General features: G+C 36.6%; 37 protein-coding genes, 5 pseudogenes and 1 other annotated feature. Of the genes and pseudogenes, 17 read left to right on the top strand and 25 right to left on the bottom strand.

Annotated elements, in window-relative coordinates:
• Positions 1–120 precede the first annotated feature (120 nt).
• A pseudogene (locus tag RT422_RS11365) lies at positions 121–327 on the top strand (transposase); the annotation flags it as partial.
• A 451-nt stretch (positions 328–778) separates the two neighbouring features.
• Here the strand turns inward: RT422_RS11365 and RT422_RS11360 are convergent.
• Both RT422_RS11360 and RT422_RS11355 read right to left on the bottom strand, forming a co-directional pair.
• Complete coding sequence (locus tag RT422_RS11360) at positions 779–1,036, bottom strand: hypothetical protein (RefSeq protein ID WP_040403384.1); 258 nt, start codon at positions 1,034–1,036, stop codon at positions 779–781.
• Positions 1,037–1,579: 543 nt separating this feature from the next.
• Entirely contained in the window at positions 1,580–2,908 is a 1,329-nt protein-coding gene (locus RT422_RS11355; protein ID WP_007115755.1) for an ABC transporter ATP-binding protein, read from the bottom strand.
• An 818-nt stretch (positions 2,909–3,726) separates the two neighbouring features.
• Here RT422_RS11355 and RT422_RS11350 point away from each other — a divergent pair.
• The gene (locus tag RT422_RS11350; RefSeq protein ID WP_313422327.1) at positions 3,727–5,208 is read left to right on the top strand and encodes an ABC transporter ATP-binding protein; all 1,482 of its coding nucleotides are present in this window, start codon (positions 3,727–3,729) and stop codon (positions 5,206–5,208) included.
• A gap of 35 nt (positions 5,209–5,243) precedes the next feature.
• Here RT422_RS11350 and RT422_RS11345 read toward each other — a convergent pair whose 3' ends face one another.
• From RT422_RS11345 to RT422_RS11335, 3 genes are all read right to left on the bottom strand, one after another.
• On the bottom strand, positions 5,244–5,858 hold the full coding sequence (locus tag RT422_RS11345) for a nucleotidyltransferase domain-containing protein (RefSeq protein ID WP_040403385.1): 615 nt from the start codon (positions 5,856–5,858) through the stop codon (positions 5,244–5,246).
• Positions 5,859–5,892: 34 nt separating this feature from the next.
• Entirely contained in the window at positions 5,893–6,759 is an 867-nt protein-coding gene (locus tag RT422_RS11340) for an ABC transporter ATP-binding protein (RefSeq protein ID WP_007115758.1), read from the bottom strand.
• Between the two features lie 316 nt (positions 6,760–7,075).
• Positions 7,076–7,681 (bottom strand): LysE family translocator, encoded by a 606-nt coding sequence (locus tag RT422_RS11335; protein ID WP_007115759.1) that lies wholly within the window; start codon positions 7,679–7,681, stop codon positions 7,076–7,078.
• Between the two features lie 133 nt (positions 7,682–7,814).
• On the opposite strand from RT422_RS11335, the gene RT422_RS11330 reads away from it, so the two are divergent.
• Positions 7,815–8,654 (top strand): LysR family transcriptional regulator, encoded by an 840-nt coding sequence (locus RT422_RS11330; RefSeq protein WP_007115760.1) that lies wholly within the window; start codon positions 7,815–7,817, stop codon positions 8,652–8,654.
• Positions 8,655–8,805: 151 nt separating this feature from the next.
• Here the strand turns inward: RT422_RS11330 and RT422_RS11325 are convergent, their stop codons facing one another.
• Positions 8,806–9,678 carry a LysR family transcriptional regulator gene (locus RT422_RS11325; RefSeq protein ID WP_007115761.1) on the bottom strand — a complete coding sequence of 291 codons (873 nt, stop codon included), beginning with the start codon at positions 9,676–9,678 and terminating at the stop codon, positions 8,806–8,808.
• A 131-nt stretch (positions 9,679–9,809) separates the two neighbouring features.
• Between RT422_RS11325 and RT422_RS11320 the strand changes: the two genes are divergently transcribed.
• Positions 9,810–10,571, top strand: coding sequence for a sulfite exporter TauE/SafE family protein (locus RT422_RS11320; protein ID WP_040403392.1), 762 nt, complete (start codon positions 9,810–9,812; stop codon positions 10,569–10,571).
• 310 nt (positions 10,572–10,881) lie between these two features.
• Complete coding sequence (locus RT422_RS11315; RefSeq protein WP_007115763.1) at positions 10,882–11,562, top strand: hypothetical protein; 681 nt, start codon at positions 10,882–10,884, stop codon at positions 11,560–11,562.
• Positions 11,563–12,147: 585 nt separating this feature from the next.
• Here RT422_RS11315 and RT422_RS11310 read toward each other — a convergent pair.
• Together RT422_RS11310 and RT422_RS11305 are read right to left on the bottom strand one after the other, a co-directional pair.
• Positions 12,148–12,943 (bottom strand): IS5 family transposase gene (locus tag RT422_RS11310; protein WP_313422322.1). Its coding sequence is split into 2 segments (ribosomal slippage): positions 12,148–12,681 and positions 12,683–12,943, totalling 795 coding nucleotides; the frame shifts between segments, so codons are not numbered across the junction.
• 68 nt (positions 12,944–13,011) lie between these two features.
• Positions 13,012–13,703: pseudogene (locus tag RT422_RS11305) on the bottom strand (IS3 family transposase); the annotation flags it as partial.
• 79 nt (positions 13,704–13,782) lie between these two features.
• Here RT422_RS11305 and RT422_RS11300 point away from each other — a divergent pair.
• Positions 13,783–14,469 (top strand): annotated as a pseudogene (locus tag RT422_RS11300) (IS3 family transposase); the annotation flags it as partial.
• A gap of 328 nt (positions 14,470–14,797) precedes the next feature.
• On the opposite strand, the gene RT422_RS11295 reads toward RT422_RS11300, so the two are convergent.
• Entirely contained in the window at positions 14,798–16,066 is a 1,269-nt protein-coding gene (locus RT422_RS11295) for a 3-phosphoshikimate 1-carboxyvinyltransferase (protein WP_007115206.1), read from the bottom strand.
• A 457-nt stretch (positions 16,067–16,523) separates the two neighbouring features.
• On the opposite strand from RT422_RS11295, the pseudogene RT422_RS11290 reads away from it, so the two are divergent.
• The 4 genes and pseudogenes from RT422_RS11290 (at position 16,524) to RT422_RS11270 (ending at position 20,731) form a co-directional block, all read left to right on the top strand.
• A pseudogene (locus tag RT422_RS11290) lies at positions 16,524–17,732 on the top strand (IS3 family transposase).
• Positions 16,761–16,877, top strand: a sequence feature (AL1L pseudoknot). (Overlaps the previous pseudogene by 117 nt.)
• 184 nt (positions 17,733–17,916) lie before the next feature.
• Complete coding sequence (locus RT422_RS11285; protein WP_007115209.1) at positions 17,917–18,381, top strand: NUDIX hydrolase; 465 nt, start codon at positions 17,917–17,919, stop codon at positions 18,379–18,381.
• Between the two features lie 91 nt (positions 18,382–18,472).
• Positions 18,473–19,896 (top strand): annotated as a pseudogene (locus RT422_RS11275) (IS256 family transposase).
• 277 nt (positions 19,897–20,173) lie between these two features.
• A complete protein-coding gene (locus RT422_RS11270; protein ID WP_007115212.1) occupies positions 20,174–20,731 on the top strand; it encodes a GNAT family N-acetyltransferase in 558 nt (185 codons plus the stop codon).
• A gap of 150 nt (positions 20,732–20,881) precedes the next feature.
• Here the strand turns inward: RT422_RS11270 and repM are convergent, their stop codons facing one another.
• The 9 genes from repM to RT422_RS11225 form a co-directional block, all read right to left on the bottom strand.
• Complete coding sequence (repM, locus tag RT422_RS11265; protein ID WP_007115213.1) at positions 20,882–21,907, bottom strand: replication initiation protein RepM; 1,026 nt, start codon at positions 21,905–21,907, stop codon at positions 20,882–20,884.
• Positions 21,908–22,136: 229 nt separating this feature from the next.
• Complete coding sequence (locus RT422_RS11260; protein WP_007115214.1) at positions 22,137–22,442, bottom strand: BrnA antitoxin family protein; 306 nt, start codon at positions 22,440–22,442, stop codon at positions 22,137–22,139.
• Positions 22,414–22,710 (bottom strand): BrnT family toxin, encoded by a 297-nt coding sequence (locus RT422_RS11255; protein ID WP_007115215.1) that lies wholly within the window; start codon positions 22,708–22,710, stop codon positions 22,414–22,416. The genes RT422_RS11260 and RT422_RS11255 overlap by 29 nt, the downstream gene beginning before the upstream one ends.
• Positions 22,711–22,816: 106 nt before the next feature.
• Positions 22,817–23,422, bottom strand: coding sequence for a recombinase family protein (locus tag RT422_RS11250; protein WP_007115216.1), 606 nt, complete (start codon positions 23,420–23,422; stop codon positions 22,817–22,819).
• Between the two features lie 143 nt (positions 23,423–23,565).
• Positions 23,566–25,578 carry a hypothetical protein gene (locus RT422_RS11245; protein ID WP_007115217.1) on the bottom strand — a complete coding sequence of 671 codons (2,013 nt, stop codon included), beginning with the start codon at positions 25,576–25,578 and terminating at the stop codon, positions 23,566–23,568.
• 86 nt (positions 25,579–25,664) lie between these two features.
• Positions 25,665–26,180, bottom strand: coding sequence for a toll/interleukin-1 receptor domain-containing protein (locus RT422_RS11240; RefSeq protein ID WP_007115218.1), 516 nt, complete (start codon positions 26,178–26,180; stop codon positions 25,665–25,667).
• 48 nt (positions 26,181–26,228) lie between these two features.
• The gene (locus tag RT422_RS11235) at positions 26,229–27,059 is read right to left on the bottom strand and encodes an abortive infection family protein (RefSeq protein WP_007115219.1); all 831 of its coding nucleotides are present in this window, start codon (positions 27,057–27,059) and stop codon (positions 26,229–26,231) included.
• A 29-nt stretch (positions 27,060–27,088) separates the two neighbouring features.
• Positions 27,089–27,952 carry a TIR domain-containing protein gene (locus tag RT422_RS11230; RefSeq protein ID WP_007115220.1) on the bottom strand — a complete coding sequence of 288 codons (864 nt, stop codon included), beginning with the start codon at positions 27,950–27,952 and terminating at the stop codon, positions 27,089–27,091.
• A 3-nt stretch (positions 27,953–27,955) separates the two neighbouring features.
• A complete protein-coding gene (locus RT422_RS11225) occupies positions 27,956–29,203 on the bottom strand; it encodes a DNA cytosine methyltransferase (protein ID WP_007115221.1) in 1,248 nt (415 codons plus the stop codon).
• 83 nt (positions 29,204–29,286) lie between these two features.
• Here RT422_RS11225 and RT422_RS11220 point away from each other — a divergent pair, with 83 nt between their 5' ends.
• The 3 genes from RT422_RS11220 to RT422_RS11210 all read left to right on the top strand — a co-directional run bounded on the left by RT422_RS11220 (position 29,287) and on the right by RT422_RS11210 (position 31,373).
• Complete coding sequence (locus RT422_RS11220; protein WP_007115222.1) at positions 29,287–30,120, top strand: TdeIII family type II restriction endonuclease; 834 nt, start codon at positions 29,287–29,289, stop codon at positions 30,118–30,120.
• 288 nt (positions 30,121–30,408) lie between these two features.
• Positions 30,409–31,026 carry an AAA family ATPase gene (locus RT422_RS11215; RefSeq protein WP_007115223.1) on the top strand — a complete coding sequence of 206 codons (618 nt, stop codon included), beginning with the start codon at positions 30,409–30,411 and terminating at the stop codon, positions 31,024–31,026.
• Complete coding sequence (locus RT422_RS11210) at positions 31,026–31,373, top strand: hypothetical protein (RefSeq protein ID WP_007115224.1); 348 nt, start codon at positions 31,026–31,028, stop codon at positions 31,371–31,373. The genes RT422_RS11215 and RT422_RS11210 overlap by 1 nt, the downstream gene beginning before the upstream one ends.
• Before the next feature lie 149 nt (positions 31,374–31,522).
• On the opposite strand, the gene RT422_RS11205 is transcribed toward RT422_RS11210, so the two are convergent.
• A complete protein-coding gene (locus tag RT422_RS11205; protein WP_040403178.1) occupies positions 31,523–32,656 on the bottom strand; it encodes a replication initiation protein in 1,134 nt (377 codons plus the stop codon).
• A gap of 610 nt (positions 32,657–33,266) precedes the next feature.
• The gene (locus tag RT422_RS11200) at positions 33,267–33,476 is read right to left on the bottom strand and encodes a helix-turn-helix domain-containing protein (RefSeq protein WP_007115226.1); all 210 of its coding nucleotides are present in this window, start codon (positions 33,474–33,476) and stop codon (positions 33,267–33,269) included.
• 174 nt (positions 33,477–33,650) lie between these two features.
• On the opposite strand from RT422_RS11200, the gene RT422_RS11195 reads away from it, so the two are divergent.
• Positions 33,651–33,971 carry a hypothetical protein gene (locus tag RT422_RS11195; RefSeq protein WP_007115227.1) on the top strand — a complete coding sequence of 107 codons (321 nt, stop codon included), beginning with the start codon at positions 33,651–33,653 and terminating at the stop codon, positions 33,969–33,971.
• A gap of 680 nt (positions 33,972–34,651) precedes the next feature.
• On the opposite strand, the gene RT422_RS11190 is transcribed toward RT422_RS11195, so the two are convergent.
• Complete coding sequence (locus RT422_RS11190; protein WP_007115228.1) at positions 34,652–35,194, bottom strand: hypothetical protein; 543 nt, start codon at positions 35,192–35,194, stop codon at positions 34,652–34,654.
• A 313-nt stretch (positions 35,195–35,507) separates the two neighbouring features.
• Here RT422_RS11190 and RT422_RS11185 point away from each other — a divergent pair, with 313 nt between their 5' ends.
• Entirely contained in the window at positions 35,508–35,945 is a 438-nt protein-coding gene (locus tag RT422_RS11185) for a plasmid mobilization protein (RefSeq protein ID WP_313422315.1), read from the top strand.
• A gap of 83 nt (positions 35,946–36,028) precedes the next feature.
• Entirely contained in the window at positions 36,029–38,551 is a 2,523-nt protein-coding gene (locus tag RT422_RS11180) for a relaxase/mobilization nuclease domain-containing protein (protein ID WP_007115230.1), read from the top strand.
• Positions 38,552–38,655: 104 nt separating this feature from the next.
• Here RT422_RS11180 and RT422_RS11175 read toward each other — a convergent pair whose 3' ends face one another.
• Both RT422_RS11175 and RT422_RS11170 read right to left on the bottom strand, forming a co-directional pair.
• Positions 38,656–38,859 carry an antitoxin VbhA family protein gene (locus RT422_RS11175; protein WP_007115231.1) on the bottom strand — a complete coding sequence of 68 codons (204 nt, stop codon included), beginning with the start codon at positions 38,857–38,859 and terminating at the stop codon, positions 38,656–38,658.
• A 31-nt stretch (positions 38,860–38,890) separates the two neighbouring features.
• Positions 38,891–39,211 carry a helix-turn-helix domain-containing protein gene (locus RT422_RS11170; protein ID WP_007115232.1) on the bottom strand — a complete coding sequence of 107 codons (321 nt, stop codon included), beginning with the start codon at positions 39,209–39,211 and terminating at the stop codon, positions 38,891–38,893.
• Positions 39,212–39,319: 108 nt separating this feature from the next.
• Here RT422_RS11170 and RT422_RS11165 point away from each other — a divergent pair, with 108 nt between their 5' ends.
• Complete coding sequence (locus RT422_RS11165; protein ID WP_007115233.1) at positions 39,320–39,949, top strand: hypothetical protein; 630 nt, start codon at positions 39,320–39,322, stop codon at positions 39,947–39,949.
• Between the two features lie 342 nt (positions 39,950–40,291).
• On the opposite strand, the gene RT422_RS11160 is transcribed toward RT422_RS11165, so the two are convergent.
• Together RT422_RS11160 and RT422_RS11155 are read right to left on the bottom strand one after the other, a co-directional pair.
• Positions 40,292–40,783 carry a Mov34/MPN/PAD-1 family protein gene (locus RT422_RS11160; RefSeq protein WP_007115744.1) on the bottom strand — a complete coding sequence of 164 codons (492 nt, stop codon included), beginning with the start codon at positions 40,781–40,783 and terminating at the stop codon, positions 40,292–40,294.
• Between the two features lie 4 nt (positions 40,784–40,787).
• The gene (locus RT422_RS11155) at positions 40,788–42,086 is read right to left on the bottom strand and encodes a ThiF family adenylyltransferase (RefSeq protein ID WP_313422311.1); all 1,299 of its coding nucleotides are present in this window, start codon (positions 42,084–42,086) and stop codon (positions 40,788–40,790) included.
• Positions 42,087–42,146: the final 60 nt, after the last annotated feature.

Genomic DNA, 42,146 nt, shown 5'->3' with positions numbered 1-42,146 from the left:
TCTTTTAAGATCGCTACGATCTGGCTTTCTGTCATTCGTTTGCTCATGCTAAAACGCCTTATCGTCAGTTTATAAGAAATTCTACGTTTGAGCTGTTTTATTTTAGGGGAGAGTTACAAAACCATAGCTAATATTCCAAGAAAGCGGAACACTAAACTATCAAATGAACATATGGATTGGCATTTATACAAGTCTCGTCATTTGGTTGAAAATGCTTTCTGCCGTATTAAGCATTATCGGAGTATTGCGACAAGGTATGAGAAGCTTAAACGTAATTATGAGAATTTGGTCGCTCTAGCCTTTGTTTATCATTGGCTGAAGCTTTGAATGTTCAACAGAACCTATTTAACGCGTCATAAATTAAAGCGTCTAAAGGTAGACTCTTCGAATAACATGCTTATGATAGTAAAAAGTTAAATTTGAGTAAAAGCGAGTTCTTTATTACAAAATTGGAGACCTTTTCGGAATCTGTGTAACTGCCACTTGAGTTAAAGATAAGGTTCAACTCTATCGCCAAATTCAATCGTAAATCGATTCAAGGCTGAAATTTGCATCATACAACTAAAATCGATACACTAGTGGATACTTTTAATGCCTTATCAAAAAACCCAATGTTTTAACTTATTTAATTTCTTGTCGAAATAGCCTTTAAAAACGTTTCTAAACGCTTTGTAAGGTAATTTTGCTATCGATGCACCTTGTGGTGTTAAAACCGCTTAAAATTAAATTTTAAGCGGTTTTAACACCAAGTAATTAATTTTTAACACCAAGTAATTAATTATGCTATTACTACTGGCTCAATAAGATTAGGATTAGAATTTTTCTGTTTAATCAATTTTTTCACCACTTTTTTGTCAAGCCCTTTATCTTGTAATAAAGGAGCATTTTCATGAAGTGATTTAACTACTTCACTTGTTAATGGAATTCCTTCATCGGTAAAAATTCCTGCAATACCATTATAACCAAAACCTGCATCTTTTAATTCTTGAATACGGTCAAGGTTTCCTGCCATTTTCCACATTTTATCAACTCTCATTTTTAATCCTCTGTTAATTAAGCAAAATTGCCTTTTTTTAAGATTGAGACCTATTTATATATTTTCAAGCTATTGCTTCCAATAATCCACCACTATCTTTTCAAGTACAGCCAAGTCTCTAGCTGTAATGCCGAGATACTGGGGAGCAGGGATATTGTCCTCACGGTATCGGCGTATTCCGTTTCATAGGTCCAACCTAAACACCTTTTTAGCCCCTCCATAATGATGAGCCTTGGTAAACAACATATTGATTAGAGCAGAGTTTAATCCGTCAGTTTCAGTAATGTTTACTATACATGTGGGAGAAGGTCAACATCTTATTCACTATCCATATTTCTAGGAACCAAAAAAAGCAAATAAATTATGCAAAATATTTTTTTGAATGTTTTATGATTAAGAGAATATCCAAAAAGCAAACGTGTACTGGAAATTTTATTCATAGGATTTCATTGAAATAAATAATACTGGTTATTATTGAAAGTCAAATATGATAAAACCACTGACTGAATCAGTGGTTCAAATTTTCAACAATAACAAGTGATTTTATTGATTTTTATGTACCACTTCAATAATTAGCATTCTTGTTGCAGCTTCATTTAATAAGTTATTTATCATATTAATATTAGCAGTGTCCAAATTTGCTGTCCATTCATCTAAAAAAATTACATTAAAGTCCTCTTGTAAAAAGAAATTTATCTTTTCCAATTGCCTTTGCCCAGTAGACGCTTTGATCTGCTGGAAATTAAATTCAGACTCAGGCGAAATGATAACTGAATTTTTTTCTAAAGATTTTAATGTCTTTATTAATGATGACTTACCTGAGCCATTGTCCCCAGTTATCAGCACCCTACCATAGAATCTTTTGTGTTTAACTATTTCCTGTAACTCATGAGTGCTAATATATCTTCTTGTTATACCATCAAATATTTGTATCTTCTCAGCAGTTATATTACTTTCAGGTTTATTTTCAATCAAAGAAAAACTTAATAACCTTTTATATTTTGAACGAATAAATATTAGTCTGCTATTACTGATACTTAATTCATGAACATTGCCTAACAATTGTAACGTTCTAGGTAATACAGCTAAAAGCACTCCTAATTTAGCAAGATTCTGTGTTGATTGACTGGAAAAAATATAAAACACTAGCAAAGGCACACTTATTATTATTGGTATGGTAGCAAGTAATTGCTCCCAAAGCGTATATTTCTCTAAAGTAACAAATAAACTCTGTAATCTTGAATTTAACTCTTTTTGAGAATTGTTTAAAAATTTAGTACTACTGTTAAGTAAATAGTCCCAATGAGTAGGTAGATACGTATTTATACTTAACCTTTCAGTCTGGCTTTTACTGGCTAATTGCTCTATCTTGTTATTCAAAAGCGATACAAGAATTAAAGAACTAACTAAAGAAATAGCAATAATTGCTGAATAAATACGACCTAGTGTGAATAAAAATATCGCAAACGTGAAAACTACGTTTAAATACATGGAAACGGTATCTATAATAAAATATGAAATTTCCTCAATAGTTAAGTTGGCTTCCCCACTGAGCCAAGCTGTCGTCTGATTTTTATTCTCAATCGTATTGAAATCTTGAGTAAGACAATGTTTTTTAAAAAACAGTTGTATGTAATCTTTCCATAATGAATTTTTTAGTTTTAAAACTAAAAAATTATTAAAGGAGCTACTAATATAAGCTAGTAGAGCAATTATAAAAAACCACATTATATATAGTAGAGTGTCAGCAGCTTTACCGTTTCCAAGCGACTTTCCCGCGAGCGCAACTAGATACGTAGAAATAGCCAATAAAATTTGCTGTACAAGTACCAAAACTATCGCAGCTTTCAAGAATTTATTTTTAGATATCATATTAGTATAGCTATTAATTGTAATTACTACTTTTAAAAGTCTGACTTATAATACAAAGGGCAAGGTTTCGAGTGTTTGACTGTATTTACAATCTAATAAACACGAAAGACTAACAGCCTGCTGCCATTACTAACGGCTTGAATAACGACTTTTCTCAAAACTCGATACCACTGTAAACGCCAATAACTTATTAGATAGAGTTTTTTTAATTCAAACACCCAATACTCGCTCCTGTCCTTCTTTAGTTGCCCAGCCATAGCGATACATCATCTAAAGAAAATTGGGATTTATCTAGCTCATGCGACTAAATTTAAAATCACGCCCAAACTGTTAGTGTTTTAACGCATAATCGGTAGTAGATCAATAAGCTTGATAAACAACCATTGCATTGTCATCAAAGTTAGCCAGCATGTGTTGCCCTCTTTGCGACCAGATGAGAAGCTGTTCTAAGTATTTTTGGTTACATACCTGCTTATAAAAAATGATTTTAAATAGTATGCACAACTTATGTTTAGTATAATAGATCATTGAAAAAAATAAACCAGATTTAATCTATTAGAATCATAGCCATGCGCCAAAAATTTAGCATCTTCGCTGCTGCCTTACGTGAAGTATTCTTTGCCTGTCCTCGTTACCATACTGCCATGGCAATCTGCTTACTTGTCACAGGTCTTATGCCCGCTGTTAATGTCTACGCAACAGGACAAATGATAGCTCTTTTTAATCATTCACAAGCGCAACATGCCATTTTAACAACCTTAGGCATTTGGGGCGTGAGTATGCTGCTGCCTAGCTTGCTCGAGCCATTGGTTAATTATTTGCAAACTCATATCAACCAATTAGTGACCAATAGCGTGATCAATAAATTAATGGCTAAGAATGCTTCCTTCAACGGGCTACAGGTATATGATGATACCAATATCCAAGACGATATCGCTGTCTTAAAGAGCCAATCAAAATTCAGACCGACCAATTTCATGGTAAATCTAGTGAATTTGACCAGAGAAACCGTTACTGTTGCTGCGTTATTTGCTATGTTGTTTTCAATCAAATGGTGGATTCCCTTTGCCATATTGCTGGCCGCCACGCCGTTGGCCTATGCTAATTTTCAAGTTATGTCATTTAGTTGGCGTGCCTTAATAAGCTCGGGAAAGCAAAGTCGGCTAATGGATTATTTCGCTTCATTAGCTTTTTCACGAGAGACCCAAAAAGACAGTCACTTATTTAATGCTAATCCATTAATCGTGGATAAATATCAACAAGCATTCAAACAGGTTTATAGCGAGTTACAACAGGCACAATTTAAAATCTTTACCAAACCCATACCTTTTCAGATCATAGCGGTAGTTGTACTAAGTTTGGTGCTATTTGCGTTATATCAACAAGCAGCTGTTGCTGCCATTACCTTATCCTCTGCAGTTGTACTGCTACAATCAATTATGATGCTCAATAATCGCCTAGAATCTGTTATCCAGACCAGTTCACTAACCTATGAAATTTTGGATTATTTTGAGAAGTACTTTGCGTTTTTAGCTTATGAGGAGAATATCATAGATGGCAACTTATCAATTCAACGTATTGAGCGTATTGAATTCATTCATGTTGGCTTTACCTACCCTAATACTGATAAACCCATTTTAAAAAATATCAGCTTTTCGGCAAGGAAAGGGGAATCGATTGCGATTGTCGGACACAATGGGGCGGGAAAATCCACGTTGGTGAGTTTGATTTGCCGATTTTGGGATGTCAGTGAAGGGCAAATTTTAATCAATGGTGAGAACATTAAAGCTTATAAAATTAGTGAACTTAGAGCCTGCATGGGTGCGGTATTCCAAGATTTTGCAAAATTTACTATGACCATTAATGAAAATATTATGTTAAACCATCAGCCCGCACCCAATCAGCAAGCAGTTAAGCAAGAATTAGGGCTGTTACCCACTGCCTCATTGGATACTTTAATTGGTAGAGCATTTGATGGTGTTGAGCTTTCAGGTGGGCAGTGGCAAAAATTAGCTATTCTACGCTGTATGAATGCTACTAGTTCTTTAATTATTCTCGATGAACCCACATCCGCTATTGACCCTAAAACAGAAATTAAGCTGTATGATGCATTTAGACAGCTTTCTACGGGCAAACTAAGTTTTATGATCACCCATCGATTAGGCTCAATTAATAGTGTTGATAGAGTGTTAGTCATTGATCAAGGCTCCTTGGTACAGGACGGTGATCCTACGATTTTAAAACAAGAAACAGGTGTCTTCAAAGAGTTGTGGTTAACACAAGCGGCGATGTATGAATAATTGACCGATTAACAAGTTTATTTAGTTTGTCTATTTTAAGTACTCAATTTAGCATATAAGCTACTAAGTAATTGGCAGTTTTTTGGTGTAAGTAATAGTTGACTATAGATGTCAAATAATGAAGGATCGTTTCCTTGCATGATTCTTATAGTCTTTATAGGACCATCATAATATAAACCTTTGAAACGACAGTATAGCTCAGGTAAGTCATTAAGAAGCGTGTTATAGCGATACTGACCAATAATGTCGTCTTCTCTTGCACGTTGTAGCATTTTATTGAGCCAAAGCATCAACTGTGTTTTCTCATAATCTGTAGGCTTTACAGCAATAAGGCGACGATGTTCTACAATCCTTTGCTCAAGTTCACGAGCGATCGAAAAATCATCACGTAATGTAATAAATGGGTAAATGTGTAAATAGTTGTCAATACTGTTTATACTGTCTTTATCGTAGACCCAGGCATCAAGCAGGTGAAGGTTAAATTCAGTGGTCTCATGGATGGCTTTGCTAATATTGGTAAAGACGATCAAGTCAATATCGCTATTAGCCGTGTGCAGGTTAACGGCATAAGAACCATATAGCAATACCGTTGCCATTGGGTATTTTTTTGATAGATAGCGAACAGCTTGTGTAATTTCAACAGGTAACAAGATTAGTCCTCTTAGTTTCACCAAAAAGTAACCATTAAGTTTTCTCCTCTTTAAACGCTGCAAAGATATCATTTCTTGCCATGATAGCATCCCGTAATGAATTTGAAACCATATCAATCTTCGTGCTTGATTGCAGCAAATAGGTATTAATCGCTAAAATATCTCCCAATGACATTTGCTTTAGCTGAAAATCTTTAGTAGCCAGTATATTAATGATGATTAAGCCGATAGTGGGCCAAATCAAGCTTGTCGTCTTAACCATCGTTCTCATCATATTAATACGCTTAATACCTTGGTACCACGCTTGAATGGGCAGTTTCAACCTATTTATTTCTCTATCATCGTTACTTAAGGCTTGAAAGTATGCGACTTCTAGTTCACGAGTATTAGTAAAAATGGGATTAAGTCTATAAGTGAAGAGTACGCCAACACTTAGCTGTAGCAAGGCGGCTGATAGATAAATAAGCGCATAAGACGGTGGCATCAAATTGAATACTAATATACTGCCAAGTATTACCTCGACTACAATTGGGGTAAATGTAAATAATGTAGTTGAGATAAATAGCCGATTACCGAGTGCCGATTTATGGGCGCGTATGGCGCTCATGTCGTTAGATTCAGACAGGATTTTTTCAATATGCTGAGTAAAGTTGTTTTCATCAGCATTCGAATACGCCCACCAACGTAATTCAGCGAAGATTTGTGAAAAAATAAAAGCACTAGCCAGTAAAATAATAGCTAGCCAAGGCACTTGTGTGTGCGTAGGTAAACTATCGACAAGCTGCTTAAGTAAAACTGGCGTCACTACAGATAACGCAATAGATGATAAGGCGAATATCACCGTGAGCAGGATAAGGCCATAGGATGCTTTAGCTAAGGTAATGTGTTGCAGCAGTTTCATTGATAAAAGGCAATATCAGATAGGCTTTCTTTGTTAAAATTCATGGAATAACTGAAAATAATAACCAACGCATTGATTCAGAAAAAATTTGATAAAAACCTGTTGAGTCAAATTTTCGATCATATTGAAGTCAGCACAGAATTCGGCAAGAATAGCACGCTAAGGAATTTTGTTGAACATTTTATTACTAGTAAGTCTAAAAACGGTGGTTTTATAGACGACAGCTTTTTAGAAATCTGTAGAATATGAACAAATAATTTCATAATTGGTGTTTTATAAAGATTAAATAATGTGCCAAAAAGCCGATTGTTAAATCTTACACATGGGCTAGCAATAAAAATATACCTAGCATTACCAGTATCAACCCAATCACCCGATTGATAACTACTTGTCGTTGCAGCATCTGTTGACGCAATTGCTGCTGAGAAAATACCAACACAACCATCGCAAACCACACAAAATGCGCCAATGACATAAACAAGCCATAACCAATTAAAACTGCCTTGGGCGTTAAACTACTCACAATCTGTGTATAAGTGCTGACCACAAACAACGTCGTTTTGGGATTTAACGCATTGGTGAAAAAGCCATACTGCAAGGCTTGGCGTTTGCTTAGCGGATTTGAACGATTAGTATCTGCCACAGGTAATTGAGTAAAGGTTTTATAGCCAATATAAATAAGATAAAACGCCCCTAAATACTTAATGTAGGTTAAAAGATTGGGGGCAAACTTTAATACTACAGCAACACCCACTAAGGTATAACTGACATGCACCAGTACCCCTAACGCAATACCGATTGCGGTCAATAACCCGGTCTGTCGGCCATATAAATAACTATTTTTCGTCACAATCGCAAAATCTGCCCCAGGACTGATCACGGCCAAAATAGTAATAAGGGCAACTGCTAAAAACTCTGCCATAGAACACTCGCTTTTGATATTTACATGAATTTTCGTTAATCATTTAACTGGTTACTTTTAGTACAAGCATTGTGACATAAGCCTAATTCGCCTAAAATCGACTTATTGGCATGACAATTGATGAGTTTTTAGCATGGTTGAACGCATCTCTCTTAACGCGTTAAAGTTTTTTTATTATGTGGCGTATTTTGGTAGCGTAACGGTCGCGGCTGATAAGCTACATGTTACCCAAAGTGCGGTCAGTAAACAGATCAAGAATTTAGAGCAATTGTTAAATATTCAACTGTTTGATAGAGTAAATAAAAGCTTAAAGCTGACTGAGTCAGGTAAAACCTTATACGCTTGCTGTGAAAACGTGTTTAAGCAGTTAGATGCCTGTTTGATTGATTTACAGCAGCCCATGAAGAAAACACAATTGGTCGTATCCTGTGAGCCAACGTTATCAATGAAATGGCTGATTCCAAAACTGGCAAATTTCAATGCCAGTGAATTTGGATTTGAGATTGTGCTACTCACGGCAGGGGGCGCTGTGGATTTTAAGCAAAAAGGCATTGATGTGGCGATACGCCGTAATGATTTTGATTGGGGCGAGCATATTTATGCCCAAAAACTTGTTGATGAGCAGATGGTGGCCGTATTCAATCCCAATCTACTCCCAACGCCTACCCTATTTCTATCCTCTTCGAGACCGCAGTTAGAGCGATTTATCGCTCAAGCATCATTAGGCGATGTGGCAAGTTATGAGAAACGCTATTTAGAGCATTTTTATTTGTGTATTGAAGCAGCACTCGCAGGGCTGGGTACAGCTTGGGTCTCAGCGATGATGGTGGAAAAAGAATTACAGGCAGGACTGCTAATTAGTACTACGCCGCCTATCTTAGACGGGTCAGCGTATTATTTGTTATCTGATACACCTTTTGAACAAGATGCACAAAAAATGGCATTTTTAGCATGGCTGAGACAGCAGTTGTGAATATGGTATAAACATAAATACGATCTAACTACCCCCTGTGGTTAATCCAAGCTTAACACCTAAAATGCGCTAGCGCTGACCTAATCTAGGTGTGGCAACGTAGCGGCAAACAACTTTGCCAAGCAGTGATTTATTTAAGTTAATAATCAAGCTACCGCCCATGGTTAGTAGATGCTTTTAACAAATCAATCCAAGCTTGCCTTGCTGGATGATGTCGTATGCGATGATTCCAAATAAAATAACTATGAATAGGCAATAAATCGTTAAAACAATAACATTGTAAGTTTCCTATCCCGCTAAACTGCTCGTATACAGCTTTTGGTAATAAAGTAATACCAGCACCCGCACTCACACAGGCTAAAATCGTCGCGTAGCTAGCAATGCTAGTTATTTGTACCTCAACTTGATGTAAGCTGAGCCAATGCGTTAAAGCAGCACGATAAGGGCAACCTACCGGCCACATAAAGATTTGTTGATGTCGTAAATCATGAGCACAGCCCACCCTACCCAACGACGCATGGGCAACCACCACCAAGGCTTCTTGATAAATCTCTAAAAAATTAATATCAGGTTGATCAGGCTTAACCGCGATGATGGCGCCATCTAACTGTAAATCACTCACCGCTTTGATCAGCATTTGCCAAGTACCTGTACTAAACTCAATATCGACGGATGGGTAACGATCATGGTAGTCAGCTAATAGCTTTGGCAGTCTCGCCGTTGCAAACGATTCTATCGCACCAATTTTTAATGTCCCGGTAGGACTAGCGGTAGGGCCAAGCGCATGACACGCTTCGTCACACAAGCCTAGAATCTGATCAACGTAGCTTAAAAAGGTAATGCCATCTGGGCTAATGACTAACCCCCTACCATGGCGAATAAATAATTGGGTACCAAGCTCATCCTCAAGCTGTTTAAGACGCGTCGTGATGTTTGAAGGCACGCAATGTAACCGCTCAGAGGCTTTTACAATACTGCCTGTTTGTGCCACTGCTTTAAACATTTTTAGCTGTGATAATTCCATCGATCTATTCACTTTTACTGAATGACCAACTCAATATAAGTCATTTGTATTCATCATTCAATTACCGTAATTTAGGCGCTAAGCCTGATAGCAGGTATTGTTTGTGGTTTTAATAAAAATGGGTAATGGAAATGATAGATACAACCATGGTAGTGCTAGGCGGCTTTGCTTTTTGTGCAGGCCTTATTGATGCCAGTGTCGGTGGCGGTGGTCTCGTTCAAATTCCTGCATTATTAAATGCCCTACCCCATCAAAGCATTGCCACCATTTTAGGCACTAATAAATTAGCCGTTTGGGCCGGTACTGCCAGTGCCATTGGTAGATATATCCCTAATATTGCGTTTAAGTGGCAACTTTTACTCCCTACGCTACTGTCAGCTTTTGTTTTTGCATTTTTAGGGGCTTGCATAATCGATCAGGTGCCACAGACCCTCCTGCGCTATGGGGTGTTTGTGCTATTGATCGTTATGGCGATTTATACGTTTATGAATAAGACGTTAGGCGCCGAGCAGACTAAAGTGTCATGGGGCTTAAAGCAAATTGTATTGGGCATTTTATTTGGCGGATTAATTGGTTTTTACGATGGTATTTTTGGGGCGGGTAGCGGCAGTTTGTTGCTATTTATGTTTGTCAAAGTCTTTGGATTTAATTTTGTGCAAGCCTCTGCTTATACAAAGGTAGTAAATTTAGCGACGTTTACCTCAGCCTTGCTATTTTTTATCCCGTCAGGACATGTTTTATGGCATATCGGTTGGTTAGTGGCGCTATGCAATGTAAGCGGGTCTATCGTTGGGGTTTATTTGGCACTTAGATATGGCAATGGATTTATCCGATGGTTTTTTTTAATGCTTTTAATGCTATTAATCACGCGTATGGCGCTGACGCTGTTTTAATTGTCAATTGCTCAAAATGTCTTTGTAATGCACAGTTTTTAAATCATTGTAAGCGCTACAACTGCGACGATCCTTTAATCACAAGCATTATTGTAATAAATACTTTGTCATTCGCTATTTAGTAAATCGGTTTCAACACCACCCTAAACAACCTACATGCAAACTAAGCTAAGCGAAACACTCGCTAAGATTAAATACCATTTAAAGTAAAGCGACACAAAATGTCGTATAGTATGAATGACTGTCTTGGTGTATCGCTTAATTCATCGGATAATAAATTGCCGTTAAAAATTTGATAGGATCTCAATCTATGAATTCAGCACAAGAACAAACAATCACTACATTAGATAGCAAGACTCAGGATATGATTGTTAAATTGACACCGTTTAGTGAAGCACGTTTATTAGAGTCTCTTGTTACCAAACAGCACTTTGTGTTAATTGCTGCGCGTAATGTTGATGAGCTTTCAGACGATGACGGCAACTTGATTGCCAGTCAAATCCGCAGTTATACCCCTGAACGGATTGCACAGATTTTTGATAAGATTGGTGGGGTGCAAACACCTTTTTATACTACGCCATTAATTACGGATTTAGTGCCAGTTTACACCTTTGAGCAAATCCTATCAAAAGCAGTCTGGAGTTGTATATTCACCTTTGATGAGGTAGAGTTTGATGGAATCATCCAACAGATCGGTCAGATAGCCAAGCTTATCAATGTTCATAGTGCAGCAGATGCTCAAGCATTTATTACTACGATGCAAAATGCTGGGTTTAAAACCAAGTGTTCGTTCGCGCTTGATATTGGTACCACGTATTCTGGTAAAAATCCTGAATCAAAGTGCTTTAAATGGCGAGTAGATATTTTACCATCAGGGCAAGCGGTTTTCGTGGTAGCGCTATTTGATAAGCTAGAAAATGAGAATTTATATGAAGTCCAGCTATCGGTTAGTTTTGAGAAATTAATCAATGTGGTGTTAGGGTGTCGTTAAGGGAACAAACGTGATACTACAGGTTGGTATAAAGTTTGAACCATAAAGCCTATTGAGGAATTTCATAGATCATTTGGAGATGATAAATTAGCGCAACGCTAGGATTAATCTGCGGTTACTTTGAAATATTCTTTAAACAAATTTTTTATAATTTTTCATTAGGAATCGAATTTTGCTAAGTTGGTTTATTTTATATCTATTGCTCAGTCTTTTTTATAAATGGATTATCTCTTGGGGGGGGGAGCAAAAAAAATTGAAGGCTGGAAATCATTTTTTATAATAGGTTGGTTTGCCTTTGATTGGTCAAGTGAGCAGATTAGGTTTTTTGCACTGATTAGCTGGATAATTCTTACTTTTATTTTTATTTATGGACTTATGAATAGCCGGTTTAGAAATGAAATATTAATATTCTGAACACTTGATCTTTCTCGCTTAATTAACGCACCGTAAACACGAAAATTTTTAATGGTGAAATAATCGCTAAAACTCCTTAGCATATAGAATAGGCCGAGTTTTAGGTGATCCCATTTACTTCCTAAAAAAGCCAAATAACCGCGCCTTTTTTATTTGAATCTTAGAACCTGTTCACAATCTTTTCAATAACAAAGCAATGAAAGCAAGATTGGTAAATTGAAGGCTCGAATTTAAAAGACGCTCACAGTTTTTCCATAGACGTCTATTTTTCTCAAGCCAAGCAAACGAACGTTCTACAACCCATCGCTTTGGTATGACTTTAAACATATGCAGTTCATCTATTTTGGCAATTTCTGTGGTAACGGTTTCGCCTAAAATAGATTTAACACTATTAGCAAATGGCTCACCTCGATAACCGCCATCAACCATCACATTTTTTACGCGGCTTAATCGTTTGGTATTTTGACGAAGTAACGTTGTAGCACCGTCACGGTCGGTGATATTGGCAGTGGTAATACAGATAGCATGGGGCAAGCCTTGGCTGTCTACTGCAATATGGCGCTTAATCCCTGATACTTTCTTTCCTGCATCATAACCTTTGTACTTAGCAGTATCTGTGTTCTTAACGCTTTGAGCATCGATAATGATAAAACTGGTTTTGCCCTTACGTTTGTGCTTCTTTCGCGCTTTTTTGACCAATTTTTTTTAAGGCTTGGTCAAGAATGCTGTTGCCTTCTTCATCAAGCTCGCTCCATTTCTGAAAGTATGAGTGGACGGTGCGCCATTTGGGAAAGTCATGGGGCAGCTGTCGCCATTGGCAACCTGTTCTTAGTACATACAATAACCCACAAAATACGTCGTAAAGGTCAACCGTTCTTGGTTTGGTCTTCTTCCGAGCACTTTCTAAAATCGGTAGTATGTGCTCAAATTGTTTTCGGCTAATGTCGCTTGGATAGGCTTTTCTCAAGGTGATTGATTCGGTTATTAATTGATTATGTCGCTTATCCTAGCATATTTTTTAATCGTGAACAGGTTCTTAGACAGGCGGATGTATGTGATATCGGTACTCCATACTTGATTACAGCGGGTGATGGGTACATTTCTAAGCAAATACGGGTAAACTTGATGCTCAGGATTAGGTTTACTTGTGTTAGGATGCTGGTAGATGGCATCGAGTCCCATTTGTCTTAATAGTCGCCTGACTCGCTTTTGCCCCACTGGATGACCCAATTGCTTAAGGTGAGCAGTCATACGCTTTACCCCGTAAAATGGGGCTTTGGTATATTGCTCGTCAAGCAAGTTCATCAAGGTGATATCAAGCTTACTGATGGGCTTTGGCTGATAGTACAGGCTTGAGCGGTTAATACCGAGTAGTTCGCATTGTTTACGGGTACTAAAGTCCTTGCTGTCAGGTTCTAGCAGTTGTTTACGAGACTCTAAGTGAGCTGTGAGGACTTTTTTTTAAGCCAGTCCCTCTCGCTAATGACTTGCCCAAGCTGCCGATGGAGTTCATCAATAATAGCTTGCTGGGCTTGTTCGTTATCTTGCTGTTTGGTGTTAAAGGCACTTGGTATGACAGCCAAGGCTTGCTTTTTCCAGTTGCTGATTTGGGTGGCATGAACACCGTATTCTGCAGTCAGCTCATTGATTGTCTTTTGCTCTTTGATGGCTTCAACAGCAACTTTGCTTTTAAATTCAGCATTGTGACGTTTACGAACTTTTGTCATTAGATAGACCTCTTTGCTTAAGGGCTATTCTATCTTATTTGCTATGATTTTTTGGTCTAGTTTTTGGGGAGTATTATAGACTGCTCACCTTAAGCAATTGGGTCATCCAGTGGGGCAAAAGCGAGTCAGGCGACTATTAAGACAAATGGGACTCGATGCCATCTACCAGCATCCTAACACAAGTAAACCTAATCCTGAGCATCAAGTTTACCCGTATTTGCTTAGAAATGTACCCATCACCCGCTGTAATCAAGTATGGAGTACCGATATCACATACATCCGCCTGTCTAAGGGCTTTGTGTATTTGATGGCGGTGATTGATTGGTATAGCCGTTATGTTTTAGGTTGGTCGCTATCTACCACGCTTGAGGCAGATTTCTGCATTGATACGGTGGGTAAATTACTGCACAATGGGTTACGCTGTGATATTTTTAATACCGACCAAGGTTCGCAGTTTACCAGTCCAAGATTTACCACGCCACTCATTGATTCGGGCATTGCTGTAAGCATGGACGGTCGCGGCAGGGCGTTGGATAATATCTTTGTAGAAAGACTGTGGCGATCAGTAAAGTACGAATGCGTGTATTTACGCCAGTTTGATACAGTCAGTCAAGCTAGAGTTGGTTTGAAAGACTATTTTGAGTTTTATAATTATGAGCGGTTGCATCAGTCGCTTGATTACCATACCCCTGCACAGGTTTATTTAGATAACAATAGTTCGGTTAATACTGTGCTTTATCAACCCAATTCTATCTTAATTTTGTGATTATTTGGTCTAGACATTGGGGAGTACCTTAAAGAAAGTACATGAACACTTATTTAAGTTTTTAGAAAATACTATTAATTCTCTTTATAATCCAGATGCATATAAAGATAGTAGAATCGATATGGTATTTAAGGAAAAAGGCTTTACAATACGTAACAATATTTTAAGTTCAGATGTAAGACAAGATTTTAATAAAAAAAATTTTTCTGACCCAATTCACAAAATTTTTAAAGATATTGGAATTTTTTAAAGTTATAGATGCAACTCTAACCTTATAACTTTAATTGTATAAGGTTAGTAGATAGCGCATTATATATTTAAAAAGAATTTATGTAAAATTCATTTGAATACCTAAACTTTGAAGACTTTTCCAATAACTAGGATATGTTTTTGATACGCAGTTGTAGTTACTAATAGAAATACCATCTATAAGTATTCCTGCTAATGAAAAAGACATTGCAATACGATGATCATCATAGCTATCAATTAATACATTAAGATTTTTAATATTATAGATATCAATTTCACCATTCACTAAAAGTTGGTCCCCAATTTCTATTGCTAATTCAGGATGAATTTTGCATAAACCTTCCTTTATTGCCTTTATTCGATCACATTCTTTTACTCGCAAATTCTCAATACCTGTAAATAATACCTTTTTATTGCTAAAAGCTGCCATCACAGCCAATGTAGGAATAGCATCTTGGAATTGCGAACCATCAATTAGATCTGGAAAATTTGGAAAGCTATTTATTAAATCATAAACTTTTGCATCTGGTTGGGTCATTTTTTTTGCTTCAAAACCGATATCAATTTTTCCATTTGTTAATTTTTCTATAGCCCATATATATGTTGCGGAAGAAGAATCTGGTTCAATAAAATAATTTGTAGCTTTATAGGATTGTCTCCTTATTAGCCATCCATTTTCAATTGTTTCAATTGTTATTCCAAATTCCTTCATAATATTTAATGTTAAATCAATATAACCTTTCCCTCCAATATTACTATCCTTGAGAATAATTTTAAATTCTTTAAGATTGAAAGGGGAAAGCATAAGTAAGGCAGATACATATTGGCTAGATAAGTTTGCGTCAATTGTAACCTCACTACTAGATAGAACACCTTTACTTTTAATAGTTACAGGTGGGCATCCTGTATCTGATTGAATATCTATACCAATACTTTTAAGAGCATTCACTAATGGAAGAATTGGGCGAGTGCGCATATACTCATCGCCATCAATAATTACTTCTCCTTTTACTAAACAACTCATTGCAGTCAAAAATCTTGTTGCGGTTCCAGCATTACCTAAAAAGATAGGTTGTTTCGGCTCAGATAATTTACCATTTGAATTGACAAGAATTTTATTAGGTTCAACAAAAGAGATAGATACGCCCATCTGTCTTAACCCATTGATCATTACTTCTGTATCATCACTTATTAGGACATTTGATAAAGTGCTTTGACCATTAGCGACTGATGCCAGTATCAGAGCTCTATTTGTCAATGATTTTGAACCAGGAACTGAAATGACCCCTTCAACTGGTTTAGAATGTTTGAACAAGGTTACAAAGCTAGATCGATTGTTACTTTTCATGAAACCTACCAATAGTTAAGATTACGACTAAGTTTACAACATCCTAAATTAATTAGGGCCAGATTTATTAGTCTAATTTCGAAATTTAAAAATAAGTTTAGTAAAAATATTAGATTTTTCAATATTCTAAGCTTATATTTTTGTGATAAAAATTGATTAATTATTTAAATTCCATTGGCCAGTAGAACTGCTTAAGAATAAACCCTAAATGACTTTGTTAAGCGCTACTACTAATTCAAAAGAAATGAAAATTTTCGCGTCAAAAGTGCTACCTTGGTATAGCACGTATTATAATTCAGCTAAATTTTTATTAGTAATGATAGTAATTATAATAGATAGAAACACATCTGAAATAATGAACCGTCCCGGGATTGTCGGAGACCTAAAACTCTGAGACAATACCCTTATGAAAAGCAAATAATACGGGGCAGAAGTTAAGAGTAGAGCCGTCGAATTACTGATTGAATCACAAAAAGATTATCCCTCACTGTGGGCGGCCATCCAAGCCATCGCACCTGAGCAGCATGCTGCGCAAGGGCTGCACGCCCGAAACCCTACGCTCATGGCATCAAAAGCACCTAGCTAAGCAAAATCCTGTGACTATAAGCACTGAGAGCCAAGCGGCTCGTATCGCTGAGCTTGAGCGAGAAAACCGAGAACTCAAACAAGCGAACGAAATTATTCGAAAGGCAGCCGGTATTGAAGCCCAGGCGGAGCTCGGCCGCCCACACAAGTGATGGTCAAATTCATTGATGATGAAAGGAAAAAGTATGGGGTCGAGTCAATCTGCAGAATACTGCCAATTGCCCCATCCACCTACTATCGCATCAAAGATGAGCAGGATAACCCAGAAAAACAAAGCCATCGCAAACAAAGCGACAAACACCTCATGGCACAAATCAAACAGATTTGGCAAGCCAGTGGCTGTCGCTATGGCATTCGTAAAGTCTGGCATAAGCTTAAGCAAGATGGTATGCCCAAATTAGGTCGTTGCACCGTTGAACGCCTGATGAAACAGCTAGGCATACAAGGCGTATGGCGGGGTAAAGGCAAAATCACCACCAAACAGCGACCAGGACAACAAAGTCCCGACGATTTGGTCAAACGCAACTTTACTGCAGATAGCCCGAACAAGAAAAGACTCTTGCGGAGCAGTGCTCCTCAGGTAGCTGATTTTACCTATATCAAGACCAAATCAGGCTTGGTCTATACTGCCTTTGTCATTGACGTGTTCAAGCGAGTTATTGTGGGTTGGAAAGTATCTAATCATATGAACACTCAGCTGGTCTTAGATGCCTTAAATCAAGCCTTAGACGCTAGAGGTAGACCAAGCGGGGTAATTCATCATTCTGATAAAGGTAGCCAGTATCTATCGATTAAATACGGTGAACGGCTTAAACAATCGGGGCTTGCCGCATCAGTCGGCACGACAGGCGATTCTTATGACAATGCTCTAGCTGAAAGCGTGAATGGGCTGTATAAAGCGGAGGTGATTGATTATTTGAAACAGGAATGGGATGGCGTAAATGATGTTGCGCTAGCAACCCTTGATTGGGTACACTGGTACAACCATGAACGATTGCATTCTACCAATGGATATGTATCGCCTGTTGATGCAGAAAATATCTACTATTGTCCATTAATTCCGTCAGGCTATGCTGCCTGACTCAAGCAAACCTGTCTCCGATAATACCAGGACGGTTCATTTGGCTGGTTGGTAACATGGTTCATTGATATATTTTTTTAAGCATATTTATGGCGAACCAAGCAGGCTCCTTCCTTGGTTCGGTTCCCTAGTGAGGACTTGAATATTAAGCTATCCTCTATGTCCTATTCTCAATTGAGTTTTTATGTCTAATATACTAAGTAATGAACCTATAATACAATACGAACCACAGAGCCTACGTCCAATAGTAGCTACTATTGGAGTACTTTTTAAAGATGGAAAGGTGCTTTTAGTACGCCGTGCTAACCCACCCGATGCAGGTCGATGGGGTTTCCCCGGTGGTAAAATTGAACGTGGGGAAACTGTTAAAGATGCTGCCGTTCGTGAACTTTATGAAGAGACAAGCATTGTATCAAAAGCCTTTAAGACATTTAACGCTGTAGACGCGTTTGACTTTGATAGTAGTGGTAAGCTTCGTCACCATTTTGTTCTTGTAGCCGTACTTTGTATTTGGGTTTCTGGTGATCCTCTAGCAGGTGATGACGCCCTAGAAGCTAGATTTTTCGATATTGAAGATTTGATCAATGCAGATTTAGCCCTTAGCTTAGATGTTAAAGAAATAGCATTACAAGCAGCTGAGTTACTCTAAAAAGTAAGAAAGTTCGATATTCTATACCGAGACTGTAAAATATTTTGTGTAAACCCAATTTTAACACAAGGATTTACACAGGAACATTTACATGAAAGAATCAACAGAAGTTTTACTTGACGAACTATTAAAAGATTATCAAACACCCGAACAAATATTAGGTGAAAACGGTATCTTAAAACAACTCACCAAACGACTTGCTGAACGAGCCTTACAAGCCGAAATGACCCATCATCTTGGCTATGCCAAACATGACTATCAAGGCAAAGCTCAGAAAGATACCCTTGACGACTTCATCAATCATGAACCCAATAATGATTTGCTAGAGGACGAACCACGATCAGATGAAGACGAAAATACCCAGCCTAGCACCATAAGCGAAGAAACCGCAATGCTTGCGGGCAAACCCGCTCGTAAAAAAGGCAATGCCCGTAACGGCACCACTAAAAAAACCGTCCGTACCGACTTTGGTCACATTGAACTTGATGTTCCCAGAGACCGTGAAGGCAGTTTCGACCCACAGTTTGTTAAAAAACATGAACGCACGTTAAACGGCTTTGATGACAAGGTTATCTCCCTGTATTCTCGCGGCATGAGCACCCGTGACATACAAGCGCATTTAAAAGAAATCTATGGCGTTGACGTTTCCTCCACCTTTATTTCAACGGTCACCGATAGCGTGCTTGATGAAGTCAAGCAATGGCAACAACGTCCATTAGAATCAGTCTATCCTGTCGTCTATCTTGATGGATTGGTGGTGAAAAACCGAGAAGAAGGCATTGCCCATAATAAATGTGTTTATCTGGCTTTAGGCATTAATACCGAAGGACGTAAGGAATTACTCGGTCTTTGGATTGCCAAGAATCACTCGAGCACAGCTCTCGCCTTGCACTCGGGCGAAGCGATGCTTCGCTATTTCCTCGTTCAGGCACGAAATTCTGGGTTTCAGTGATGAACGAATTAAAAAACCGTGGAGTGAATGATATTTTTATCGCTTGCTGTGATGGGCTAAAAGGCTTTCCTGAAGCGATTGAAACGGTATTTCCTAAAACTAAGGTTCAACTGTGTATTGTGCATCAAGTCAGAAACTCGCTTAAATACGTCAGTTATAAGCAAAGAAAGGAAATCGCCACAGATTTAAAAACCATCTATGGGGCTGATACCCTTGCTGAGGCGGAAGATAACCTTTTAGCATTTGCCGAAAAATGGGATGGCGAACATCCACAGATTTCCAAGTCATGGCAGGAGAACTGGGGTCGCTTAACCACGTTCTTTGATTATCCAAAAGATATTAGACGAGTAATTTATACCACCAATACCATTGAATCATTGAATGCCAGCTTAAGAAAAGTCACAAGTACCAAAAAGACTTTCCCGAATGATGATGCGGTGTTTAAGGCAATTTATATGGCGCTGATCAATACGATGCAAAAATGGACGATGCCGATTCAAAATTGGAAACCTGCAATGAGACAGTTTGTGATGTTATATGGACATCGGGTGGAGGGGTATTAATATAGAATATTTGTTTACTAGTTAGTATGATGCTATTTTAGGCTGCCTTTAAAGGTTTACACAAAAAAATTTGCAATCTCGGAACCAATTAGGTACCTTCACTGATTCGGTACCCTATACACGCACCGATCATGAATAGAGTATGTATGGTAATACACTGTGGCTATCTCAGCGATTTAAAACGTTGAAACCATCATTCTACAGCCCAAGTTTAGAGTCCTCACTAGGGAACAGCCTTTATTCCTATAAATAACTTCTAGAAGAACGTAGAGTAGATATGCCAAAAAAAATAGAAACAAACCGCCTTTATTTAAGACAATGGCAGAAGATGGACTTAGAGCCATTTTCTAAAATGAATTCGGATAAGGACGTAATGGAGTATTTCCCTAAGCTACTATCAAAAGAAGAAAGTGATGCCATGGCCTCAAAATGCCAATCGCTTATAGAAGAAAGAGGCTGGGGAATTTGGGCAGTAAGCCTAAAAGATAGTGGTGCTTTCATAGGATTTGTAGGCTTACATCAACCGCAATATGATTTCCCATTCAACCCTTGCATTGAAATAGGTTGGAGATTAGATAAAGAGTTCTGGGGCTATGGCTACGCAACGGAAGCGGCAAATGCTGCTTTAAAATTTGCTTTCGAAGAGCTAGAACTTAATGAGGTAGTATCGTTCACTTCAAAGATAAATAAACGTTCACAACTAGTCATGCAACGCCTTAAGATGAAGAATACGAAAAAAGACTTCCACCACCCTGCTTTTGAAGTAGCAGACCCACTTGCCGAATACGTACTATACAAAATAACTCAAAAAGAATGGATTGAAGACAAGAATTAGTGTTAGTTAAATTATGATAAATGACTTTAGATGTATTTGAGGTAGTTCCGCTAGGTATACCTCAAGGGAACCAGCTACTTCATTCCTAAAACGTATTAACAGACTACTTAAAACAGACTGGTATAATGAAACTACTTATAACAGTCTGTTTTAGCTTTTCAGTGGATCGGGGAATTCATATCCTGACATCAATATATATTTGCGCCACTCTTGACGTGTTTCATCGTCTGTTAACCCTTGCTCAACCCATATCAGCAGCTCTTCCCTGCTCTTTCCAATCGTTTGAGAACTATAATCACGGATAAAATCAAAGTTATTTAACAGCTTATTGGCAAATGTGTTTCTTTGCTTGTCAGTCATGGTTGGTATAGCTTTAGGTGCGCGCTTGGTAGTATCTGGCTTATCGTCGCTGACGGTTTTATCAATGTCTTTAATGGTAGTTTTGATCGGTTCTTTTTGCTTGTCTTTAAAATTAAATTTAAAGATGAAGCCCGCAACTTTTCGACCTTCCTTGTACTGCTCATAGCTGACGATTATGTCTGTATGCTCGTTAATTTGCTTGATGGCTGGGTCTAATGCTCTAGCTTTAAAGTTCGCTATTCTTTTATATTCTTTATCATCAATATCAAACCTGTGCCTTAGCTCGTTGTATGAGACTGAAGGAACTGTTTTAGACTTTCGCCACTGCATCATCATTTCGTACAATCGATGCGCGTAGACGCTTGTTAGCGGTGCTTTTTGCTTCAAATGATAACGTGAAAAATCGCCTTTTAATTTCCCTGCTAGCTTTATTAAATCAGGCGTAAACGCTAACTTGACCAAGCCCTGACCTTCTACATAAGCTATATTCCAAACCCAACGTGCTTTTCTATGCTCTTGGTGAGTCGGGAACTTCTCACTTTGCACACTGTAAGTAAAGTATCTAGTGAATAGGTTTTCGCTTGCTTCTCTAAGTGCTGTATAAGCTGTTTTCATATCAACATCATATATCTTTGCGTATTCATCAGCCCTTATATGCACGAACTCGTGCATCGTCAAAAGGTCTTTTTCACATTCGTCATAAGTTGCTAAGTCAGCCAAAGCTATATCAAGCAGCCTTATCTCTTGAACTGTGAGTGAGTAACTGGCTTCAATTAGCGTATTACTTTTAACAACCATATCTTGAGGTTTTTTCATCAGCACATGTCCTAAAAACTATTTAGCTACATACTATCACACCTATGTAGGTAAATACCTTGGATTTGTAGACATTAAACCTTGGTTTTTTAGACCTCTTATTTTGAGCAAAAAAACAGGGGCAAAAAGCCCCTGTTTTCGTATATTAACCCGTATATCAAACAGCGTCTAACAAACTTATAAATCTAGCTTTAAAGCAAAAACTTGGGCTAGCCGATATCATAGGCGACTAATGCGTTTCTGCCAACTCAGTTAACATTGCCTGTCTTAAAATAGCATTCATCCGAGTTTGATAACCTTTACCTTGAGACTTAAGCCATAGCAATACGTCACTATCTATGCGTACCGTGGCGATTTGTTTGGTTGGCTTATACAGCGGATTGCTAACAGCGTTCGCCCAAAATTCATCCGTCAACGGTGGGATATCATAATAGTCAATGTCTGCCTCATTTAATTTAGCAAGACGAGCCTTTGCTTCTTTGCTTAATTTAGGCGGATTGGTTAAATCAATACTTCGAGTAACGATTTTGCTCATAACGTTTCTTTTCCCTTTTATCTGCAGGACGGGCTGAGATAATACGGATATACTCCTCACCGTCATCATCAAACCAAGTATGGGCAACCAGAATAACAGCAATGCCTTCAATTTCTCCAATACTCTGCCATCGCATCTCACCATTCTCGATTCTATCTTGGCTCATCAAAAGAAAAGGGTCAGCAAATACGAGCATGGCTTCATCGAAACTAATGCCATGTTTTTCAAGATTACTGGCAGCCTTGTTCTCATCCCAACAGAAATTCATTTAAGCCTACTTTAAATCAATCTATTTAGTATTGTAAATACATTTTTGTAAATCTTAGTAGTAAAATGCCAAATCGTCAAGATAACTTGCTCATGCTTACTGATAATTATTCATGTGCTAACAAATCTAATCCTGCCTTTTTAAGCTCTCCTTTCGCTGTCACATAGTGATATAGCGTGCTACTGGGAATATCGCCCAGCTCCTTACAAATCGCTGGAATACTTTTGGTTTGGTCAGCCATTAAATGCTGGGCATAACGCAGTTTCTCAGCCGTCATGATTCTAGGGCGTCCGCCCTTACGTCCCCGAGCACGAGCGGCGGCAATGCCCTCTTTCACCCGCTGGCGAATAATATTACGCTCCATCTCAGCAAAAGCGGCTTGAATCTGCAAAAAGGCTCGACCTGCAGGGGTTGTGGTATCCATCGGTGAATTAATCGCTTTAAAGCCAATGTCTTTTTCAGCCAATTCATCAATGAGTTTGATTAGGTCACTGGCTAACCGCCCTAACCTATCCAAATCAAGTACAACTAGTACATCGCCTTTCCGCAAATAGTTTAGACAATCATCCAATCCTTTACGTTGGGAATTACTGCCTGATGCTTTGTCTTCAAAAATTCGCTCACAGCCGATTTCTTTCAAGGCATCAACTTGACGATCGAGCAATTGTTTCCCTTCAGAAGTTGACACTCGGGCATAACCGATTAAACTCATGGTAAAATTCTCACGATAAAAGATAATTAACCCATCTTATCATATTTAGATAACTATGGCTTTATCGTGAAATAAATAGAATAAAAAAGCGCCGAATTGGCGCTTATTTATAAAATCACGAAAAACAATTGATTTTCGTGAATTTAAGGATTAATCATTCTCAAACTTTTATCCCTTGAAGCAATTAATTGTTCCTTGACTTCTATTTTCAAATTTGATTGAATCCATTGTTTATCTTTATAATCTAAATCATAAAGATATGCATGATTTCTAACTATGCTCTTTAGAAGGGAATAGACCAATATGTTTTTACTATTATCATCAGCTATTTCGCGAATTAAATTTTTTGGAATTTCATAACTAACATTTAGCTTCGAAGCCAAATGGATTAGGTTGTAAGCAGGAGTATCTTTCTTTTGAGCTAAGGATAATGCTGTGTTCAATAATTTAGGGTGAGCGGTGAATTGAGCAATCAGTCTGATAACGTGAAAACATACGCTAAAACAAAAGTTTCTGATCATGCTCTCTGCTTCTTCTTTTGCATTAATTCTTCCATCTTGGATACTTATATCTTCTAATAAATCCCTCATATCTTCAAATGTAGTATTGAATAAGTTCATATAGAAAGATAATATTCTTAGTCCAATGTCATATGAGGTTTCTAAAATTTCTTCCAAATCTTTTAATTCTATTGATGAATTTCTATTTTTAGCAATTTGTCCAATGACTTCTAGACTTCTTATTGCTGAAACGATATCCTGAATTTCTCGAAATTCAATCACATCCTTCATTTCATCGTGGCTTGATATTGTTGCTTGTTCAAGTATAGAATCTGGATTTTGCATTGAGTCCTTTCGCTCTAAGGACTTTAGACGTTCTTCTTCAACATCTTTTTCTTCCCAGATTATCCGTTTTATCTTGTCTCCTACCAATTTATTGTAATAACTCGTCTCCTTAAGTGTCATATCGAAAGTTGCATACTTATCTAATAAACAGATGGAATGTGTAAGAACTTCATTGAGAAGAATATTATCATCTCTGAAATGATGAACTAAGAATATTAGAATATTAGCTTTCTCTTCATTGTGAATATTTTCACAGAGAAAAGAAATTTCTGAAGAATGCTTGGAAAAATTATCTGCTATAAATTTCGCACAGCAGAAACAATAAAGATAATCTTGAGAAAACTTTAAAATGTCATTATCGGGCGTATATAAAATACCCGATGTTATTAGTGTTTCTTTGATATTTCTTAGCGGATTGAATTTAGTTTCATATTCTTTAAGAAATTCACTGAATGCACTACTGGATATCTTTTTAGATTCGAGTGAATAAAGCTTAAATGCTAAATGACTTAAAAAATTAAAAATGCCATCCAAATCTTGTTGTATATTCACTTTTGCTTTAGTAAGCATACTTGTAATTAAAGCCTGATAGCAATAACCGAATGATGTGAATGTAAACTTATCAGATGTTGAAGCAAAATTATCTAGGATTTGGATAATGGTAATTAAATATATTGGTCTTGAATCCATAATATTTTTTTTCATTATGGTATCGAACTGTGATGCAATCTGGTCAACTTTTACTAAAAGCTCATTGTCAATAACATGTGTTTCATCATCATCCTTTCCAATCAAAAGCCATTTCTTTATGAATTCATTACGTTTTACATAGCCGAAAGGTAATATATCTAAAAAATTAAAATCCTTGTTTGCAAGCTTCGCCTGATACTGAACAATTTCATTTTTATCAACAAAAACTATAACTTGGTTAAAATCAGAACAGACGTTATTTAGTAAAGTGTTGAAATCTTCAGTACGTAAACTTTGCTTAGTAAAATCATCTACGATCAGCACAGTTTCGCTAAATAGGTAATTATTCTTCAAATTAAATTTTTTACAAAATTTTTCTGTAATCCAAATTGATTTTGGATTTTTTATTTCATTTCCACTTAGTAGAATAACTTCCTTACCACTTGACTTTATATCTTGTGCAATCTTCTTTGCTAAACTAGTTTTTCCTATTTCTTCATTGCCAGTAAAACAAATAAAACTATATTTTTTCAATACCTGTTTTACGGTACTCGTAGACTTTTTGATTGTATCTTCATTATTAGGATCTTTAATATCTGGATAGATATAAATGTCATTCAATGATAATAAGTTTTTCTGCGGATGTTTGACTTCTAGGCCAAGATCATTGATAAAAATTTCAAAATTATCTTGAGAATTATTAGGTTTTAAGGGGCTTTTTTTTTACTATCTTCTTCTGTTACAGCTTGCTGTTTTATTTGATTCAAAGTTTTATTTAACTCTATAACTATTTCATTATATATTTTGTCTTTAGATTCTCCCTTTTGAATCAAAGTTGCTATGGGCGTACCATCTTCAGGCTGAAGTAAAAATTCTTTCAATGGAGTAAATTGCCAACTACACTCTCTGACAATTATAGGAAATATATTTATTTGATCTATATTGCCTTCTTTATTGCGCTCTAAAGCAATATGAAGCTCATCTAAGCATGAAGTAGATGCTAAATAGTCAGGACTGATTAAACATATCATTAGACCAAATTTATCTAATTGTGTATTAATCTTATCAAAAAGTTTTTGTCCCGTAATTAAAGTAGTGTCATCCCAAGCTTCAAACTCACTATGTTGAAATCGAAGTAATGGTTGGATATATTTTTTTAAATCTTGTAAATATTCTTTATCAACGTGAGTATAACTAATAAAGATTTTTCCACTTTTTGTCATATTAACTCCAAAATTAATTTTTAAAAATCTAGGATATTACAAATTATATTATTTCAGTTTGTGCTCATTCCATGTTTCTAAAACAAATAATGCTAGGCTATGAGCTGAGTTAACAGCAAATCTAGCATGTCTAGGCTTAGGCTTATACATTTTTTTGCCTTGACCATGGGCTGAACTACCATGTGTACGAAATGCAGAGATACCATCCACTACGGACAACATCCCCGAAATAATTTTCTTTAAGTCATCGTCTTGAAGCTGGGCTGGATCAAAATTTAAAGCTGTTGCTACTGTCTTCCAAAGATTACGTAAATCTTGCTTAGCAGGAAAAGGTAATCTTTCTTCTTCAATGAAAACCTTGCATACAGATTCTAAAATATTACAAGCCGCTGAAACCGCCTCTAGAGGCTGTAAATCCACATTTTTGAGAGCTCTTTCAAATTCTAAATTGATTGCTGGTATATTTTTTTGATGTATTAGATTTTGTAAGCTTTGACTAGGTAATGAACCTCCACTTGAAATAATACCGCCCTGAATATAAGTTAGACTATATTTTCCTAATAGCTCTATCAATGAGTTTTTGAATTCGAGACTTTCTTGATACTGAGAACGTTTAAAAGTGTCATAGCTAGGAATAGTTTCTAAATCAGGTAGCTCTATATATTTCTCAAGAAGTTTGCCCAAAACCTTCAATGGCTGCTCAGATACTTTATTGGTTCGATTTAACCATTCCTGAACTTTAACTGACTTATTTCCTTCTGGAACGTCGCCTGGAGCATCTGCATACATAAAAAGACTATCAAGGCTTGCATGAGTTTCCAAGTCTGGGAGTTTATCGGACAGTATAGAGATCACTGGTCTAGGTATCATATTACTCATGTTTAGATGAATCCTTCGATATTTTAAAGCTATCGTATTTTTGAGTAATCAATATCGTAGCCAGATTTATTCAACATATGAGCTACTGATAGTCGCCAATCATTATAAGCATGATCTGTGTATACCACCCCGTTTACGTCGCCTGGCATTTCTAAAAAGCCTTCCTTTTTTACCAAACAGGTTACCCGTGAACGAGTATATAGACCAATTAATAACCCATGCTCAAAAACTACATTCTGTCTAGCTCTAAGCCTATATTCTGGCTCTTTTATGCCTTTTCCTTCATCATCGGGTGTATACAAGACAATACCAAAACCAATTGCAGGATCACTTGTATATTGTTCAAGTTTTTCAATGATAGTTAGACTAGCATCATGTTGCTCTCGGAGTACAATTGGCTCAATAGATTGAGAGAGCAAAAAAGCTTTCACTTCATTGATTAAAGGGTCATCATGACCATGTACAATAAATACTTTTGATGGTTTAGGCGCTATAGATTTATTTAAGTCAGTTTCTTGTTTTATCTTCTTTCCTTTAGGATACGTTATTAACTCATCCGTTATTTCTTTTTCCTTTAGAATTGCAGTCTCTAAGTCATTGTGGTAGAAACCAATCGCTACAATGCTTGAAGATCGTTGAATTGAATCTCTCCTCGCTTTCTCCCTTTGTTGCAAAACATCAGCTGATATTTCACTAGAGAATATTCTCATTCTTTCAATTTTTTCGATTTCAATTGAACGTCCATTAATTAAAATAGATTCACCCAATTGATAAGGCTCTGTGAATCTTAACTTAATATCCTCTAAGCTACTTATATCGGACTTTATCTCTAATTGATCCCATACATCTTTATGATATTTAGCACCTAACTCAACGATAACATGATAATACATAGTTTATAATCCATTTAATAGTTTAATGATTGCCTTACCCACCGCCAACGCCAAATTCACAGGCACCGCATTACCAATCTGCTTATAAACTTGAGTCGCTGAACCTTCAAACTGCCAATTATCAGGAAACGTTTGAATACGAGCATACTCACGAGTTGTTAAAGGCCGATGCTCGCTTGGATGACACCTTTCTGTCTGCTTCTGGGCAGGGGCACATGTCAATGTCAGACTAGGCTCATTCCATGATAAGCGTCGTGCCATACCTGTCTTACCACCCCCCAAATAAAAACTACCAAGCATATACTCTTTTTGTAAGTCTATTGGCAAATCTCTCCAATAGCCACCTTCTGGTACGTAAGCCATAATCTCAGCTTTGCGCTTTGGATATGCTTGACCTACTGATTCAGGTACCGCACTATCAAACAGCTCCCCCGCTTGCAGAGCATCTTTTACCGTCAATAAGCGATAATAGGGCGATGGTTTTACAAATTTGGCTTTCGCTACCAAATCATTTCGCACCCCAATAATAATTAGACGTTCACGTTTTTGTGGCACCTTATAAAAAACTGCTTTATACACATCTTGCTCGACAATAGTATAGCCCAATTCCTCTAGCACATGAATAATCGTCTTTAGCGTTCTGCCGCCATCATTTTCAGTCAATCCCTTTACATTTTCCGCCAAAAACACCTTGGGCTGAATCTCTTTAATAGCTCGCGCCATCTCAAATACCAAAGTTCCCCGCAAATCTTCAAAGCCAAGCTGTTTTCCTGCATAAGAAAAGGGTTGGCAAGGAAAACCACCTGTCAACAAATCCACCTGACCTTTTAAATGCGAAAAATCAACATTCGTGATATCATCTTCAATCACGTTCCAGTCAGGACGATTGGCTCGTAACGTCTGACAAGCATACTTATCTTTTTCATTCAATAACACAGATTTAAAGCCTGCTTGCTCAAGGCCCAGGGCCAAACCACCGGCTCCAGCAAACAGTTCGACCAAAGTATATTCACGTTTAGGCACCACCGCCATATCGTCATCCCAGGTGCTATTAAACATATTGGCAAACTGTGGGAACACTATTAGTTGCTCTTTGCTATAAGGCTTATCGTGTGCCGTTGGATCAAGTGCAGGCACTAATTTGCCGTTTTTTGCCCAGCTTTCCACATTCTTTTTTGAAATAGAAAGCACGTCTGCCACTGTTTCAGCAGAAAAGTATGCCTCATCAGAAAACACATTCAACATATTCATAGAACGCCCCAAGCTTAAAAGGCCCATTGTACCGAGAAATGACCACCAGGTCCAGTACTATTTTAAAAAATCAGGAAAATCCTATGAGCGAAACTATTACAGCCACTCAGCCAACCGACCTGCATCAGCAAATGCGACAAGCTGTCAAAGATAAGGCTTTATCAATCTTAAAAATGGATGACAAAGTCAAACGTCTTAGCAAAGACATTGACGATGGGGATACCAATCTATTTTTTTTGGAGATGTTTGGCAAACAAGTGATGTTTACCTCTAAGTTGATTACTTCATTACAAACCGCTTTTGGTATGTCATTTTATGAACAAATCTCAAAAACGCTAGGTGAAATGGTCGGTTATGAAGTGCATAACCAATATAAACTCACAGGGTACATTCATGGCAACTTCAAAAGTTATTTAGATACCCTGCTTGAAGATATTAAATACGCGCCAAGTCGACAATCTGAATATCAACGCATTCAAGAAATACACGAAGAAATTAAAGCTGAAATTGGTAATTTAGATACTATCCCAGACAGTACCGTTGATGTTTTTATTAAAAAACCTGATGGGACAGAAATTTATATCGACATCACAACAGTCAAACCCAATAAAAAAGAATTTCGCACCATGAAACAAAAAATTCTTAAATGGTACATTTTGCGATTAAGCCATAGTGATATTACTCCAGATAAAATTCATACTTACATTGCAATTCCATATAACCCGCAATCCAAAACAGATAATACTTACACACGCTGGAGTGAATACTATGACCGTGAAGACTTACTAGTGGGTAATGAGCTTTGGCAACTTGTATCTGGCAACCAGTTTTCATTACAAGATATGATTGAAGTATTTCGAGAAATTGGTCAAGAGTCAAAGTCTGACATTGAGAAAGCAGTTAGGCTGAGTGACTAAGTTTAAATTCACCATAGGTCATATTAACTAATTATTAGTTTAAAAATAACTAATAATTAGTTAATTAAAAATATTAAACAGTTAATGGCAATCATTAAAGTGGGTTTAGAGCTATTTTTGAAGCTCTTAATTTTTTAGAAGTTACTGTTTGTGTGGATATTTGATCTAAAATCAATTTACTACTAAATTTTTTTTAACTGATGGGCATAATAATAAATTACCTTATTCAATTAGTTAATTATTAGTATATAATCAACCAATCATTAACTAATAAAAAAGGATATCGTGATGGCTCAAATATTTACAATTGCTCACCGAAAAGGCGGTGTTGGCAAAACAACGCTTGCAACCAATTTAGCCGTCGCACTCAGTAATAAAGGCAAAACTTTACTCGTCGATACCGATGACCAAAAATCCGCTTACAACTGGAACGAATACCGCCAAGAAAAACTCAATTCGATATCGGTGATTGAAAATTTAGGTAAAACCTTGCAACCACTTAACGATGAATACGAATTTATTCTCATCGATATCGCTGGACGTGATAGCGAAGTATTCCGAGAAGCGTTATTGATATCCGACAAACTCATCGTTCCCACCCAAGCAAGCATACTCGATTTAGAATTATTACCTTATATCGCCGACAAAGTGACCACAGCTCACAAGCTCAACCCAGACCTAAAAGCCTACATTGTCATTAATCGAGCCAATGCCAATCCAAAAAACAATGAAGTCGCCGAAGCCAAAAAATTTATCGCCAAGTACCCAATTTTTAAACTTTTAAATACCGTTATCCATGACCGTAAACAATTCCGTGATGCGATTATCGGCGGTTTATCTGTATCAGAAATGGGCAGCAGCAAAGCCCATGACGAGTTAAATAAATTCTTGATTGAGGTGCTGTAATGAATAAATTTGACCGTATCAAAGCCAACGCCAATTTTATCCAAGATGTCAACTCGGATGTTAAGCAAACTCAAATTATTACCACCAAAGGGCAAAAACAACTGACCCTTGAGCCGAACACGTTAAGCAATAAAGAACGCTCACGCTCCAAACATGGGCGTAACCTAATTACGCATTTATTTGTTGAGGAACTCGAAGCGATTGAGCTGACCGCAGAGAAATTAGGTGAGCCGTCTGTGAGTAACTTTGTACGGCAGTTGATTTTGGATAAATGCCAAAGTGTGCTAGGTGATGAAGAATATGACCGTATCACATCACACAAACGCAATGTGATGAAAAATAAATAAGTTAGTTAAATATTAGTTATTTATTAGTATATAAATAACTAATATTTAGTATATTATTAGTTATAAAATAGTTAATAATTAACTAACAATATACTAAATATTAACTCTTGACTAAAAACCCTAGACGGATATGTTAGGGCTTAATTACATTAGCTATCAGCTTGTTTAAATCCCAACTCCAACAAGTAGGGCATATAGACAGCAACTTGACTGATATCTCGCTGTAATTCATGGGAGAGACGCTCAACGAAGGGCTTCATATCTTCACCCACTTTGGCAAATTTTCCTGAAAAGTTTTGGTCGTTTGCAAGTTTATTGGCAAAAAAATCGGCTTGTTTGGATGATAACAATTTAATGTTATTTCTTGTGCCAGCATCTTCAAGGTTAAACTCAATCTGTTCTGATTTTTTATTTTTTACTTTTTTATTACTATCGTCTAAGTTTTCAAAAGCAAATACAATTTCTGTAACCACTCTTCCTTTTTTTACTTGTGTATAAGTAATTCTTAATGGCGTGTGTTTTTCAATATCCATAATTGCTTTATCTAATACATTGCGTTTAAACTCACTGATAACTGGATATGTATCAATGCAATTAAATTTTTCTCTTAAATACTCAATGGTGTAAGCTTTAGTTTTATTTTTTTGATGCAAACAACTTGAAATCAACTCAAACAAAATAATGCCGTAGCACCCCAATTTAACTATCATTTGCCTTTGATATTTGGTAAAAGGGTTTGTCTTATCAAAAACAGTGAGCATTTCAATGACATCATTGTGCAAATCAATATGAACTTCACCTTGATTATCCTTATAATCGCCTTTGGTTATCCAAGTAACTTTCACCTTTGACTTATATTTTTTATTTGCACTAAAATTCCAAAACTCATAAGTTTTATGCTGAAGTGAATTACAAATATTTTCTAATTCTTGATAGTATGCTTTACTCTTAATGCCATACTCATCTTGAAAATCTTTTACTCTGACAATAAAAGTACTTTGATAAGGATTTTTATCTACTTCCTTTCGTACAAGTGGCGATAGAAACATAATCAAACGTCTTTCATTTAATTCAAGATTGCTAATGGCATTTAGCAATCTATTTTGCAAGACGATCCATTCCTCTCCATATATTTTACTTACTGTTGGTTGCTCCAACATTTTCTCTTCCAACATTGGAGCGATTATCTTTCGACCTTCTTGCTCCATGATCTCACGCATAAGTTGCATGATAGTGTTCTTGTCTATAGTTTCGCTTTGTAAATTTTGTTGTGAATTATCCATGTGCGACCTTCAAACTTATAGGAATAAACCAATTATAGCCAGTATTATTGTAATTTAAAATTATATATTACAATAATGCCCCATTTTTCTACAAGTTAAACCCCATTTTTCTACAAGTATTACCCCATTTTTCTACAAGTATTACCCCATTTTTCTACAACAATGCCCTATTTTTCTACAACAATAAATTTTTCCTATACCCTTCTAAGCCAGACTACGAAAGGCTTATGACGCTTTTACGAAAAAATCGTAAAGCTTTAAAAAGATAAAAAGATAAAAAATAAAAAGGAAATTTTTTCTTTTTATTATTTTTTTGAAAGAAATTCAAAATAGTAGAACATAAGAATCAGAAATATATTCTATGTTTGGAATGAGAATTTTATCTTTTTTAACCAATTTTTAATCAAGTGATAAATTAATATAGGTCTAATTTCAATTTTAGATAGGCTATTTTGATGTTTGGAGTATAGGTTAGTATTAGGGTAGCGAAAGTTCCTTAAATCGCTTAGAACGCATTACAAGGCATTTTAGCGATATGTCTATTTCTCATGTAGGAATTGAATAATTAAAAACTAGTTTTTAAATAGATGAGTAACTCAATTTTCCAGCATTACTCATCTTCTTTAATATAAACAAATAAGTCACTTGGTTCACAATCAAGATAACGACAAAGCTTCTCAAGAATTTCCAAATCAACACGGCTACTTTCATTGTTATACATCCGATATAACGTAGTTCTCGAAATATCTGTATCTCTTTCAGCATCAGCAACCCGTAGACCTTTTTGGGCAAATAGTACGGGCAAATTCAAACGTAACATAGATTCCTCAAAACCTTTTCAAAAAATGCTTGCATAATACCTCATTCGTGATAATATATTATCTATATAGAACACAAATTATTATATTTAGATTATTTTATAATCAAAGAAGATGATTAAATTTTAGCTATTATGCCATAGTTAGATTTAATAACCAACGAAGGAGATCACGCTATGAAAAAACCTACCTTACAAGACCTTATTCGACTACAACAGCATAGTCAGTTATTGAAAGACTATGCCAACGACCTGGCCAATCAACTCATTATCGAATTTGATATCAATGAAGGTCATAAAATAGCTCGATTTTTAAAGGTTAGCCAAGGATTAGATAATTATACCGCCGTTCGCTATTGGACAGAGAAATGGCTAAAAGCGCAATATCCTTTGATTGATGATGCTAGCGTAAATGAAGACTTAAAATATGATGATGGACTCTACCCCCAGCTTAAACATCAATTCTTAAAGCATTTTCCCAATACAGCCGTGGCGTAACAACACCAAATATAAAATCGTTGGCGCTATACGCGTTAAGCAAGCGTATAGCCTATGCAAAAACCTAACTTGGCAGCGTTTATACAACAACGCTGCCAAATAAAATGACTATTTTAACTTAATGTTGCTGCCATCAAATTAAACTCGGTGCTCACACAAGAGCGACCTTCAAACCTCAACTAAATAAAAAACATTGCTACTGAAATTAAGCAAACAAGTAGCCAATTTTAATCACATTAATGCAAATCTTATAGCCATACCTAGCAAACTTAAAACCAATATCTTAAAAAATCGTTGCTGATTTTAACAATTGTTGGTTTAAAAGTTGGCATGTCACGCCAGAAGAACAACGAATCAAATTTAGCAACTTAGCACACCAGATCTACAAGCACCCTGACTTTCAACACAAATATCTCACCACCAATGATGAACAACATCATAGCCTAGAACTTGAAAAGCTTGTCAAAGACATCATCATGGAAGACCGAAAAAAATAAATCGATTTTTACGAACTTTTTATCCAAAAAAAAGCATTTCAACGGGCATTTTTAAATAATCTACGACAAGTGATTGATAAAAAATCACTCATCGACTTAACACAATAAATAACACAAAATTTTTCTAAAATAAAAAAAGATTTGAAACATATGCAACTCAAATCTTTTTATACCCCAACAACATCACGATAAATTAAAATTATCACTCAACGGTGAAACTAAATTTGACGGATTGACACTAGGGTGATTAATCTCATTAACCTTTGATTCTATAAATTGCTCAACTGGTACAGACGAATCAACTAAAAAATTCTTCAGCCAATCCTTATCCTTCTCATTTAAATTATTATCAGCCAACAACATAGATAAAAAATCTGACAAAGCAATCGTAGCTTTCTGATTCGGTAACTTTTTTAACGACTCAATCGTCACCAACCCAAAACGTCTATAGCGATTCTCTACAATTTCCTTTTTCTCATCTTCATGCAATTTTAAAGCCTCTTTTGCTTTTCGCTTTTTATCACGGATAGTGATTTTAGACTTCTCAAACTCTAGCAACAACCTTAACTTTTTAACATCCGCATCAGATAACATAGATTTTTGAGACAGCGTTAATATCAGCTGCTGCTCATCACTAAGCTTTTTAGACTTAGCAACTTTTTCCTCAAAATCCTTTAATAACTTCATTAATAAATTATTTTCTAACTTAGTAAGTTCTGCTCTCATAAATAACCTATATAGTTATAAACCCTTTTAATAATAATAACATATAGCAAAAAAACAAACAAAAAGTGATTTGCAAGTAGCAAAAATTATCCTATAATCAACTAAACTAATAGAATACCCAAAGATTTACATAGCCAGCAATGCCAGAGTTACCAAATTTGCTACACAAATTAGGTAATCTGGCGCTGGCAATTGGGGGCAATGCCCCCTCTTGACACCCCCGTCGTCTCCTATTTTAATTTCCCGATGGTCAATCAAAAAGCGGAGACGATTGAAAACCCTTTGTGGGTTATTTGAATCTTATATGTTATCGATGAATGAAGAACAACAATTAATACCTAATGAGAAAATTAAACGTCAAAGTCGTTTAAATCTTAGACTCAGTGATAGCGAATTTGAAATGGTGCAAAGCAAAGCTAAAGGATTTGGTTTGCCCTTAGCTAAGTTTGTGCGTGTGTGTCTATTAGACTTACCTAAACCTATAAAACGCACCCATGATTTACCAATTGTTAATCCGGATTTGTATCGTCAGTTAGTGAGCATTGGTAATAATATTAATCAATTGACGCGTTATGCGCATACCGCTTCACTGGACCCTAAAAAAAATTTAGATGTGCTAGAACTGGCTTATGCCCTACAAAAAATTGCTAATGAACTAGAGATATTACGTTTGGAGCATAGCCTAACTAAAACGCAAATTATTGAAAATGAAGCGGTGGATATGAATGTGGCTGTTGATGAAACCAAGTAACTAAAATCAGTGACTAAGCTCAGTAACTAGGCTTAGTAACTAAACTCAGTAACTAGGCTCAATAATTTTATGGCAGAGGGAAAATGTTAGTTCGGTTTTTTAACCATGGTAAAGTCAAAAAAGGATTTGCAACCAGGTCGGGTGGGGGTGGCGATGTTGAATCATATTTATTATTTGAGAGAAATGATAAAACCAAACCTCGTGAAGGGGCTCGTTTAATCTATGGGGATAATGTAGTTACCACAGAAATTATTAATGGTATTAAAAACAGTAAGATTTACACGTCTGGAGTATTATCGTTCGCACCTGAAGAATCGATAACTGATACGCAAAAAATTGAAATCATAGAATCGTTTGAAGCCAATTTATTTCCTGGCATGACTCGAGGTGAGTACAGTGGCTATTGGGTCGAGCATGTTGATAAAGACCGCCAAGAATTGCATTTTGTATTTGCAGATATTCATCTACCAACGGGTAGATCGTTAACGGTTTATTACCATCATAAAGATTTAGATTTGGTGGATAGTTGGAAGGATTTGATCAATTTCGATTATGGCTTAGCCGACCCCAATGATGCTAACCGTCAGCGTGTTTATCGGCTTAAAGGCTATGAGTATGCGCATAAAAAAATGCATGAGAAACAGATATTCGCTGAACAAAATAGTGCTTCGTTAGTTGGTACAAATAACGTTGGTACTAACAAAGTATTTATCGAAGAAGAAATTGCTCTGCATTTGGTTGAAACGATTTTGAGTGATGACAGTATTGAATCTCATGAAGACGTGGTACGCCTAATTGGTGAGATGTTTGAAATTACTCGTATTGACAAAAAAGGCAAATCGATTTCGATTAAAAATCCAAACGGTGGCAGAAATATAAAATTAAAAGGGATGCTATATGAGCGAGCGTTCACAAGACAAAGTCTTGAAAATCTTAGAACAAAAAAAACAAAAGAACCTGCAACTCGAGCAAAACTTGCAGAACTTAATGAACAAGCGGTTGGACGACGCCTTCGTCGACTTCAACAGCGCTTTAAACAATATTATGAGTCGCATCGAGAGCTCGGGCAACAAGTTGATCAACAACTTACTGAGCCAGGCTACACCTCTGATCGACGACCAAGTGACAACAGCCAACCAGAACCTAGTGCAGTCAGTCAATCAGTTGGAGCAAACTCAGCAGATGCTGAGCAAAACAACCGATCAAATCCAGCTAACCAATCAGAAATTAGGAATATTACAGTTTCAGATTTTAGAGAGTCAGCACCAAAGCCAAAAGCTTTTCAGGGAATACGCCAACAACTTGGTAGAACAAGCCAAGACCCACATGAAGCAGAGCGAGACGGTGTATCAGCGCTTTTACCAAGCCCAAGCGCAAAAACAAGCGAACCTGAGAGTCAAGGCAATGATGATTGGGATGATTACCTTCGTTTTAGCCTTGATTCCTACAACAGTAATGCTGGGGATGACCTATTACTCAAGACACTTGATGAACCAACAGCAACAGCAATTGGCTCAGGTGGAACAATCGATAGAAGAACAGAAACAGCAGTTGGCGCTGATTTCAGCGAAAATTCAGCAGACACCGGCCGAGGCTCGAGCATTAACGATGGTGACCGTGTTACCCAACGACCAAGATCCCAAGCAAATGCTGATTATTCCCAAAAATCAACAGCAAGTGAAATTTGGTTTGAATCCCAAAAGGCAATTGGTGTTACAGATAGCGCCAGACGCACCAAATCAAAATCGGCAGCAAAGCAGCAAGGAATAACCCATGACCCTACCTATCAGTCCAAGCGAGCTCATCACACAGAGCTTACAAACATTGTCGGACGATTTGCACAGCCAAATGACCGAGCAAATCAACCAGGCAGTCCAGAATCTACAAACACAGATGAGCGAAACACTTTCTCAATTGATACCAGACTTGCTCGATCAGCTTATACCGATTATCGAAGAAGAAATCCAAGACCGTCTGCAGCCACAGCTAGCGAAGATGGAGACCTGCTTACAAGAATTAAAGACCACCAATCAACAGCAGCTAAAAATGCTAAAATTAGGCAGGGAAGAATATCAGCTCTTACAAGACAAAATGCAACAAGCCTTGAACCAATTAGACAGTATACAGCCAATCGACGACAACGAGTTCAAACAGTTACTAAAGGACTTGGAAAATTCAATCATTACCTTACAGCGCAGCAACACCATGCAGAACAAAGATCTGAAGTCCTTAATCACGCTAATCAAGGACTTAGCGCCTTTAAAGACGGATATGAAGAACTCACTAGCGCATTTCACTCAGCAGCAGAAAGTTTTAGACAATTCACTGAAGCAGTTTCAACCCTTGCTGATGCGATAGGTGATTTATTTAAACGTCGCTTTGATGAGTTAAAGCGAAAAGCAATGACTTATGCCAAAGCAGGGCGGCTGTATGAAACCGCTGAAGATGGGTCAAAAGGCGCACAAGCCACGACCGAACAAGTTCAGCAGTTTGTTGATAGCCATCCGCCTAATATGAGCGGATTCACACAGTTAGCTGATAATATTAAAAAGTGGGAAGCGCAGGCGCTTAACAATGAACCTTCCGGACCAAGCTTTGGACCATAAAGGGTCTTAGTTATCAAAATAGCGATTATTACTGCATAACAAGCAAGAAATTAAATGTTTAATAGCAATCGAAAGCCAAAATGCTATATGTATTATTGAAAGGGTTACTCGGCGTTGATAGATAGATAGCGTTGTGAGTTAAATTTGCGCAGCGCCTCTATAGTTTCCGTCAAACTGATTTCATCCTTAAAATAGCGTTCCACAATCGCATGCATTTCAGGCGGCGTTTCAAAGCCAGATAACGCACTGCTATTGCAGGCAAACTGCCAGTTTCTACGGCGCCGCGCTTCGGTTGCTGCATCAATCATAAAATATCTCAAGTCGGTTTTTTAATGGTGATTATTTTAAATCTGAAAATTTATTTTGCAAAGGATTAGTATTCATACTTGCCTTTTTCTCGTTATTATTCATTTTAAAAATCAAAATATTCTCAGCCAACACATCCTCCGCAAAAAAGAAAGCAGGCGGTACATCCAGTATCTCAGCAATACGAGCCAATGTCTGTAAATCAGGCAAGTGTATGCCTTTTTCATAACGATTAATGCGGGTACTAGCGACAAACTCATCCAATCCTATCGCAATGCCTAATTGTTCCTGAGTGAGTTTTTTAGCTTTTCTGGCTTGTTTAAACCGTGTTGTAAAAATCGCCTGTAAATCCATAGCTTATTCCCAGATTAAAGCTACGAATTTCGTATATTTTCTTTGATTTTTTACTACGTATATCGTAGTATTTTACAAACACTCGTTTTCTTTTATTGAGGAGTTAGGATGACCGTTCAAATCATCCCAGTTAATGATGATAAAGCGCCCGTATTTGACCATAAGGGTATCTTTAAAAAAATAGCCTTACGCAGTGTATTAATCCCTATTCCGTTAGCCCTATTGATATGGCTAATCTCAGGACGCCGAGAATTCTTTTCTTGGTATTTTTTATTTATGTTTCTAGTATTTGTGATTAATACTTGGCTGGTTAAAACCAAAATGATTTTGTCTAAAGGTCGCAATATGGTGCAACCCATCCATGACTACTATAAACAGCAGATAGTTGCGCAAGGTTTTCATGTGGATTATGAATCACCTGGTATTTTAATTGACGATACTGCCAAGAAAATTGCTTTTACCATCGATCCTGAACGTAAACCACAATACATGATTTGTGATTATGGCGATATTCAAGGCTGGAAGCTGTACCAAAAGGATGTGATTCAACGACGAGATTATCATATTAACTTTGATACAGGTCGTGTCACGGGCGGTAATTATGTGGAGATGACGGCAAATGCGGTGACGGTATTTATTAATTATGCCCCACAACCTCGTCATGGCTTTTGGGTAAGCCATGAACATGAGGCTGAAATGTGGTCAGCACGGTTGAATTCGCTATTAAATGGTCAATAAGCATTTTACTAAACTGTTCTTATAGGGGTCAGCAAAGAATTCGGACCATATAGCACGCTAAGGAATTTCATCGATTAATAGATGTATTAAAATCAATGATTTATATTTTTGTATTTTGCCTGTCTAATAGAGTTTGCTAACATGCAATTCAACTTAAAGGCTTTCAATAAAGTCATTTAATAATAGATACATAGAACTAGACAAATGTACTTACAGCCCAATATGATCCGAATTCTGTGCTGACCCCTAGAAGTATCCTTTAAATAAGACGGTTATTATTTAACATGAATTAAATTATGCGAAGTAAGAGTTTTTATAAAATCAATAATTTACGCTATAATTTCAGAACTCTAGTACATATTTTATAGGCTCAAAAATTTGCTCATTCTTCTGAATGCCTATCCAATCTTGTTCGTTACCAACAATGTAAAAAACTAAACAAATATTTTTAAAATATTTGCAAGTTTGTAGCCAAGCCATGTAATCAGTTAATGATGGTTTGGCAATTTTTTGTGGATGAGTATGCCACTCACCCATATATTGGATTGCACCATTACTCAATTTGTGATAATGATTCAAAATCTCTTGATGGCCATTTATTTGTCTATGATAATAATATGATTGTCTAATATCTGATGGCTGTGGCGTAGAAATATACTTTAAAATTAAATATTCTTGATTGATTCCTCTTTTTTCACCCATTAAAATGCCACAAGCTTCTGGTAATCCATTTTCATGCTGTTGATAGCTATGCATACGCTCTACAATGCTATCTTCGATTAAAATGTTTTTAATAGGACTATTATCATCAAAAGTAAAAATGTGCTTTTTCATATTACTACTCATTTTGACAAACATGACAATCTGAATGTGGTAAATAGTCAGCACTTTCTATTCTATTGCCTAGCCATTTTTCAGTATATCTGGTTCGATATCTTGGACTAACGTTTCCTGCTAGCCAATCTAAAATTAAATCAATTGTTAAAGCCGAAGCAGATTGACTGGCTGATACTGAAAAAGGAGTATAGTCTGAACAAGCGGAAAAATTTATAATTGGATCAAATCCTAGAAGTGCATCATATTGCTCTCGTATAGCGTACCCACTTTTATTTAAACAACAGCGACACGCACTTTTTACATCCTTATCCACAAATAGAGCCTGAACACATTCACCATTTCCACGAATCCAGCTAAAAATGATAGGTGAGGTGATAGCAGAAGTGTTAAAATACACTTCATTGAGTCTTTGAGAAACCTCTGCCTTCGCTGTAGCATCAATGATTAAATTAGCATCCTCTAGAAGCTTATACATCTTTGCATTGATAATATTTTCCTCGTAACTAGTAACCTTTAACGCTGGCAACTGTGATTGAATCTCGAATTTTAATGAGGTTGATTTATAGTGTCTTACATAGGTGTTACCAAGAGCATGACGACCAATGTTTTCAGCTTTAATTATATCTTCATCAATTAAAATCAATTCTCCATTACCACTACCTGCACCTAGTCTTGCTAAACCTAACCCAAGGTAACCACCAATAGCCCCACAGCCAATTAAGACAATTTTTTTATCTGATAAATTATCTGAAAGCAATTTTTCAATATTCCTTTTATAAACAAAATTTGGTGTTAAATTGATTGAATCAGTCAAAACTACCCAGCAATCATTAAATGTAAAACTGCTATTAAGAACAGTCTTTTTTAATTTCACTTTCTTTTTGGAAGATAGATAATTTTTTAAAGCCGTATGTTCAATCCCAAAAGTTAAAGTGTGATTATTTACAATCAAACATCCTAAAAATAGCGACTGTTGAGTTGCATTTATACCATCAATTATTGTTTGGATTAAAGTTTGATAGTTTCTTGGAGAAAAGGATTTTATCCAGTTCAAAAATACTTGAAAGTTAATTGCATAAGGAGGGTTATCTGCTATAAAACCATTAGGAAATCCATTAAATTCGCTAATAAAAACTGGCTCTAATATAAAAATCTTGAAGGATTTATCCTTTATATCTTTAGATATAAAACGATAAAAACCTTGATTTTGTTGTGTAATCTCTAAAAAATTGATTTCAGATAACTTTCTCAAATTCTGTATTAACATGCTTGCTTGATTATGTTCAAACCAAGAAGCCAATCTTAAATTAACCCCAGTTCGACATAAGCTATACCCTAAGGCTTTGAATTAGCAAGCAAT

Origin of the sequence: Moraxella sp. CTOTU49803, from assembly GCF_032097965.1 — a bacterium.
GTDB classification, from domain to species: Bacteria; Pseudomonadota; Gammaproteobacteria; order Pseudomonadales; family Moraxellaceae; genus Faucicola; species Faucicola tetraodonis.
Note: the sequence above shows the minus strand (reverse complement) of the source record. Positions and strands in the feature narration are given on the sequence as shown.

Coding starts and splice junctions, on each gene's coding strand:
- RT422_RS11240 (WP_007115218.1), bottom strand. CDS start 26,180: ATGACAAAAAGTGGAAAAATCTTTATTAGTTATACTCACGTTGATAAA.
- RT422_RS11185 (WP_313422315.1), top strand. CDS start 35,508: ATGAATGAAGAACAACAATTAATACCTAATGAGAAAATTAAACGTCAA.
- RT422_RS11205 (WP_040403178.1), bottom strand. CDS start 32,656: ATGGATAATTCACAACAAAATTTACAAAGCGAAACTATAGACAAGAAC.
- RT422_RS11220 (WP_007115222.1), top strand. CDS start 29,287: ATGAGCGAAACTATTACAGCCACTCAGCCAACCGACCTGCATCAGCAA.
- RT422_RS11285 (WP_007115209.1), top strand. CDS start 17,917: ATGTCTAATATACTAAGTAATGAACCTATAATACAATACGAACCACAG.
- RT422_RS11170 (WP_007115232.1), bottom strand. CDS start 39,211: ATGGATTTACAGGCGATTTTTACAACACGGTTTAAACAAGCCAGAAAA.
- RT422_RS11175 (WP_007115231.1), bottom strand. CDS start 38,859: ATGATTGATGCAGCAACCGAAGCGCGGCGCCGTAGAAACTGGCAGTTT.
- RT422_RS11340 (WP_007115758.1), bottom strand. CDS start 6,759: ATGAAACTGCTGCAACACATTACCTTAGCTAAAGCATCCTATGGCCTT.
- RT422_RS11200 (WP_007115226.1), bottom strand. CDS start 33,476: ATGTTACGTTTGAATTTGCCCGTACTATTTGCCCAAAAAGGTCTACGG.
- RT422_RS11250 (WP_007115216.1), bottom strand. CDS start 23,422: ATGAGTTTAATCGGTTATGCCCGAGTGTCAACTTCTGAAGGGAAACAA.
- RT422_RS11295 (WP_007115206.1), bottom strand. CDS start 16,066: ATGAAAAGTAACAATCGATCTAGCTTTGTAACCTTGTTCAAACATTCT.
- RT422_RS11195 (WP_007115227.1), top strand. CDS start 33,651: ATGAAAAAACCTACCTTACAAGACCTTATTCGACTACAACAGCATAGT.
- RT422_RS11230 (WP_007115220.1), bottom strand. CDS start 27,952: ATGTATTATCATGTTATCGTTGAGTTAGGTGCTAAATATCATAAAGAT.
- RT422_RS11360 (WP_040403384.1), bottom strand. CDS start 1,036: ATGAGAGTTGATAAAATGTGGAAAATGGCAGGAAACCTTGACCGTATT.
- RT422_RS11225 (WP_007115221.1), bottom strand. CDS start 29,203: ATGAATATGTTGAATGTGTTTTCTGATGAGGCATACTTTTCTGCTGAA.
- RT422_RS11320 (WP_040403392.1), top strand. CDS start 9,810: ATGATAGATACAACCATGGTAGTGCTAGGCGGCTTTGCTTTTTGTGCA.
- repM (WP_007115213.1), bottom strand. CDS start 21,907: ATGAAAAAACCTCAAGATATGGTTGTTAAAAGTAATACGCTAATTGAA.
- RT422_RS11235 (WP_007115219.1), bottom strand. CDS start 27,059: ATGAGTAATATGATACCTAGACCAGTGATCTCTATACTGTCCGATAAA.
- RT422_RS11190 (WP_007115228.1), bottom strand. CDS start 35,194: ATGAGAGCAGAACTTACTAAGTTAGAAAATAATTTATTAATGAAGTTA.
- RT422_RS11180 (WP_007115230.1), top strand. CDS start 36,029: ATGTTAGTTCGGTTTTTTAACCATGGTAAAGTCAAAAAAGGATTTGCA.
- RT422_RS11215 (WP_007115223.1), top strand. CDS start 30,409: ATGGCTCAAATATTTACAATTGCTCACCGAAAAGGCGGTGTTGGCAAA.
- RT422_RS11335 (WP_007115759.1), bottom strand. CDS start 7,681: ATGGCAGAGTTTTTAGCAGTTGCCCTTATTACTATTTTGGCCGTGATC.
- RT422_RS11260 (WP_007115214.1), bottom strand. CDS start 22,442: ATGAGCAAAATCGTTACTCGAAGTATTGATTTAACCAATCCGCCTAAA.
- RT422_RS11255 (WP_007115215.1), bottom strand. CDS start 22,710: ATGAATTTCTGTTGGGATGAGAACAAGGCTGCCAGTAATCTTGAAAAA.
- RT422_RS11325 (WP_007115761.1), bottom strand. CDS start 9,678: ATGGAATTATCACAGCTAAAAATGTTTAAAGCAGTGGCACAAACAGGC.
- RT422_RS11270 (WP_007115212.1), top strand. CDS start 20,174: ATGCCAAAAAAAATAGAAACAAACCGCCTTTATTTAAGACAATGGCAG.
- RT422_RS11210 (WP_007115224.1), top strand. CDS start 31,026: ATGAATAAATTTGACCGTATCAAAGCCAACGCCAATTTTATCCAAGAT.
- RT422_RS11160 (WP_007115744.1), bottom strand. CDS start 40,783: ATGAAAAAGCACATTTTTACTTTTGATGATAATAGTCCTATTAAAAAC.
- RT422_RS11330 (WP_007115760.1), top strand. CDS start 7,815: ATGGTTGAACGCATCTCTCTTAACGCGTTAAAGTTTTTTTATTATGTG.
- RT422_RS11355 (WP_007115755.1), bottom strand. CDS start 2,908: ATGATATCTAAAAATAAATTCTTGAAAGCTGCGATAGTTTTGGTACTT.
- RT422_RS11165 (WP_007115233.1), top strand. CDS start 39,320: ATGACCGTTCAAATCATCCCAGTTAATGATGATAAAGCGCCCGTATTT.
- RT422_RS11315 (WP_007115763.1), top strand. CDS start 10,882: ATGAATTCAGCACAAGAACAAACAATCACTACATTAGATAGCAAGACT.